Source organism: Marinoscillum sp. MHG1-6 (assembly GCF_024714475.1).
GTDB lineage: Bacteria > Bacteroidota > Bacteroidia > Cytophagales > Cyclobacteriaceae > JAMZMI01.
In genome coordinates this window covers 634,387-689,463 of the sequence record NZ_JAMZMI010000002.1, presented here as the reverse complement: position 1 = coordinate 689,463, position 55,077 = coordinate 634,387, and the positions used below count along the sequence as shown (strand labels likewise).

Below are 55,077 nucleotides of genomic sequence, written 5' to 3'. Positions count from 1 at the left end.
TATTTGATAATATCACAAAGACTACTCCTGAGAAATCTTTGCTTACTTCAAAGAAAAGAGGTGGCGGCCGTAATAATAGTGGTAGAATGACCATCAGAAATGTTGGTGGTGGCCACAAGCAAATGTTAAGAGATGTTGACTTTAAGAGAGATAAGCACAACATCCCTGCAACAGTAAAGGCAATTGAGTATGATCCATCAAGATCGGCACGTATCGCATTGTTGTTCTATGCAGATGGTGAGAAAAGATACATCATTGCCCCTGCTGGGATTAAAGTTGATGACAAGATCGTTTCTGGTCCTGGCATTGCTCCTGAAGTAGGTAACTGTCTATTGCTTTCTGAAATTCCGCTTGGTACAATTATTCACGCGATTGAATTGAAACCAGGAAAGGGTGCTGCTATGGCCAGAAGCGCAGGATCTTATGCTCAATTGGTTGCGAGAGAAGGTAAGTATTCTACTATTAAACTTCCTTCTGGTGAAGTGAGAATGGTATTGAACACTTGCTACGCTACGGTAGGAACTGTATCTAACAGTGACCACATGATCGAGCGAATGGGTAAGGCCGGTAGAAACAGATGGAAGGGTAGAAGACCAAGAGTTAGAGGTGTAGCTATGAACCCGGTTGATCACCCAATGGGTGGTGGTGAAGGTAGATCTTCAGGTGGACACCCTAGATCTAGAAATGGTAAGTACGCTAAAGGTGGAAAAACCAGAAAGCCGAATAAATATTCAGATAAGCTGATAGTAACTAAGAGAAAATAATGGCAAGATCACTTAAAAAAGGACCTTATATTGATTTCCGACTTGAGAAGAAGGTTGACGTGATGAACGAGTCTGGAAAGAAGTCAGTGATTAAGACATGGTCAAGAAGATCTATGATCTCTCCGGATTTTGTAGGTCACACATTTGCTGTCCACAATGGAAATAAATTCATCCCTGTTTTCGTAACTGAAAACATGGTTGGACACAAGCTTGGAGAATTTGCTCCAACAAGAAACTTCAGAGGTCATATTGCTAAGAAAGATAAAGGCAAAAGATAATTAGATGGAAGCTGCAGAAAAGAAACTGAAAAAGTCTGTCAAAATCAGACTTCAGAAAGAAGCCGCGAAAAAGCATAAAGAAGAGAACCAGGGAAAACTTGGTCCTGTTACTTCTTCGCTTAGAAACATCCCTACCTCTCCTCGTAAGATGAGATTGGTGGCTGATATGATTCGTGGTCTACGCGTTAATGTTGCCTTGAATGTGCTTCGTTTTGATGCTAAGCATTCATCTAAAGCAATTGAGAAATTATTACTAACTGCTATTGCAGATTGGCAGGCGAAGAACGAGGATGTGAACATCGAGGACGCTGATCTGGTAGTTAGTGAAATCTTCGTAGATGGAGGTAAAATCCTTAAGAGATTGAGACCTGCCCCTCAGGGAAGAGCTCACAGAATTAGAAAACGTTCAAACCACGTTACGCTTTCTGTAGCAGACATGAGTGAAATGAGTGTACAAGCTGACAATAAAGAAAATTAATAAATGGGACAGAAGGTAAATCCAGTAGGTCTTAGACTTGGAATCGTTAAAGGTTGGGATTCAGCCTGGTTTGGTGGAAAAAACTTCTCTGATAAAATCGTTGAAGATCACAAAATCAGAAAATACATCGATGTACGTATCCCAAAAGGAGGTATTTCTAAAGTTGTCATCGAGAGAACACTTAAAAGAATCACATTGACTATTCACACTGCTCGTCCGGGTGTTGTGATTGGTAAAGGAGGTTCTGAAGTAGATAAAATCAAAGAAGAGCTCAAGAAACTAACTGGCAAAGATATTCAGATCAACATCTTCGAAGTGAAGAGGCCTGAAATTGATGCAAAATTGGTTGGTGAATCTATCGCTCAACAGCTTGAGGCTCGTATCGCTTTCAGAAGAGCAATGAAGCAAGCAATTGCTAGTGCAATGAGAGTTGGAGCTCAAGGTATTAAGGTTAAAGTAAGCGGACGTCTTGGTGGTGCTGAGATGGCAAGAAGTGAGCAGTACAAAGAAGGTAGAATTCCTCTACATACTTTGAGAGCTGATATCGATTATGCTATCACAGAAGCGCACACTGTATATGGTAAGATCGGTATCAAAGTATGGATCTTCAAAGGTGAAGTGTTCGGAAAGAGAGATCTTTCTCCTAATGTTGGATTGACTTCTAATGCTCCTGGTGGAGCACCTAAGAGAAGAAGACCTGCAGGTGGTGGTGAAGGTCCAAAGAGAAGAAGAGACCGTAAGTAATCCTTTTAAAAGCTAAGTAATGTTACAGCCGAAAAGAACGAAATTTAGAAAACGCCAAAAAGGAAGAGTTAAAGGATTAGCTCAGAGAGGACATAGATTGGCTTTTGGAAACTTTGGTATCAAAGCACTTGAGCCAGGGTGGATTACAAGCCGTCAGATTGAGGCATCTCGTATCGCAGTTACAAGAGCGATGAAGAGAGAGGGTCAGGTTTGGATTAGAATCTTCCCTGATAAGCCGGTAACCAAGAAGCCTGCAGAGGTAAGGATGGGTAAAGGTAAAGGTGCTCCTGAATACTGGGTAGCAGTTGTTAAGCCAGGAACAATCCTTTTCGAAGTAACTGGTGTTGAAAGCGCTGCTGCAAATGATGCTTTGAGGCTTGCAGCTCAGAAGCTTCCTATTAAGACAAAATTTGTTGTACGTAGAGATTATACTGGAGCATGAAAAATTCAGAACTAAAGGGCCTAAGCCTTGAGGAGCTAGTTAGCAGATTAGCTTCGGAAGCTGATAATTACAGCAAATTGAAGTTTGCTCATAGCATCACTCCTATTGAGAATCCGATGAAAATCAAGGAGTCAAGAAAGTTGATTGCTAGAATTAAGACTGAAATCAGAGCTAAAGAAACAAGTAAATAAACGCATCGATGGAAAGAAATTTGCGAAAAGAGCGTATCGGTCAGGTTGTTAGCAACAAGATGCAAAAGACTATCACAGTAGCGGTGAACAGAAAAGAAAAGCACCCTATCTATGGTAAGTTCATCCGTAAGACAACCAAGTTTACCGCTCATGACGAGGCGAACGACTGCAACATTGGAGATACAGTTCGCATCATGGAAACTCGTCCGCTGAGTAAAAACAAAAGATGGAGATTAGTAGAAGTAATCGAAAGAGCTAAGTAAGATGATACAGCAGGAATCAAGATTAAACGTTGCGGATAATAGTGGAGCTAAGGAAGTTCTATGTATCCGTGTGCTTGGTGGAACGAAGAAAAGATACGCTTCAGTAGGTGATACCATCGTGGTTACAGTGAAATCATCGATTTCTTCAAGTAGCCTTAAGAAAGGTACAGTTTCTAAAGCTGTGATCGTTCGTACTAAGAAGGAAGTAAGAAGAAAAGACGGATCTTATATCCGCTTTGAAGATAATGCAGCTGTACTCCTTAACAACAACAATGAGCCTAGAGGTACCCGTATTTTCGGTCCTGTAGCCAGGGAGTTAAGAGAGCGTCAGTTCATGAAAATTGTATCATTAGCACCTGAGGTACTATAAATAGGCACAGACAATGGCAAAATTTCATATAAAGAAAGGCGATACTGTTAAGATCATCGCCGGAAATGATAAAGGAAAGACAGGCAAAGTGCTTGAAATAAATACTTCCAAGTTCAGAGCGATCGTGGAAGGTGCCAATATGGTAACAAAGCACGTAAAGCCTTCTGCTACTAAGCCTGAAGGTGGAAGAGAGCAAACTGAAGCTTTCATCCATATGAGCAACTTGATGTTGGTTGATCCTGCTAGCGGTGATGCTGTTAGAACTGGAAGAAAAGCTAACGCAGACGGAAAATTGCAGAGATATTCTAAAAAAACTGGAGAATTTATCACTAATGGCTAGACCAAGACTAAAAGAGAAGTATCTGAACGAGATCGTAGCTGAACTTAAAGAGAAGTTCCAGTACAAATCTTCTATGGAGGTTCCTAAACTGGTTAAGATATCAGTTAACAAAGGTATTGGTGCTGCCGTAGCGGATAAAAAATTAGTAGATGTAGGAGTTGAAGAGCTTTCAATGATCACTGGTCAGAAAGCAGTTCCTACTAAGGCTAAAAACTCAATCTCGAATTTCAAACTAAGAGAAGGAATGCCGATCGGTGCCCGAGTTACTCTTAGAGGAGATAAAATGTACGAATTCCTTGATCGTTTGATGACTGTAGCCCTACCGCGTGTAAGAGACTTTAAAGGGATCAAACAAAAAGGTTTTGATGGAAGAGGAAACTACACTTTGGGTGTGGAAGAGCAAATCATCTTCCCTGAGATCAGTATCGATAAAGTATCTAGAATCTCAGGTATGGATATCACTTTCGTAACTACAGCAAACACTGATGAGGAAAGCCTTGCTTTGTTAAAAGCATTTGGTATGCCTTTCGTAACTGGTAAAAACTAAGACATGGCAAGAGAAGCAGTAAAAGCAAGAGAAAGAAAAAGAGAAAAATTGGTAGCAAGATATGCGGACAAAAGAGCTGCATTGAAAGCTGAGGGTGACTATGAGGCGCTTGATAAATTACCAAGAAACTCTTCAAAAGTAAGATTGCATAACAGATGTAAGCTTACTGGAAGACCTAAGGGATACATGAGAAAATTCGGTATTTCAAGGGTGACTTTCAGAGAGATGGCATCTGCTGGTAAAATCCCTGGAGTAACAAAAGCGAGCTGGTAAATCTTTTATTTACGGGCCCACTGGGAAATATTAAAATATTGATTAATTTTGCACCCCTTTTTAGGGGTATTTAATTGTTAAAGAGATGGTAACAGATCCGATAGGAGATTATTTGACAAGGATCAGAAATGCAGTGAAAGCGAATCACCGCATTGTTGAGATACCTGCTTCGAACATCAAAAAAGAGATGACGAAGGTATTGCATGATAAAGGATTCATCCAGAACTATAAGTTCGTGGCTGATGACAAGCAAGGTATCATTAAGATCGCTTTGAAATACAATCCGCAGACTAAACAGTCAGCGATTTCTAAGTTGGAAAGAATTAGTAAACCAGGTCTTAGAAAGTATGCTGGAGCTGGAGAGTTGCCGAGAGTATTGAACGGATTGGGTATTGCCATCCTATCAACCTCTAAAGGCGTTATTTCCGATAAAGAAGCGAGAAAAGATCACGTTGGAGGAGAAGTACTTTGTTACGTTTATTAATATTTAAGTAATGTCAAGAGTAGGCAAAGCACCGATAAATATACCTTCTGGAGTTACTGTAACAGTAAACAAATCAACTGTTTCGGTAAAAGGTCCAAAAGGAGAGCTGTCCCAGGAGATAGATCCGGATATCAGCGTGAAAGTTGACGAAGGAGTAGTGACTGTAGACAGACCTACAGAGCAGAAAAGACACAAGGCTCTACACGGCCTTTACAGATCATTGATCAATAACATGGTTGAAGGAGTCAACTCAGGTTATAAGAAAGAGATGGAGTTGATAGGTGTAGGTTACAAAGCGGCCGTTCAGGGCAATGTTTTGGAGCTAAACCTTGGCTACTCTCACAACATTTTCCTGGCTGTTCCTGAAGGTATTTCTGTAAATGCGGAAACTGCTAAGGGTCAGAATCCTAAGGTGTCTGTTGAAGGAATTGATAAGCAGTTGGTTGGACAAATTGCTGCAAAAATCAAATCACTAAGATCTGTTGAGCCATATAAAGGTAAGGGTATCAGATTCTTGGGTGAGCAAGTAAGAAGAAAAGCTGGTAAAACAGCAGCTAAATAATAAGAGAGATGGCTGTAACTAAACTACAAAGAAGAGCGAGAATTAAGAAAGGTATCCGCAGGAAGATAAGTGGTACTGGTGAGATTCCAAGAGTTTCTGTCTTTAGAAGCAACAAGGCAATCTATGGTCAAATCATAGATGATCTTAAAGGTGTTACGTTGGTTTCGGCTTCATTGTCTGAAGTTGGAAAAGACTCTCTTACAGTTGAGACCTCTAAAGAAGTGGGTAAGAAATTAGCAGAGAAAGCGGTTGCTGCAGGTATCAACTCAGTAGTGTTTGATAGAAACGGTTATCCTTATCACGGAAGAGTGAAAGCCTTCGCAGAAGGTGCACGAGAAGGAGGTCTTAAATTCTAAGAAATTATGTCACAAAGTAATATAAAGGCTGTTAAGGCAAGCGATATTGAACTGAAAGAAACTGTAGTTGCCATCAAAAGGGTAGCTAAAGTTGTGAAAGGTGGACGTAGATTCAGTTTCGCTGCCATCGTAGTTGTTGGAGATGGAAATGGTGTTGTTGGATACGGTTTAGGTAAAGCTAATGAGGTAACCGATGCTATCACAAAAGGAGTTGATGACGCTAAAAAGAACTTGGTAAGAGTTCCAATTTTTAAGTCAACTGTTCCTCATGAGTCTATCGGTAAATTCGGTGGTGGTTTGGTTCTTTTGAAACCAGCTGCACCAGGTACAGGAGTTATCGCAGGTGGTGCGATGCGTGCGGTATTGGAAAGTGCTGGTATCCATGATGTATTGGCGAAGTCTAAAGGATCTTCTAACCCTCACAACGTGGTAAAAGCGACTTTCGATGCTCTTAGCAAAATGAGAGATCCATTCTCAGTAGCTAAGCAAAGAGGTGTTACTTTGGATAAAGTTTTTAATGGTTAATTGAAATGGCAAAAGTTAAAATAACTCAGGTAAGGAGTACCATTAAGAGACCTTCTAGACAAGTGAAAACTATTGAAGCTTTAGGTCTTGGTAAGATTAATCGAAGTGTTGAGAAAGAATTGACACCTCAAATCTCTGGAATGATTAATAAGGTTCAACATTTAGTTGAAGTAACGGAACTTTAAGATGCAATTAAGTACACTAAAGCCGGCAGGCGGAGCTACAAAAGGCAAAAAGAGAATAGCTAGAGGTCAGGGATCTGGTAAAGGCGGTACTGCGACCAGAGGTCACAAAGGTGCTCAGTCCAGATCTGGATATTCTAGAAAGATCGGATTCGAAGGTGGTCAGATGCCTCTTCAAAGACGAATCCCTAAGTTCGGATTCAAGAACAACAACAAGGTGGTAATGAAGCCTATCAACCTTAGCGTTCTTCAGAAACTGAGCGATGATAAAAAATTGAAAGAGATCACTCCTGAAGTTCTTAAGACTAATGGATTGATTGGAAAAGACGATGTTGTTAAGATTTTGGGTGATGGTGAGCTAGCAGCAAAATTGACTGTAAGCGCACACAAATTCTCTAAATCTGCACAAGAGGCCATTGAAAAGGCCGGTGGTTCTATCACAGTAGTTGCTTGATAAATGAATAAGTTTATACAGACCATAAAGAACATTTTCTCCATCGAGGAGCTAAGAATAAGGATCCTAAACACAGTAGGATTCCTTATCATTTTCAGATTAGGCTCTTTCGTGGTGCTACCTGGAGTGGATCCATCAATGTTGACGGAGGATGCTTCTGGAATTTTTGGATTGTTAAATACATTCCTGGGAGGTGCGTTTAGCCGTGCTTCTGTTTTTGGTCTGGGTATTATGCCATATATCTCGGCATCCATTGTACTTCAATTGATGACAGTGGCTGTTCCTTACTTTCAAAAAATGCAGAAAGAAGGAGATAGTGGTAGAAAGAAAATCAACCAAATCACCAGAGTCCTTACCATCTTTATTTGTCTTGCTCAATCGATAGGTTACATCAACGCGACCATTCCATCTGAGGCTATCATTTTGAATAATCAGTTCTTGTTTAATGTGTCCTCTATGGTGATCCTTACTGCAGGTACAATCTTCTGTATGTGGTTAGGAGAGAGAATAACTGATAAAGGAATTGGAAACGGTATCTCCATGTTGATCATGATCGGCATCATTTCAAGATTCCCTGGTTCTATCTGGTTAGAGGTTGTTGAAACAAAGGGGTTAGATAGAGCACTGCTTTCTATCCTGGAATTGGTAGCACTATTTGTGGTGATTATGGCAACTGTGGCATTGGTTCAGGCGGTAAGAAGAATCCCTGTTCAGTATGCTAAACAAGTGGTTGGAAATAAGGTTTACGGAGGTCAAAGACAGTACATTCCGTTAAAGGTGAACTCTTCAGGAGTTATGCCGATCATCTTTGCGCAGTCTTTGATGTTCTTACCAGCGTTGCTAGCAGGTATTTGGGCTGACGATAGCGATATCGCTCAGTACATCGGAACAACGTTTTCAAATATTCAATCATGGCAGTACAACTTGTTGTTTGCGGTATTGATCATCTTGTTTACGTTCTTCTACACTGCGATCACGATCAATCCAAATCAGATTGCTGATGATATGAAAAGAAACGGCGGATTTGTTCCGGGTATAAAACCGGGTAAGCAAACTGCTGACTTTATAGATAATGTTTTAACAAGAATCACACTTCCTGGGTCTTTCTTCCTGGCAATCGTTGCGGTTCTTCCTGCTTTCGCGATGATGGCAGGGGTACAGGCGTCATTTGCACAGTTTTATGGAGGAACATCTTTATTGATTATGGTAGGGGTGATTCTGGACACTTTACAGCAGATTGAAAGCTACCTTCTTATGAGACATTATGAGGGTATGATGAAATCTGGAAGAGTGAAAGGTAGAACAAACGCGGCAGTAGCATAATGGCAAAACAATCATCAATAGAACAGGACGGTACTATTACTGAAGCGCTGTCCAATGCGATGTTCAAAGTAGAGTTGGAGAATGGTCATGAGGTTATTGCTCATATTTCAGGAAAGATGAGGATGAATTACATCAAAATCCTTCCGGGAGATAAAGTGAAGTTAGAAATGTCTCCATACGATTTGACGAAAGGAAGAATCGTTTACAGATATAAATAAGTGAATTAAGCGGGGTGACCCGATTGAGATAGATAAGGTAAAAATATACTTACATGAAAGTTAAAGCATCCATAAAAAAGCGAAGTGCTGATTGTAAAATAATCAGACGTAAAGGGAAGCTATACGTGATTAATAAGAAGAACCCTAAGTTTAAACAAAGACAAGGATAAGACATGGCTAGAATTGCAGGAGTCGATGTGCCGGATAACAAAAGAGGAGAGATAGGCTTGACCTATATTTTTGGTATTGGCAGAAGTACAGCACGAAAAATCTTAACCGAAGCAGGTATTGATTTTGATAAAAAAGTTTCTGAGTGGAATGATGATGAAGCTGGTGCTATTCGTACGATCATTAGCGAGCAAATCAAGGTAGAAGGGGTTCTAAAATCAGAGGTCCAACTAAACATCAAACGTTTGATGGACATTGGATGCTACCGTGGACTAAGACATAGAAAAGGTCTTCCGTTAAGAGGTCAAAGAACTAAAAACAATGCCCGAACTAGAAAGGGTAAGCGTAAGACTGTAGCTAATAAGAAAAAAGCGACTAAGTAATAAATAGAGATGGCGCAGAAAAGAAAAGATAAAGCTAAAAAGAGAGTTGTTGCTGTTGACGCAATCGGTCAGGTACATATCCAGGCTACTTTTAACAACATCATCATCTCAATGACGAACAGTCAGGGTCAAGTTATTTCTTGGTCTTCAGCTGGTAAAATGGGCTTCAAAGGTTCTAAAAAGAACACTCCATATGCTGCTCAGGTTGCTGCTCAGAACTGTGGTCAGGCAGCATACGACCTTGGATTGAGAAAGGTAGAGGTTTTTGTAAAAGGACCTGGTGCTGGTAGAGAATCAGCTATTAGAACAATCCAGAATGTGGGTATCGAAGTAACAATGATCAAAGATGTTACTCCACTACCTCACAATGGATGTCGTCCACCTAAGAGAAGAAGAGTTTAATATCTAAATTGAATAGATAAGATGGCAAGATATACAGGGCCTAAAACCAAGATATCAAGAAAATTCGGAGAGCCTATCTTCGGATACAGCAAAGCTTTACAAAAGAAAAGCTATCCTCCTGGTCAGCACGGTAGAGGTAGAAGAAGAAAGCAGTCTGAATACGCTGTTCAGCTTGCAGAGAAGCAGAAGGCTAAATACACTTACGGTGTTCTTGAAAAGCAATTCTCTAACCTATTTGAGAAAGCTTCCAGAAAGAGTGGTATTACCGGGGAGATCCTTTTGCAACTTTTGGAATCTAGATTGGATAACACTGTTTACAGATTGGGTATTGCTCCAACAAGAAGAGCGGCTCGTCAGTTGGTATCGCACAAGCATATCACTGTAAACGGAGAGATCGTGAACATTCCTTCATATTCTCTAAAGAACAATGATATCATTGGTGTTAGAGAGAAATCTAAATCACTTGAGGCGATCACATCAAGTCTCGGAGCTAATGCTAACAAATTCTCTTGGTTAGAGTGGGACTCTACTGAGTACAACGGTAAGTTTTTGAATGCTCCTCAGCGTGATGAGATTCCAGAAAACATCAAAGAACAATTAATAGTAGAATTGTACTCTAAATAAGAGTATTTCTCAAAACTTTTTAACAATAACAATATGTCAATCCTTGCATTTCAGATGCCGGAAAAAGTGGTGATGGAGAAGGCAGACGACTTTCACGGTCTGTTTACTTTCAAGCCTCTTGAAAAAGGTTATGGTGTTACTATTGGTAATGCGCTTAGGAGAATCTTGCTTTCCTCTTTGGAAGGTTATGCCATCACTGGTGTGAAAATACCTGGTGTGCTTCATGAATTCTCTACTATCGAGGGTGTAGTGGAAGATGTAAGCGAGATTATTTTGAACCTGAAAATGGTAAGGTTCAAAAAGATAGCTGATACCGTTGACAATGTTATCACTGTTTCAGTAGCTAACAAATCTCAGCTTACTGCTGGAGATATAGGAAATGCAACCAACTCTTTCGAGATCTTAAATCCGGATTTGGTAATCTGTAATTTGGATGAGTCGGCTCAATTTGAGGTAGAACTTAATGTTGAGAAAGGACGAGGTTACGTGACAGCTGAAGAGAATAAGCCAGCTGATGCGGGATTTGCTTATATCGCGATTGACTCTATTTTCACGCCAATCAAAAACGTGAAATATAGTGTTGAAAACACAAGGGTAGAGCAAAAGACTGACTACGAGCAGTTGATTATTGATATCGAAACAGACGGTTCAATTCACCCTGAGAACGCTCTTAAAGGAGCAGCGAACATTTTGATCCAACATTTCATGTTGTTCTCTGATCAAAATATGATTCTAGAATCTCAGGAGCAAGGAGAGCCAGAGCAAGTAGACGAAGAGCTTCTTCACATGAGAAAGCTTCTTAAGACTTCACTTAATGATCTTGATCTGTCTGTTAGAGCTTATAACTGTTTGAAAGCTGCTGATGTAAGAACTTTGGGTGACCTGGTTACGCTTGAAATCTCAGACATGATGAAGTTTAGAAACTTCGGTAAAAAGTCTTTGGCTGAGCTTGAGCAACTAGTTGCTGAGAAGAACCTTACATTCGGTATGGATCTTTCAAAATATAAATTGGACGAAGAATAATGAGACACGGGAAGAAATTTAATCACCTTGGAAGAACAGCATCTCATAGAAGTGCGATGCTTTCCAACATGGCTACTTCTTTGATCCTTCACAAGAGAATCAATACTACTGTAGCTAAGGCTAAGGCTCTAAGAAAATATATAGAACCTATCATCACTAAGTCTAAGGATGACAGCACTCACTCTAGAAGGGTAGCGTTCTCATACCTTCAAAATAAAGAGTCGGTGACTGAATTGTTCAGTACCGTAGCTGAGAAGGTGGCAGCAAGACCGGGTGGCTATACAAGAATTATCAAAACTGGTATTCGTCAGGGTGATAATGCCGAGATGTGCATGATGGAATTGGTTGACTTCAATGAACTACTTCTTGGATCTACTGATTCAGCTAAAGCTAAAACAAGAAGATCAAGAAGATCGACTGCTAAGAAAACTGAAGCTGCAGCTCCTGTAGTTGAAGAAGCAGAAGTAATTGAAGAGCCTAAGGCAGAAGCGGTTGTTGAAGAAGCACCGGTAGCGGAGGATGCTCCTGCAGCTGAAGCAGATACTACTGAGGAAGCTCCAGAGGCAAAAGCGGATGATTCTGAAGAGAAGAAAGATTAATGATTTTTCATAAAATATTAAGAAAAAGGGGTAATGATTTCATTATCCCTTTTTTTATGCTCAAACGATATTAAGAACATGATTCACAACAATCTGAAGATCACTTCTTTTTTCTGTTGTGGCGAACTATTTTTGCCTCCGAATTAAGGACTGGCGTGAAATTACTTTCTGCAGGTCCACGAGGCTCCAAAGCGAACTATCTCATACATGAAACAACCCATTAGAAAAAAAGCAGTATTACTTCTGGAAGACGGGTCAGTCTTCGAAGGTTTTTCAATTGGAAAAGTAGGTACATCAGGAGGGGAGATTTGTTTTAATACCGGAATGACTGGGTATCAGGAAATTTATACCGATCCCTCGTACTACGGTCAAATAATCGTTAATACCGCCTCCCACATTGGTAACTACGGGGTGAATGACGAAGAGGAAGAGTCTGATAATCCTAAGATCAAAGGTTTGGTCGTAAACGACTTTACGTACCAGTATAGCCGTCACACCGCGTCGGATGGATTACATGAATACCTGGAAAAAACTAATACGGTTGGAATTACTGGCGTTGATACTCGAAAGATTGTCCGTCATATTAGGAAAACGGGTGCTATGAACGCGATCATTTCATCTGACATCTTTGATGTCGATGAGTTGAAGAAGGAATTAGCAAAGGTTCCTTCAATGGAGGCTTTAGAGTTGTCGAGTATTGTATCGACCGAAGCGCCTTACGAACTGGGGCAAGAAAACACAGGCAAAAGAATTGCGGTGTTGGACCTTGGGGTTAAAAGGTCAATTCTTAAAAATTTTACTACAAGAAACTGTCATTGTAAAGTTTTCCCTGCGAAGACCTCTTACAAGGAAATGCAGGAGTGGAACCCTGATGGGTATTTTCTTTCCAATGGACCAGGTGATCCAGCTGTAATGGATTATGCAGTAGAGACCGTGAAGGAAATATTGGATAACGATCATCCGGTTTTCGGCATATGTCTGGGTAACCAGATTCTGGCTCGTGCGGTAGGTATTGATACCTTCAAAATGCACCATGGCCACAGAGGGCTGAACCAACCGGTTAAAAACCTGAATACGGGATTAAGTGAAATTACTTCACAAAACCATGGGTTTGCCGTTAAGATGGAGTCACTAAAAGCTTCAACTAAGGCAGAACTTACACACCTCAACTTGAATGATAATACAGTAGAGGGCTTGAAGCTGGTGGATAAACCGGCATTCGCAGTGCAGTATCACCCTGAGTCATCTCCGGGTCCGCACGATTCAACATATTTATTTGACGATTTCATACAACTAATAAAAGAACACAAATCATGAGTCTAATTGAGAGCGTACACGCAAGACAAATTTTAGATTCTCGAGGTAACCCAACTGTTGAAGTTGATGTAGTTACTGAGAATGGATTTTTAGGTAGAGCGGCTGTTCCATCAGGAGCATCTACCGGTGAGCACGAGGCTGTTGAGCTAAGAGATGGCGACAAGTCTAAATACCTTGGTAAAGGTGTGCTAAAGGCCGTTGATAATGTAAATGAAACTATCGCTCCGGAGATTGTAGGTTACAATGTGTTTGATCAAAAATTGATCGACGATGTAATGATCGAGCTTGATGGCACTAAGAATAAATCTAAGCTTGGTGCCAATGCCATCCTTGGTGTTTCCCTTGCTGTTGCTAAAGCTGCTGCTCAAGAGTCTGGACAGTCACTTTTCAGATACCTTGGTGGCGTTAACGCTCACATATTACCTGTACCAATGATGAATATCATCAATGGTGGATCTCACTCTGATGCACCTATCGCATTTCAGGAATTCATGATCCGTCCGGTTGGTGCGCCTACTTTCAGCGAAGCACTAAGAATGGGTGCTGAAGTATTCCATAACCTTGCTAAGATCATCAAAGCTAAAGGTCTAAGTACTGCTGTTGGAGATGAAGGTGGATTTGCTCCAAACTTCTCTGGTGGTACTGAAGAAGCACTTGATAGCGTATTGAAAGCTATCGACGCTGCTGGTTACAAAGCAGGAAGTGACATTACTATCGCAATGGACTGTGCGTCATCTGAGTTCTATGTAGATGGTAAGTACAACTATGCGAAATTCGAAGGTGATGGTGGTGCGATCAGATCAAGTGCTGAGCAAGCTGCTTACCTTGCTGAATTGGTTGAGAAATACCCTATCGATAGCATCGAAGATGGTATGGATGAGAATGACTGGGAAGGATGGAAATTACTTACAGAGAAAATTGGTGACAAATGCCAGTTGGTAGGTGATGACCTTTTGGTTACTAACACTGAATACCTTGCTAAGGCGATCACTCAGAAATGTGGTAACTCTATCTTGATCAAAGTAAACCAGATCGGTACTTTGTCAGAAACTTTGGCTGCTATTGAAATGGCACATAAAGCAGGATGGACTGCAGTTGTTTCTCACAGATCAGGTGAAACTGAGGATGCTACTATCGCGGATATCGCTGTAGCTACCAATGCAGGTCAAATTAAAACAGGATCATTATCAAGATCGGATAGAATGGCTAAGTACAACCAGTTGCTCAGAATTGAGGAAGAACTGGATGATACGGCGGTTTATCCATCATCTAAGTAAAAATATAAAGAGCCGTTAATTCGGCTCTTTTTTTTAACTTTATTCAAATATGAAAGAGCTGTTTCAAAAAATCCCACCTTTCTTTAGGAACTTTTACTTCCTTGCAGCCTTTCTTTTTCTGATTTGGATGTTGTTTTTCGACACCAATGATATCATCACTCAGGCTCGTTTAAACAGTAAGGAAAGTGAGCTGGAAAATAGCAAAGCCTTCTACGAAGAGAAGATTATCGAGGTAAAAAATGATCAGGAAGCACTCCTAAATGATAAGGAGTTGCTAGAGGAGATCGCTCGTGAAAAATATCTCATGAAGAAGGAGGATGAGGATGTCTATATCGTGGTAGAAGAGTAATATGAAAAGAAGCACCTTATTCCTCATAGGCTTTATCCTGGTATTTGTCGCACAGGCACAGTATAAACCGCAAAGTCAAAGAAGTACTAACACCTCATCGTCCAAGGGCCTAAAGGACAGGATTTATTTTGGAGGTGGAGGTGGATTTAGCGGAGGGACCAATTATGTGAATGTCAGTGTTAGCCCGTTGATTGGTTATAAGATCACTAACAGGTTTTCAACAGGACTTCGCTTTACCTATCAATTCGTGAAGATTAATGACCTGAAATTTAATTATTACGGATTAGGCCCTTTCGCCAGATACAACATCACTGAGAAGTTCTTTACCTATACGGAATACGAATACCTGAATTTCGAAATACCCAATTTCAATGAGCGGGACTCTTACCATAGCTGGTTCGTTGGTTTGGGGTATTCTGAGCCTATCACTCGTAACATAGCCTTCAATGTTTCGGCTTTATATAATCTACTTTATTCCGATGGGACCAATAGTCCCTATGCAAGTCCACTGGTTTTTAGGGTAGGGATAGTAGGAGGCTTATTTTAATCATCATAAATTCTTTTTATGGCACTTAGGAATTGGGCGAATGTCCCTTTTCACCCTGGGAAATGGCCTTTCTTTTATGGTTGGATGATCCTCGTTTGGGGTACGATTGGCGTGATCATGAGCGTGCCTGGGCAGACAATAGGAGTGAGCGCCTTTACAGATTCTCTTATTGAAGTACTTGGAATTTCGCGTGATGACCTGAGCCTGTCATATATGTTTGGCACTATTGCCAGCTCCTTTATGCTCCCCTGGGCGGGTAGGCAATATGATAAGCATGGGGTGAGGTTAGTGGCCCTGGTGGCCTCGGTTGCTTTGGGCTTAGTGTTGTTTCTGCTAAGTCATATTGATGTAGTCATCTTCGACTTACTCAATATTCAATCGAACATTATCATCATCTCTGTCATGTTTGTTTGCTTCTTGCTGCTGCGCTTTTTCGGTCAGGGAGTAATTACTATGACATCCAGAAACATGATGGTACAGTGGTTTGACAAAAGGAGAGGCTTCGCGACGGGGTTCAGTAACATATTTATTTCGATGGCATTTTCAGGCTCCCCCGTTTTGTTGTTTTACCTGGTGGATCAATATTCATGGAGCGGTGCCTGGCAAGTGATGGGCTTGGTGCTGCTTTTTGCCTTTCCAATTATCATTCTGATTTTTTTCAGGAATAAGCCGGAAGACAGTGGGCTTGTACCAGACGGGGCTTATGTGCCCTCCGTCCAAAAGCAGAAGCTGTTGTTTCCGATCGTTCATGAGTTTACGTTGGAGGAAGCACGGAGAAATTCATCATTTTGGATTTATACTTTTATGCTGGCCATGCAAGGGCTTTACATTACGGCCTTTACTTTTCATGTTGTTTCCATTTTTGAAACAGCAGGTTTATCTGAGGAGCAGGCAATAGCGGTTTTCCCGCAAACAGCAGTAGTTGCTGTTCTTGTCACTCTAATTTTCAGCAGTGTGAGCGATTTTGTTCAGTTGAAATACCTCTACATTTTGATGGGAATCGGGGCATGTCTGGGCATTCTTGGCCTGGTATTTTTGTCAGATTTTGTGATGTCTTATTACCTAATGGTAATCGGGCATGGTGTCATGGGTGGTTTATTTAGCGTCCTTAGTTCCGTGACCTGGCCAAGGTATTTTGGTCGCTTACATCTAGGCGCGATCAGTGGCCAATCCATTATGGTGATCGTTTTTGGTAGTGCGCTGGGGCCAATTATTCTGAGTCAATCTCTCACTCACTTCGGGAATTATGCCGTAGGAGGGTGGATTTGTTTTTTCATTTACCTGGTTTTGACCATCGCTTCAGTTCGAACGAACAACCCACAAAAGCTAATGGCTAAACCTTGAATTGATGATGGAAATCATTGTGAAATGTGCTTTGTATCCGATTAGGGGGTGATTTGTATCATTATGGCAATAATTTGTAATCTCAAGCTGGTCAATGAGTTATGATTATCTACTTTTGCACAAAACCTTCTAACAATGAATATTGGCATTCTAACTTCACAGTCCACTCCGCTCGTGCCAATTGTGCCATCAATTGCCATAAAGTACATTAAAGATGGGTACGATGTAGCCATCGAATCCGGTGCTGGAATGGGATCATATTTTTCAGATGATGACTTTCGATCTGTAGGAGTTAAAGTTGAAAAAAGAGCTACTGTTCTTAGTCAAAGCGATATCATCTTAGTTGATGAAAATATTTCGGATGACGAAATCCAATCAATGAGTGAAGAAGCTATCCTGATCGGAAAGTTTAACGTTTTGTCACATCCGGAATTGGCCGAACGGTTAAAGCCTTTTAACTTCAGGATTTTTAGTCTCGATCTGGTACCACGATCATCTATAGCACAGTCTATGGATGTGTTGTCTTCTTTAGCCTCTTTGGCGGGATACAAAGCTGTGGTTGCTGCTGCTGAGCGTTTCCCAGGTTATTTTCCAATGATGACTACTGCCGCGGGAACTGTTCCACCTGCAAAGGTGCTGGTTTTGGGAGCTGGGGTTGCGGGTCTTCAGGCGATTGCAACAGCTAAGCGATTAGGAGCTTCTGTGGAAGCTTTTGATGTTCGTAGTGCAGTGAAAGAGGAAGTTGAGAGCTTGGGAGCGAAATTTATCGAGGTGGAAGGAAGTGTTGAGGATAAAGGAGCAGGAGGATATGCAGTTACTCAGACAGCCGAATACGTACAAAAGCAAAAGGAACTCATTCACGAGCGTGCCCACAAAGCCGACGTGGTGATCTCCACAGCGAATATTCCGGGCAAGAAAGCCCCTGTCCTTATTGAAGGAATAACTGTTGAAGCTATGAAGCCCGGAAGTGTCATCATTGATATGGCGAGCGCAACTGGTGGAAACTGTGAGTTTACTCAGGACAATAAAGAAATAGAACATAAGGGAGTTAAGATTATTGGTAACTCACGCCTTTTCCACCAACTTCCAAAGGAGGCGAGTAGGCTGTACAGTACCAACCTCTACAATTTCATCAAGTTTATCCTAAAAGAGGGTCCTAACTCGATTCCTTATCAGCACGAGATCGTGCAAAAAACTTTGCTAACAGATTATAAACTAGCAGAAACAGCTTCATAAGTATGGATCAAATTATACAATTTTTAGAGGAGAATCCAATGGTTCTCTACATGTTGGTTATGGCCATTTACCTGGGATTCGAATTGATATCCAAGGTGCCTACGGTACTTCACACTCCTTTGATGTCGGGAGCCAATGCGATCAGCGGTGTGGTAATTATAGGGGCCATTTTGCTGGTCAGACAATCTGCATCTGATGACTACCTTAATTTGTTCCTGGGATTTTTGGGAATTGTCCTGGGCATGATCAATGTCGTTGGGGGTCACGCGGTGACCAACCGGATGCTCGAAATGTTTAAAAAGAAATAATCATTATCACCTTCTAATATCGCCATGCAGGCAATAGTCAATCTTTCATACCTCGTTTCTGTAATTTTATTGATCACCGGACTAAGAAGACTTAGCCATCCTTCTACTGCTCAAAATGGGAATATTGTGGCAGCGCTGGGGATGGGGCTGGCAATCGTAGCTTCTTTGGTTACGCCTATTAGCGTCGGAGATGATAACTACTTTATTATTACCCTGGCCCTCATAGCAGGAGCTTTTATTGGCTGGACCATGTCCAAAAGGGTGGCAATGACTGCTATGCCGGAGTTGGTTTCTCTATTTAACGGATTGGGTGGAGCCTGTGCTGTAGCCATTTCGATTATCGAGCTCTATCAATATCAGGAATTATTCAGCCGTAAATTCAACTTGTTTCAGCAAGTTGAGGTCTCAAAACATTTGACCACACAGCTGGCGATGTTTATCGGAGCGGTGGCATTCACAGGAAGTATCATAGCCTATGGCAAGCTTGCCGGAAAAATTAAGGATTGGAAAATACCATCTGCAGGCATTGTGAATATCGCATTGGTGGTGGCCATTGTGGGATTGATCATTTTTAGGGTTCTTTCCCCTGATGCATCCTTCTTTTTGCCAATGCTCATACTTGTTTTATCCCTGGTCTATGGAGTGACTTTCGTTCAGCCAATTGGAGGTGCTGATATGCCGGTAGTTATTTCATTACTTAATGCCTTGACAGGTGTTGCGGCGGCCCTTGCAGGAATTGTTTACGACAATCAAATGATGCTTATAGGAGGAATTCTGGTTGGGTCTTCGGGAACCATTCTGACCATAGTGATGTGTCAGGCGATGAACAGGTCGCTTTTCAATGTTATTGTTGGAGGATTTGGAGCTTCGGCAGCATCAGGACAAGATGCTGGAGAGCAAGTAGTGAAGGAGGCTACTTCGAATGACGTGGCTATTATGTTACGCTATTCGGATAATGTGATGGTTGTTCCAGGTTATGGAATGGCGGTGGCCCAGGCACAGAAGACAATTAAAGAGCTCGATAATTTATTATCCGAACATGGAGTGAATGTGCATTATGCCATCCACCCGGTGGCGGGAAGAATGCCGGGTCACATGAATGTGCTGCTTGCGGAGGCTGACGTGCCCTATCCAAAGCTGTTGGATCTTGAAGATGCTAATGATGCACTTCCGGAGACTGACGTTACGCTTGTTGTTGGAGCAAACGATGTAGTCAACCCTGCTGCTCTGGATGATCCTTCTTCACCTATCTACGGTATGCCAATACTGGAAATTCTGAAGGGAAAAAACGTGATCGTTCTAAAAAGAGGGATGAGTGCAGGTTATTCAGGAATTGAAAACCCACTATTCTTCCATGAGAAAACCAGGATGCTCTTCGGTGATGCAAAGCAATCGATCCAGTCACTTATCGATGAGGTGAAGACTCTTGGCTAAGAACTGGTCTTGCAGGTTTTTACTCCAAACAGGGCATAGATCGGGCAATAGCTAAGCAAGCTGGTTAAAACGAAAATGGCTGATAAAGCCAAAAGGGCAATTCCCACAGCTCCGGTAATCACATTTTGGGAGTAAAGTACGGTCATGGCAATAGCGAGGATCAGTCTGATGATCCTGTCTGATGGTCCCATATTCTTTTTCATCTCAGTATAGTTTAATTAATAAAAACTTTTATAGAAGAATTAGAGCGAAACTCAGATCTATAGGCATCCTATAGTTTCATTCTTCTTTGAGGTCAAGTTAGATAGAGAAATGCTGATGATTTGTGCCTTTTGTTACATAGCCAACAGCATAAAAAAAAGGCCCCGTTATGGGGCCCTTTTCATTTTGAATGCGCGGTGATTATCGTCTGCGAGATGGGTAGCTGCTAGCTGAAGATCCTCTCGAACCTGAATTGTCATAAGCTACCATTGATCTACCGCTTGAACTTCGGCTATTGGATGGTCTGGCATTTCCATTGCCATTACCTCTTCCATTTCCTTGTCCGTTATTTCCATTTCGTCCTTTTCCATATGCGTTTCCATTATTACCCTTGGAGTGGCCATATGCATTTCCATTGCCTCTTCCTTCGTAGTGATCATGTCTGTTGCCATTTCCGCGTCCCTGGTAATTATGTTTGTTTCCATTTCTATAGCCATTGTCGCCATGATTGTGTTTGTCGTATTTGTGATGTCCGTGGTGAGAATGACCATGGTTGTGACCACTATATACGTATACATTTCTATTGAAATGGTTGTGGTGACTTCTATAGTAATCAGTATGGAAACCACAATGAGCAGTACAGCTATGGTTTACGATAGGGTTATAAGAATGTACCACTCTTCTATGAACATGTCCATACCTGTCAATATTCACCTGTACGAATACATTACCTCTTTGTAAGACAACTTCGAAGTATCCAACTCCTGTAGTAGGGATTCTTGATGTATGTACTACCTCATATCCATAGTAGTCATGGTGTACTGTCTGATAAACCTCATAAGGCATAGACCAGCTTTGGGTCACCCCAAAGGATGTGGTCAATGACCATTGGGCTTTTGTAACAGTAATGGAGGCGAAGGCGATAACGAACGAAAGTATGATTGTCTTTTTCATGATTTCCTCTGTTTGATTTATTGGGTTAAAGACAATATGCGTGCCAAAACTTGTGTCAAAGAGTTAATTTACTGATAATCAATAAGTTGAGTTGTTTTTATTTTTATCTGATTGTATGAGTTTTGATCTTTAGGTAGATTGCAATATTGATCTATGGTACCTGAAACATTCACAGCGATTGATTTTGAAACGGCTCAAAGGAACCCGGCCAGCATTTGTCAGGTGGGGCTGGTGAGAGTTGAAGATGGGGTGGTAGTGGAGACATTCAATGAGCTGGTACGCCCTCCTGATAACTATTATTTCTACCAGAATATTGGTGTGCATGGGATCAAACCAGAGGATACCATGGATGCACCGACCTTCGAAGTCGTCTGGCATCAATTCAAACACTGGATCATAGATCAGGTGGTAGTTGCTCACAATGCCAACTTTGATTTTACGTGCTTAAAACATGCCCTGGCATATTACGATGAAATACAACCGGAATATGAGGGGAAATGTACCCTTCGCATTTATAGACGGGGGTTGGCCTATTTGAGTAAGAAACATAAGATTTCACTAAACCACCATGACGCACTCAGTGATGCCAATGCATGCGCTATGCTTTACCTCAAGCACCTGAAGCATGTGAATTTGCCAAGGACGGGTATGCTGTTTAACTGACTAAAGTGCTCTGACCACCCGAAAAGGAAACAGAAGTATAGCTCCAACCACCTGAAATACCAGTTCTATTGTCAGCCCAATAATTTTGAATGGCAGTAACAAGAGCCAAAGGAGAGGAAGGGCAAAAAGAAGGATGATGGCGATTGGCCATGCAATACTGAACAGAATAAACCAAAGAATGATGGCAATGATCAATTTCATAATTATGCGTTTCATGAAATTGCTCAAATTAAAAGCCAAGATATATATCTGATTGGTTTTCAGTTGAGTAGAAATTGAGGTGGTAATGTAGCTATCCAGTTTCGAACAGTTAAATGTTGAATAATGGACTATTTCACCTCTAACAGAAATAACCGGGCAAGTCTTATCTCATCATAATCTACCTTGCCATTTAGCGCGCTATGAATAAAGCCTATTTTCAAGCGACCTTCTTTATCATAGAATTCCTCGTTGCCCTGACCTTTTAGCTTACTCATGGCCTTTTCTACTTTTTCCATGGATTTGCGATCTGGTTGGTAGTCGGAGAGATCCAACTCAGGATGATCATTTTTGATTCTCTCAAGATGCCCTATAATGGTGCCAAAAGACAAATCGCGCTCAAAGGCAATAAGGTCAAGAGACTTTCCCTCTTCGATGAGCTTTCTGGTTTTTTGGTAGGTGCTTTCTTTTGCAGGTTTCTTAAGAAACTCTCTGACCCGTGACTTGTTATTTTCAATAATGTCCGGATCATTGGTACCACCGCATTTTTCTATGAATTTTTCAAAAGCAATTTTTAAATGAGCTTCCGGTATCTCCTGGATTTGCTGCTCATAGTCCGATGACAGTTCCTGGAAACGTCTGTCTGCCTTGAACGCCAAATCATCGACCATTAAAGCTCGATTGTTCATCCCTTTGAGGTACAATCCATTCCAATCTTTGAGACGTGACAATGCCACATATCCCTGGCCGGTCTCAAAAGTCTTGGACAAGTCAATTTCAGCTGCATCCAGCGTCATTCCCTGGCTTTTATGCACGGTTATGGCCCATGCCAAACGCAAAGGGATTTGTTCGTAGGAGGCGAGAATATTTTCCTTTTCATCGACTACCGTCCATTCCTCGGGTAGAGTAAGAATATGTTGTCCGGAAGAAAGTTTCACTTTTGGCCAACCCTTCGCGTCAAAATCCTCGACAGTACCGGTTGAGCCATTGAAGTACCCTTTTTCAGGATTGTTACGAACGAACATGACTTTTGCTCCCTTCTTCAATTCAAGAGCCGGGGCAGCCAACACTGTTTGTTTTAGTGTATCTACCAGTCTGGAGTTCCCTTTGGTCTTGGCTTCAAATGTTTTTGGAGGGTTAGGATTTTCCTTCAGCCGTTCTGCATTCATCTCATCCACGTCCGCATTGTGCGTATAGAGTTTAATGATATCTGAATCAGGCATTTCCTCCAGTAACTTATCCTGAATAAGGAATTGGGTTTCTTCAGAAAGTTCTTTACCTCTTATTTCGCTAAGTATTCTACTAAGCGTATCCTCCCCTTGTCTATATTGATCAGTTAGGTAGCATATTTTTAAATTTGCTTCAACCCATATCGGGGCCATAAAAGCGAATTTCTCGCGATTGCTAAGCTTATCCCTTGAAACGGGGGGCAGCTGAAAAAAATCTCCTGATAATATGACCTGCACTCCTCCGAACGGGAGGTGGCTTTTTTTAAAATGTTTCAGGATATCACTGATTCCCGTGAGTACCTGACCTGAGAGCATAGAGATTTCGTCTATGACCAGCACTTCAACCTGTTCAAGGCGATCTTTTCTCTGCTTGTTTGACCCGATTTTCTCAAGATCTCTAGGAAATATTTGGTCCTTGATGCCAATTCCTGACCATGAGTGTACCGTTTGTCCTCCGATATGTGTTGCGGCAATACCGGTAGAAGCCGTGACAGCTACAGGTACTTCTCTTTCTCTTAAGTAGTTGACATATTCGTTGATCAGATAGGTCTTACCTGTACCCGCTGACCCCGTTAGATAGATGTTATGTCCTGATTTGAGTATGGAAAGTGCGGTCTGCTGATTCATGTCAGCTGCCTTCCGGCATTTTCACTTCGAATCTTTCACCCAGGGATTTTAAGTCGTCGACTACCTTGTCAAGAAGAGGAATGCCATTGGTCCTTCTTTCTTTTTCCATTTCCCTTTCCGGGTCACCCGGGATCAATACCTGACGTCCTTTCATCGCAGGTTCGGCATTTTTGAAACGGCTGATCCAGTTATCCATATGCGTTTTAAACTCTCCAGCAGGCCTGAAGGCATCAATTCTCATTGCACCAAAGAAATGACCTATTCCTTTTCCTACCGGATCACTTGGAGGGTCAAGGAAAGCTACGAATGGTGGTACCCATGGACCATAGTTCGCTCCTGATAAAACAGCTGAGAAAATATCAACCACTGCAGAAAGCCCGTATCCTTTGTGAGACCCATGATCCCTATCCCCACCTAACGGGAGTAATGCGCCTCCGTTTTGGACCCCATAGGGGTCAGTGGTAGGTTCACCGTCGGCACTTTGAATCCATCCACTAGGAGCCTGAATCTCTTTTCTTTGAAGTATTTCCAGTTTTCCGTTTGCGGCGGTAGTGGTTGCCATATCAAGAACAAATGGAGGTTCTTTGTCTGCCGGTATGGCAACAGCAATTGGGTTGGTCCCTAGTAGTCGCTCTTTTGAAAACGTGGGAGCCACCAATGGACTGGCATTGGTCATGGCAATTCCTATGCAATCATGTTCTAAAGCCATCATTGCATAGTAACCAGCAATGCCGTAATGATTTGAATTTCTTACTGATACCCAGCCGGATCCAGCGGTTTTAGCTTTTTCAATAGCCAGTTTCATGGCTTCCGGACCTACAGTGAGTCCCAGGCCGCTATCTCCGTCAATCACTCCGGTACTTGGTGTTTCGTGGACTACTTTGATTTTCGGGCTGGTATTCACACGATTTTTGTCCATCAGACGAACATACCCGGACAATCTTGCCACACCATGAGAATCAACCCCTCTTAGGTCTGCACTTAGCAATACTTCTGCGCTTTTTCTTGCCTGGCTGTCCGAACATCCGTTGGCCTTAAGAATGGCCTTGGCAAACTGAAATAGGTCGTCGTAAGATATAATCATCGAATAGGATTTTCAGAAGGCAAAAATAAAAGATTGCCTCAATCGATGATCAGTTAAGCGTATTTTCCTTTTCTAAATTTCTCAGTGTATTGAGAAGTACACCTTCTTTCAGGGCATAGGCCGAGACTCGAATATGATTGATTTGTAGCTTTTCAATCACAAATTCAATGAGTAAACAAGCCACCACTATCATGTCCACCCTTAAAGGGATCATGCCCGGGATTTTCAGTCGGTCTTCACGATTTTTCACCTTTAAATCCTGAAGAATCTTGTGAAATGCAGTAATGGTCAGTGGGTATTCAGTCATTTCCAGATCCCTGTCGATTCCCTCAGCAATACAATAGATGTCGCTTAGTGTATCAAATGTTCCGGAGCTTCCGATGAGCGTTGTTGGTTGATATTTGGAGTACGCAGTGAAGAGTTCATCAAGCTTAATTTCAAGGTAGCTCTTCAGGTCTGCAATATCTTGGTCAGTAATTGGGTCTGTTTTGTGAAACTTTTCAACCAATCGCTGTCCACCTACTTCGAAACTCTGCTTCCAGAGGATTTCATTTTCATTTCCGATAATGAATTCAATACTACCCCCGCCAATATCCATGATTAGGGAGGTTCTGGAACCAAGCGGCATGGCTTTTTTAACACCGTAATAAATGTGTTCTGCCTCTTCCAGTCCTGATATTACTCTCACCGCGATTCCGGTCTCTTCCAATATTCTTTTGACAATGTCCTGACCATTCGAAGCATTTCTGATGGCGCTGGTAGCTGTTGCGAAAACACGATAAACATTCTCGGCATCAATGATTGCTTTAAAACCATTAAGCGTATCGAGTGCACGCTGTTCTGCCTCGGGAGTGATTCGGCCTTGATTGATGCCATTCTTCCCGATTTTTACTGCCGCCTTTTCTCTATAAACGATCTTCCACTCTTCATCCTTTACATCTACAATAAGCAGATGAAAAGTGTTAGTACCCATGTCTATAACCGCGATTCTCATAGTCGTTAAATCAGCCGCAATATACTTGAACTCCTCCTAAAATAATTATGTCCCATTGCATAATAAGTACAATTCCTGATAGGACTATCATATAACAGTATCAACGGTGAAATAATGCGTTGAACATGTTTTTTGAAGGGAGCCATTAATTCTGACACTGTAAATCCTGATCCAGTTGTGGCGAGTTTGGAAATTCTTCAATAGAATACGACCAATGCGGGTAGATGGGGGATCAATCAACTGAAATTAGAGATTAATGTGTTGGCTTCATTGGAGATCGCCAATTTCATGCGAAATTAGGAGCCTTGTATGAGCAAACAGAATGATTAATATGAATAAGGATAGCAAAGAATTTTTATTTAAATACTTGAATAATGCGTCCCCAACCGGTTTTGAGGCTGAGGGCCAGAAACTTTGGCTGGATTATATCCGGCCGTATATCGATGATTATATTTCAGATACCTATGGCAGTTTGGTTGGGGTAATCAATCCAGAGGCCAAATACAAAGTGGTTATCGAAGCACATGCGGATGAGATCAGTTGGTTTGTGAATTACATCACCGATCAGGGATATATATATGTGATTCGGAATGGTGGTTCTGATCATCAAATTGCCCCATCTAAAAAGGTCAACCTTCATACAAAAAAAGGAATTGTTAAGGGGGTCTTTGGCTGGCCTGCAATACATGTAAGAAAGGAGAAGGAAGATGCTCCAACCCTGAAAAACATTTTTGTAGATGTGGGAGCCAGTTCCAAGGAAGAAGTTGAAAATATGGGGATTCACCCGGGTACTGTCATCACTTTTGATGATGAGTTGATGGAGTTGAATGAGAAGTACCTGGTCGGAAGAGCTTTGGATAACCGAATTGGAGGTTTTATGATTGCACAGGTCGCACGCAAGATCAAGGAAAATAAGATTGATCTGCCTTTTGGACTTTATGTGGTCAATGCTGTGCAGGAAGAAATTGGTTTACGCGGGGCAGAAATGATTGCTCACAAAATCAAACCGGATGTGGCTATCGTGACGGATGTCACACATGATACGAATTCTCCCATGTATGATAAGATCACCAGTGGAGACATTAGTTGTGGAAAAGGTCCGACGGTCTGTTATGGACCAGCAGTCCAAAATAATTTGCTGGATATGATAATTGGAGTGGCTGAGAAAAAGGAAATCCCCTTTCAGCGAAGAGCTTCTTCGAGGTCTACCGGAACAGACACGGATGCTTTTGCCTATTCTAATGAAGGTGTAGCGTCGGCACTTATTTCCATTCCTTTAAAGTACATGCATACCACCGTCGAGATGTGTGCGTACGATGACCTGGAACAGACTATTGATCTGATCTATGAAACAGTCGTGCAGCTGCCATCAGGACATGACTTCAGGTATATTAAATAAGCATAAGAAAGTATTGCCCTATCATTTGACGAGTTCAATTGATAGGGTTAAAAAATAGAATCTTAAAACTTTGGCTTATTTCAGGTATGCAGTAATAAATTCAGGAGATTCAACCAGAAAGGCTGTAGCAATCAAAACTCCAATAACAAGACATAGCTGGAAGATGGTTCTTTTAGAATTCCTAGTCATAACTTAAAAAGTTGGTTGGTTTAACACTCCAATATACCCAAAATGTGGTAGAAAATAAATTTTGAATGAAGAAGATTATTTTTGTGGTATGAAAAAAATGGAGTGTCCATCATGTGCGATGGAGGTAGGAAGGAATGAGGAGCAATGTCCGATTTGTGGGTATGAGTTTCCGAGGCAAAGCAAAGCCATCCGCTCGATTGCGGTACTGCTCATAATGCTTCTGCTATACCTGCTTTTATTCTAGATCAGTGTACCATATAAGGAATAAGTAGTTCCTTCATTTCAGATCGACCAATGTCTTTGTTTTCAATCAGGAACCCGATGGTTTCTTTTCGGAATCCCAACTTCTTGGCCATACCCAGGGCAAAAGCTTCTTCAGCTTTAGTTACGACATTGTCTGCTAAAATCACAAGCATGCAATCCATGATAAATTCCATCTTATCTATGACGGTCATGGGAGCAAGACTGTCCTGAAAATCATGTGAATTAAAGATGCTGTGAATTTCCTCATCTGAGGCACCGTAGTTCCGACCTATTTTCATAATTGCAGCTCTCTCAGAGTCCGCAAATTCCTCATCCACCATGGCAATGTTGACAAGGATGCTCAGTTGCTTTTTTTTCTCATAGTCCAACATAATTCTAGTTTACAAATAATAATTAAGTAAGTACAGTGTCAAGATATAAACGGTTTTTTTCAGTGTTTGGTGGAAAATCACGGAGATAAATGAAAAAACATACCTAATTATGGGTATTTACGTGGTTTATTTCCCCGTAACTATTTGTGGAAAATGTATTTCGACTTTCTTTGCAATTGAAAGGAGTTAGGGTAGTAGCTTTCTCCTCTTCATATTGTACTTGTTACTGGCCAGTGTACCTCTATACTGGCCTTTTTTAATTTTAGAGAATCGGGTGCAATTCAATGTCCTGTGAAAAAGATGGCTACTCTATAAAAGAGTTTTTCACAAACCGCCCTTCTTCATCCCTGTTTTCCAGATTGAGCACCCCCCGAGGGCAAACCGAGCTACAAACCCCGCAACCAACACATGATGATCGTATGATATTTTGTCCGCGCTGGGCATACCACCTTACATCGATGCCCATTTCACAGTAGGTGGAACAGTTTCCACAGGAAATACACTGGCCTCCATTCGTCGTGATTCTAAACCTGGATTTGAATCTTTGAATAAATCCCAGGTAAGCCGCTAATGGGCAGCCAAAACGGCACCATACCCGGTTCCCCATCAAAGGATAAAACCCGGTTCCAACGACTCCGCTAAAAATCGAGCCGATCATAAAGCCATATGGCTTTCGTAAGTAGGTATAGGTATCCAGACCAAAAATGGTGTTCGTAGAAGATATGAAGTTGTAAAGTACGGCTCCTGTCATCACGATGGCGAAAACAAGCACGCCATGAATGAGGTAGCGTTCTATTTTCCAGGCTCGCAGGGACTTATCTGATAATTGTCTAAATGGGTCGCCCGCAGTCTCTGCGAGGCCACCACAACCGCAGACCCAGGAACAGTACCATCTTTTGCCGAAGAAATATACCAGCACCGGTACGCCTACCATGAAAAGGGTGATCCCCCAGGCAAACATAAAGATGCCAATACCTCCAGCGGAAGTGAGCATGTTGATGTGCCAGGCGTCAAAGAAATCATAGTCCAGCGGCCACATGTTTTTAAAATCAAAATAGGGCTGATTCAGACGGACGAGTATTTCGGGCAGAAGAAACGCCAACGCCAGTTGAAAAAACATGACCGAAATAGTTCTGACTATCTGGTATTTGCTGTGACGATACTTCATAATGAATCTCACGCCCATGACGGTGACAGCGATGGTATAAAGAAATCCATATAGGAACCACTGGCTAGAAGTAGCACTGGGATTGATCCATTTTTGAAGCGGATCGACCAGTATGATCCAGTTCATAATGTGGGCATCATAGAAGTACAAAAGGATGTAAAAAGCGATGAGGATTGTGCCCACCAGTATACCTATCCAGCCACGGTTATTAAGTGCATTAAAGAAAATCCCATTGTTTTTGATCCCTGGAGGACTGTTCTTACCAGCTAAACTAAAAATTACTCCTCCACCGATGACCAGTCCGAAGATGAGTAAGAACAAAGTTGTGGGGTGTTCAGTAATGATTCCTTTGGTTGCGGCCCTCGTTAATGAGGCGGTGTAGTTATCATAGATTACCTGATCCCATTGCTGTGTAGCACGCATCTGTTCATTAACCGTATTGACAGCATGGTCAATGGCATTTGCAAATGAAATGGCATTGCTAAATGGCTTTTCAAGAATGTTCGCTATTTCAGGAAGCAAGCTTTCCTGATGCTCTTGTTTGACAATTGATTTGAAGTCCTCATTGCTAAGTTGATAATCTGACATGAAGAACAGGCTCAAAAAGAGTCCCAGGCCTACTAGAAAGAAAGTCAATCCAAGATTTTTCATCAGTTCAGTATTTTTTCTAAGAAGCCCTTCTTGCGGATGGTGACCTGATGATCAGGGAACGCGCCATTATATTTTGATTGAATTTCCTGTTCATGCCTTCGAAACAATTCGGGATCGAAATGGGCGTCCGTCAGGTGTTCCATGACATATTGCAAGGTTTTTCCGTCGCGGATCCATCTATCCCAGACTTCATGTCGTTGACGAAGACCCATAAAGTTGACTCCTTCAACCTCATAATTTTCGTTAAAAACAATTCTCATGGCTTTTTTTCCATCTGCATGTTCCCAGTAAAACGAAGATGAGTGGTATGGAGGAACGGAGCCATAGGTTTGGTACTCAATATCAAAAAACTTAGCTGAGTTGAACCATACACCCGGATTATAAACAGTTGGAGTGCCACAGATTGTTTTCGCCACCGTTTCACCCATTTTTCTACCGACATACCAAACTGCTTCGATACTCTTTCGGTATTGCGATGGACTCTTTAATTGCGCACAGTCCCCGATAGCATAGACATCCGGAAGGTTTGTTTTTAGGAGCTCATCCACCAAGATTCCTTTGTCTATTTCCAGGGTAGAATATTTAAAAAGGTTGATGTTAGGATGAACGCCCACGGTCAACCCAACAAACTGACAGGGTATGGTTTCGTTATCATTAGTTTTAACTGCTTTGACTTTTCCTTCACCGTCATCAATGATTTCCAGCAACTCTGTATTTGTTCTGAGATCGATATGATGTTCTCTTAGGTGCCTGTCAATCATGCTGGCTTCTTCATCGGGGAGGACGATATCCCAGAAATGCGATTCTCGTATCAAATAGGTCACCGGAATGTTCCTTGAGTGAAGCATTTCGGCCATTTCCACACCAATGAGGCCACCTCCCACAATCACTGCCCGTTCAATATTTTGGGTATTTTGTTCCATCAGTTCAAGATCTTGCAGGGAGTACAATCCCTGTACTCCTTTTAAATCCTGCCCTTTCCAGCCAAACTTATTTGAGTTTGAGCCCGTGGCAAGAATTAGTTGATCATAATTGATCGCTTCACCATTGTTGAATTGAAGTTCGCGACGATCAAAGTCAACCTGCTCCACCCAACCCATTTTCAGGTCAATGTTATTTTTTCTCCAGAACCAGTCCTCATAGGGTTTGGTGTGTTCATATTTCATGTGTCCCATGTAGATATACATGAGCGCGGTGCGGGAGAAAAAATGTTCGGACTCACCGGAAATCACCGTGATTTTATGGTCAGACAGCTTTCTGATATGACGAGCTGCCGTGATCCCGGCTATTCCATTACCTAGAATGACAATGTGCTTCATTGGAGAATTATGAAACGAAAAGTTAGCCAGAGATCTTTGGTACGCTTATTGGCGTTAATTATTTGAATCATTATTGTCAATCAATTGACAATCCATGGCCAAGCTATTTTCGTAAATTGAGTCTTATGAACTTATGTTAAACGTACAAAAAAAATATATGAAGTGGCTGTTCATTGTAGGTTTTATGTTGAGCGTTACCATTTCCCCGGCTCAGTCGTTTTTTGAGCAGGCGGATGTGTTTTTCACAAAATATGTTGATGACGGTCAGGTGAACTATCAGCTTTTGAAACGAGAACCGAAAATGCTGAATGATCTTGTTCGGGAAATTCGCGATCATGACATTTCCAATAAGCGAGTGACTCAGGATTATCTTAAGGCATTTTACATCAATGCTTATAATATTCTGGTGATTAAACAAGTGGTTGACAGGTATCCGGTTTCAGGCCCACTGACTATTGATGGGTTTTTCTCCGACTTTAAACATGGGGTAATGGGCCAGGAGGTGACCCTTGATCAGCTGGAAAAGGATTTGCTTTATTCGAGATTTCCTGATCCGAGACTGCATTTCGTTTTGGTCTGTGCGGCAAAAGGATGTCCGCCGTTGGCAGATTTTGGATATATACCTTCTTCCCTCGAAAAAATGCTTACAGAAAGAACTAGTTATGTATTGAACCTCAATTGGTTTATTCGTGTTAATACTGGAAAGGTGCAGGTATCCGAGATTTTTAACTGGTACAAAGATGATTTTATCAAATCAAAAGGGTCAGTAATCTCGTTTATTAACCAGTACCGAAAGGATAAAATAAATGAACGATCTAAAGTGGATTACTACACTTATGATTGGTCACTCAATGAATAGAAGTAGTTGATTTTTTCATAGTTGATAGGTTCAAGTTAGACAGAGTCTTGATGGGTTATTGATAAGTATTCAGAATAGGTTAGGTTAAGTGACAAAAGCCCATCAAAGGAGCCCGACGATTTATTCGTCGGGCTCCACTGTTTATTGGATAACCGTATTAATCTCTTCCCAGCTTAATCCTTCATTATTAAAGACTTGCTCACTTAATTTCTCTCCTGGTTTAAACCTTTTATCCTCAGGTATCTCGCTGACTTCACTAAATTGAATTTCATTTAATTTGATCAGTATCTCCATTTCAAAGTGACTTTTTTCATTCTCATCAAACAGGTGACGCTTTTTCATGTCGGCTTCGAGATAGAAATAGAAGTACTCAGGAAACCATCTTCCATTGACATACTGATAGCGGGTTTGGATTTGACGGTCGATATCGTTGATGCTTAGGCCGTAAAGGAAAAGCAATGGTTTGATAAGGGCAGGAATTACAAGTTCAGATTCCAGTGTGATCAGCGAGACGGCATTGGTGCTCAAATCGATATAGATATTTCCGGTAGAAAGCTGGTGTTCGACCGGATTTTTGGCTTTGAATCGGATGTTCAACAATTCCTTATTATTGTATTGCACGGACTCATCGAAGGAATATCGGTAGAGTTTGAATTTCGTGCTGTCCAGAAAACTTGGAAGTCGATGATGATTAATGGCCAGGCTAAAGATGTCATTAGGTCCTCCAAATGTGGATTCTACCAAAGCCACCTCAGGGTCTTCAAACTCTTCTCCTTTTCTTTCAGCCTTTTTTTGTTCTTTGCGTTTTTCCTTATCTATTTTCTTGCGCATGAACTCGATGCGCTTTGGATTTTCCTCCTTTCTGTAAAGTAGGAGCTGGTGCTGATTTTTGGAAGTATCCCTATAGGCGGGATAATACGATTTAAACACTCCCTCCGTATAGCTTACATAAGCTCCATTTTCTCTCAGTAACTCCCTGTAGTAAGACCTTGATCCGTATGAGTCCTGAGGCAATGTATTGTCAAAATTGTTGACTGCTTTTTTGATGTAGGCCTGAGGGGTTAATGGCCGAACAACCACTTCATCCAGTTGGCGAATGGCAGGGGGCAATTTAATGAGGTAGTAGCCATCATCACGTGTGTCAGAAAAAGTACGGCTTTCATAGCCCATGGAGCTAATCGTGATGGGGTGGCCAAGAAGTGAATCAGGAAATTGAAATTGAAATAGACCGTCCTGATTAGACACCGTACCGATAGGAACCTGGTCAAATCCAATGGTGGCATAGGCCAGTGGCTCTTTTGATTCTGCATCAATAAGCTTTCCTTTGATCTGAGCCTTTTCCTGAGCGGGTAGCTGCTGAAAGGATAGGATTAGAAGTAAAAGTGGGAGAAAAAGGTTGTGATTCATAGCTGATAGATGAAGTTGAGTCAGTTTTCGTTGCTTAATCCATGGTTGTAAAACTCGAAACACCTCATACTCCTTAGAGATTCTCTTTTCATAAAGGTAATTATGCTCTTTCTTTGTGCTATGATTAAATCGATACTTCCTGTATTCTTTTTAGGCTTACTGATGTTTTCTTCCTGTTCCTCGTCAGGTAGTAAGGAGGAAAGTAAAGAAGATGTTGCAGGTGGATATGCAACAATAGTGGTTAATTTTGGTGAAGAGGAGTTGACGTTTGATAGTCTCTCTTTGGATTCAGATAAGTCTCTTTATGATGTTCTGGTTTCCTTAGATGCCAGTGAGGCCGGAATCAATGTGTCGGATACATTGTATGAAGGCATGGGGCATTTAATTGTTGGCTTTGATACGGTGAGAAATGAGAAGCCATATTACTGGATCTATTGCCTTAACAGTAAAAAGGCAAATAAGGGAGTAGATATAATGGAACTGAAGGACGGAGATGTCGTGAATTGGTACTACACTGACGGTGATACACCTTGCAATAAAAATTAAGAATATGAATAAGTATTTTAAAGACATTCTTTTAGGAGCGCTGCTGGTTTTCGTAGCGGTATTTTCACGTGTGGGATTGCATACTCCTAATTTTACGGCTTTGGCGGCGGTAGCATTGTTTAGCGGATTCTATTTTCGTTCTTATTGGTCGGCCATAGTGCCTTTAGCAGCGGTATTTATTTCTGACCTGTTCATTGGGTTCTATTCTCCGGGTGTAATGGTTTTGGTTTATGGCGCATGGGTTCTTACCATGATGATTGGCCGATGGAACTGGGGAACCTCACAGACCAGAATGGGCACAGTTCTGAAACTAGCTGGAAAAGCGTTAATGGCATCAGGGTCATTCTACCTGATCTCCAACCTGGGTGTATGGCTGTTTTCAGGTATGTATACCCTTAATATTACCGGACTCATTGAATGCTATGTGCTAGCTATTCCATTTTTCAGACAGACAATCATGGGAGATTTGTTCTACACTGCGCTGGTATTTGGAACCTACTTCCTGGCCATCTATTTATCTGAAGATAAAAAAGAGGTGGTAGCAGTTCCCGTGAAAAAATAATTTCTAATTTTGTCTTGATTATGGTTCTCACCAGCTACCCATGCTGATGAGATTAAAAGGGAATCTCGTGAAAATCGAGGGCTGTCCCCGCAACTGTAATTCCGAACTGTATGTGTATCACATCTTGCCACTGTCATTAGGGACGGGAAGGCGGTGCACATGGAAGAGCCAGGAGACCTGCCAAAATCAATTGTTTTATTCTGAGCTTCGGGTGAAAGCGTAGGATGGTGAAAGACATATTGTTTCTCATTGTTACTAGGTTGATCCGTGGGCTTTGGAATTGATTGGAATAATTGATTCTGAGTCTGATGAGATTTGTTTTACTATTGACCTTTGGTCTTGGATATGGTGTGCTTTTGGCGCAAACTGATACGACCTATCTCGATGCTGTCGAGGTAAGTGGCTCGTGGTATCGGCCGTTTACTACGGGTACAGGAGTCAGGTCTGTTCAGTTAGCTGATGAGCCGCAATCTCTTGATGGTATTCTTACAGGAGAGCCGTCTATCTACTTCAAAACTTATGGAAATGGACAGTTGAGTTCTATCGCCTTTCGGGGAACTACTGCTGGTCATACTGCTGTGCTATGGCATGGCATCCCTTCTAACTATCCCACGCTGGGTGAAATGGACTTTTCACAATGGCCGGGTTGGTTTTTAGAGGACTTAGCTGTGCAGCCGGGAAGTGGGGGAGCACTTTATGGGAGTGGGGCTATAGGCGGAACAATACTCCTGGATACTGACATCTCCAATACGAATGAATCCAGTCCGCTCTCTGTTGGATTGGAATTAGGTAGTTTCGGTAGACAATTTACTGGGATCAAGACCAATTATGAGGAGGGCAATTTTTATGCATCTACAAATGCCTACTGGGATAGGTTAAAAAATAACTTCAGCTTCAATTATCAGGGTGAAAAGCACGTTCAGACAAACGCTTCTAATAGCAATTACGGACTTCAGCAAAAAGTTGGTTATAAGGTTAGAAGTCACAAGTTCCTACTTGATGGTATGTATACCTTCAATGATCGGGAGATACAACCCAATAAAAGCAGCCTTTCTACACGAAATACGATTGAAACAGAAAATGCTCGTATAGCGCTCGTCCATAATTCTCACCGCAAGTCAGAATGCTGGAATAATACGGTATCCTATTTGAGCAATAGCACGCTATTTAATGATTCGCTTAGAACCACAAGCAGGCAGCTTTCCGCTTTAAGTATCTATTCGTGGGGTCTGTCTGATGATATTGAAGTTAGAGCAGGCGGGAACCTAAACTATTTTGAAGCACATTCCAGCAATTATGCAGGTGAGGTTCATGACGTTCAGGGGGCTTTCTTTACTTCCCTAAATACGCGATGGTCAACCTTTTGGGAGACCAGCTTGAACTTGCGACAATCCATTTATAAAGGTCGTATTCCTTTTACTCCTTCCCTGGGAAATGAAATTCAACTCATTGTCAAGGAGCATTTTCAGTTGAAGACTTATCAGAGTGCTTCTTATGGTTTCAGGTATCCGACTTTAAATCAACTTTACTGGAGACCGGGAGGCAAACCTGACCTGCGATCTGAGACAAGCATTTCTCTGGATGCAGGTTTAGCAGCAGAATGGGATTATTCTAGCTCTAAACTTACGGCCTCTGCGACGGGATTTGGCATCTGGAGTGAGGATTGGATTTATTGGGTGCCACTGGGGGGGATTTCAACACCCCAAAACCTCCGAGATGTTAGGGTTAGGGGACTAGAATCTCAGGTTGCCTGGACTTACAAGGGGCTAATGGTAAATCACAGGCTTATCGGAAGTTATAGTCTGAACGAGTCTCAAAACAGGTCAGGGACCAATGTTGGAAATCAACTCATTTATGTACCGCTACACTCAGGAAGTGTTTCTTACCAATTGGCCGTTGCTCATTGGATTTTTGGTGCGGATGGAGTGTATACCGGCAGACGGTTTACAACACTCAATAATGAGATGCGGGATTCAGTGGAACCTTTTGCAGTGTTTAACCTGATACTGAATTATGAAATCGAATTAGGAGAGCATCAGATAACCCTTGGAACGCAGGTGAAAAATGTGCTCAATGAGGACTATGAAAACTATAACAACCTGGCTATGCCCGGTCGGAATTATTCAATAAATGTATTATTCAAACTATAAATTAACTATGAAACGAAGTCTAAATCAGTTATTAATGATTGCGTTGGCTTTTGTCTGGATATCGTGTTCAGAGGAAGAGAACGACCCATCAATGCCAAAGAGCTTTGATGGAGGTGTGTTTGTCCTGAATGAAGGAAATTTTGGATCAGCCAATGCCTCCCTCTCTTATTTTGAACCAGTCAGCAAAAAAGTTTACAGTGCACAGTACAATAATGCGTCGGGGCAGGACCTCGGAGACGTGCTTCAATCCGGTCATATCAATGACAATTTGTTATTTCTTGTGGTCAATAACAGTAATAAAGTGATAGCACTGGATTTGGATAATCAGCTTTCAGAAAAGTACATTTTAAGCGGTGTACAGCAGCCAAGATATTTGACAACATCCGGAAGTAAAGGGTATGTAACCGAAACAGTAAGCTATGCGGAAAAAGGTAAGCTTTCTGTGTTTGATCTGACTTCTGGTGAGGTTACAAATACTATTGCGATGGATTACCAGCCAGAAGGAGTATTGAAAAATGGAGATCAGCTATTCGTGTCAAACAATGGCTCAGCTAATGTTTTTGTCGTTTCTTTATCTACCGAAGAGGTTACTGATACGATATCTGTTGGTAGTTCTCCCGGACAGATGGTCGTTGATCAGGATGGAGATATTTGGATAGTATGTGCCGGAGGTTACGATCAAAACTGGGATCCTGCTAATGACGGTGCTTTTTATGAAATTGACCCAACAACCCTTCAAGTAAAGAAGTCAATAGAGCTAGGAGCGAATATCTCAGGTAAAATTGCGATAAGCCCGGCGGGAGATGAAATCTATTACCACAATAGTGGTAGTATATATGTACTTCAGGTAGATGCACAGTCAGCTCCGCAAACGGCATTTACCAGTGTGACCAGCTTTTACGGCATTGGAGTATCCGGTGACGGAACGATCTACGTAGCTGATGCCAGTGATTACGTCCAAAATGGTTCGGTTTACAGGTATGAAACGAATGGTACGCTGTTAGACGAGTTTGAGACAGGCCTGTTACCGGGAGGTTTGATATTTAATTAAGATATAACTGTTAAGGAGTGAGGTGGTCCAGCACGGGCCATCTCACATTCCTCACAGTTCCGACTTACAGTGCTGGTTAAAGACCTACGAGCCGTAAATAGAGTCTAAAACTGGAGGGAAACGGGATTTGGCCAATACTTTATTCGACGAGCGAATAAAAAGAGTGGACGAATGTTCCGTTATCTAAAATTTAGCACTAAAAAATGCTAATTCAAAATAATTTCACCGTCTCCCGTGATTTTATTGATATGGCAGCAGTCTTAGCCAACAACAAAAGTGGTTTCCAGAACCTGTTGGCCTTTTATCCAACCTTCAAACAGAAAAGTTGTTCCTTCAAAAGCAATCTCATCTTTATCCGAATCGGTTGCTATCACATAATAGGAGTAAGTTCCTCCTAGGTCATGATATTCTGAGTGACGTGTTTTGTCGGTACTCATGTTAGTAACCAGGGCACTGTCCAATTCAACATTAGAGCCAGCTTGATCCTTAACCTGTGTGGTCACCATCGCAAAAATCTTAGTACATACGATATCTGTAGGGCAGTTATGAGGGTCAGGTTCCTCGCTGCAACTGTAAAGGATGATAATAAAAAGAAGGGGGATGAGCATCTGCTTCATAACACAAAGACCATTCAAAAGGTTAATTGGTTTAAATTGAATTTGATAAATCAAATGTAGACCCAATGAAGTTTGGAAAAGTTGATGATCCCAGCCTGGTAGATTTTACCCTTCCGGCTGACCATCCGGATACTGCCGTAGTACTGTATCAAAAGGGAGGAGGAGGTCTTCGGTATTTTTATGTGGGCTGCGCAAAGTGGAACAAGCAAGATTTAAAAGGGTTTTATCCAAGAGGCACCAAAGATGAACTGGCCTATTATGCTTCTCAATTCAATTCCATTGAACTCAATGCGACCTTCTACAGCATGTATGGTCCTGAACAGATTGAAAAGTGGAAAGATAAGACGGGTCCTGACTTCGTGTTTTTTCCTAAAGTAAATCAGACCATTAGTCACTTTAAACGACTACTTGATGTGGAGAAAACGCTGGAAGAGTACTGTGAAAATACCCGAAGTTTTGGAGATCAACTGGGAATGATCTTTCTCCAGCTACATGACAATTTCTCCCCAAAAAACCGGGAACGCGTGGAAGCCTTTTTGGAAATGTGGCCTAAAGATTTGCCTTTGGCTGTAGAAATGCGCCATACTGATTGGTTTAATGACCAAAGGGAGGCCGAATGGATATATCACACGTTTGAGAATCACGGAGTGGCAAATATTATTACGGATACTGCAGGTCGAAGAGATTTGTTGCACATGCGGTTAACGAGTCCGGTGGCTTTTGTCCGGTATGTTGGGGCCAATCACAGTAGCGATTATACTAGACTGGATGATTGGATTGAGCGAATAAAGATTTGGAAAGAGCAGGGCCTTGAAAAACTTTATTTTTTCGTACATCAAAACCTTGAGAAGGCGTCTCCGTTACTTTCAACACATTTCATTAAGCATTTTAATGCGGAATTTGGAACAGACCTAAAAGTGCCTGCATCAAAAGGGCAAGCTGAGTCCGGCACCTTGTTTTAAGGTAGGATATTCGTTGAATTAAATGAAGAAATTTTTACGTATTATCAGAAATATTTTGATTGGATTCCTGGGGATCATTCTATTCCTGGTATTAATTATTACGCTTATGCTTCAATTTTATCCGCCCTTCGGCAAAAAGCCATCAGGCAAACGGTTGGAAAGTTTCAGTGAGCTTGCAAATTTTAGCGAAGGCAGGTTTAAAAATCTGGAGCCGATAAAAGAGGATTTTACCTGGGATGATTATAAAAGGATGATCCCTATGATGCTTAAGGGTAATCCCCGGGGTATTCCAAAGGAACCACTTCCTATGATCAAATGGAAGGAAGCGCAACTAAGCGAACTGGAAAAGCAAGATCAACTGGTATGGTTCGGGCACTCTTCCTTTTACCTTAGGATGAATGGGATGAATATTCTCATTGACCCGATGTTTGGAGACTATCCTTCCCCATTACCCTACCTGGTGGCCAAACGTTTTAATACTACTTTTCCCATTGATATTGAGGAACTTCCGCAGATAGATTTGATACTGCTTTCACATGATCATTATGATCATTTGGATTACGGAACGATCAAAAAATTGATGGGTAAGACCAGACAGTTTATTGTTCCACTGGGAGTAGGTTCTCACCTCGAGTCGTGGGGAGTAGATCCGGACTTAATTCAGGAGCTATACTGGGGCGAAGAAACGAATCTGGGAGATATCAAGTTTTCCTGCACGCCGGCGCAGCATTTTTCCGGACGTGGGGTCGGAGACAGGCAATGTACATTGTGGGCAGGATGGGTGATAGATGGGGCCTTCAAAATTTTCTTTAGTGGTGACTCGGGCTATTTTTCGGGTTTTAAGGACATCGGGGAGCAATATGGTCCGTTTGACTATTGTCTCATGGAATGTGGTCAGTATAATCTGCTTTGGAAAGACATACATATGATGCCTGAGGAAACCGCACAAGCTTCTTTGGATGTTAAAGGCAGACGAGTGATTCCTATTCATTGGGGTGCTTTCAGGTTAGCTGTTCATGATTGGGACGACTCCATAGACCGTGTTGCAAAGGCTCTGGAGGGTAAGGACATCCAATTGGTGACCCCAATACTTGGTCAGCCCATTGTTTTGGGAGAAGAAACTATAACCCGGGACTGGTGGCGGGGCCTGGAATAGGTTTAAGGCATAGGGTTTTAATATTCTATCATCTTCCCTTTAAGGATGCTTCATTTTATCTCAACATCCGAAAGTCCCCTCCTCATTTGATCAAAATGAGTCCCAGGCAAGTTATGTGTTTGGGTATTTTTACCACAATAAGATTTATGCCAATCGAATATGATGCTCTCCCAAAGACTGCTTGTTGTTTTAATGTTAATTATCTGCAATAATGCCTTTTCTCAAAGGATTGTCCGGGAGATAAAGGATTGGAAGTTCTGGAAAGGAGATGCAGAACAGGCTTATCAGATCGCTTTTGATGATTCGGAATGGGCGTTAGTAAAAGTTCCACACGATTGGGCCATTTACGGGCCATTTGACAAGGAAATTGATAAGCAGGTAGTGGCCATAGAGCAGAACAATGAAAAGGCGGCTACTGAAAAGACAGGAAGAACAGGCTCACTTCCATTTATCGGAGTCGGCTGGTACAGAACTGTATTGGATGTTTCTGGTTTTAGTAGGGGTAATCAGGCACTTCTGACATTCGATGGAGCGATGAGCAATGCTGAGGTATTTGTTAATGGCCAAAAAGTGGGATCCAGAGCCTATGGGTACAGCTATTTTTATTTTGATATAGCCGAATATTTGAAGCTCGACGAGCAAAACATCGTAGCTGTACGATTGGAAAACTTGCCGTTTTCATCAAGATGGTATCCGGGTGCCGGATTGTATCGAAAGGTTCAGCTGATCATTAAAAAAGCTTCCAGTTTCCAGCATTGGGGGCATACGATTACTACTCCATTCATTTCAGTAGAGGCTGCTAAGGTAAATATCCGGTCACTTGTTGTGGGTGAAAATCTGACCATCAAGGCAACAGTAAAGGATGCTGATGGAAATGTGGTTACTGAAAAAAACTACGGCGAAAGGTTCGGCGATGAAATAGAGCAAAATCTGGAGGTAAAGCACCCGAAGCTTTGGAGCCCTGATAGCCCATATCTCTACACAGCGGAGTTGAAACTTTATGAAAATGATCAATTAGTTGACTCTGAAGAAGTAAGGTTCGGAATAAGAGCAATAAGTTACACTTCCGAAAAGGGCTTCCAATTGAACGGTGAAACTGTAAAATTTAAGGGTGTTTGTTTGCATCATGATCTTGGTCCAATTGGAACCGCAGTTAATCGTGCAGCCTTAAAGAGGCAATTGACCATATTGAAGGACATGGGTTGTAATGCCATTAGGTCTGCTCACAATATGCCATCGCTGGAGCAAGTGGAGCTGTGTGATGAAATGGGATTTTTCATGTTGGCAGAAAGTTTTGATGAGTGGAAAAAGCCCAAGGTAAAAAATGGTTACAATCTTTACTTCGATGAATGGATGGAGCAAGATGTGGTGAATCTAGTGAAGGCCATCAAAAATCATCCTTCTATAGTGATGTGGAGCGCCGGAAATGAGGTGCCCGATCAATGGGGAAGCGAGGGTGTAAAACGGGCTAAGCGGATTCAGGATGTATTTCATCGGGAAGATCCGACTCGTCCGGTAACTGTGGGGATGGACCGAGTGAAGGCTGTCATGGAGAGTGGTTTTGGAGCTATCTTGGATGTTCCGGGGCTAAACTATCGTGTTCATTTGTACGAGGAAGCCTATGATAAATTCCCTCAGGGAATATTACTGGGATCCGAGACAGCTTCTACAGTGAGTTCCCGGGGTGTTTACAAGTTTCCGGTTGAGAAGGGTGCTGAGAAGCAGTATGAAGATATGCAATGTTCTTCATATGATCTGGAATACTGCAACTGGTCCAACCTGCCGGAAGATGATTTTGTTATGCAGGATGACAAGCCCTGGGTGATCGGGGAATTTGTCTGGACAGGCTTTGACTATCTTGGAGAACCTACTCCTTACGATAATTTCTGGCCCTCTCGCAGCTCCTATTTTGGGATATGTGATTTAGCCGGGTTGCCAAAGGATAGGTATTATCTCTATCGCAGCAGATGGAACACCGAGGATGAAACCCTGCATATATTGCCTCATTGGAACTGGAAGGGGAGAGAGGGGGAAATAACCCCGGTTTTCGTTTATACCAACTACAACTCCGCAGAGCTATTTATTAATGGCAGGAGCCACGGAGTTAGAACTAAAAACGATTCTACTAAGCAGAGTAGGTACCGACTTATGTGGAAGGATGTCAGGTACGAACCGGGTAGAGTGAAAGTAGTGGCTTTCGGCGATCAGGGTAATATAGCTGCCGAAAGAAGTATCGTTACCTCCGGAACGCCCCATCACATACAATTGGAAGCAGATAGATTGGTTGTTGCTGCGGATGGAGAAGATTTATGTTATGTCACGGCTACAATAGTAGATAAAAATGGTAATCCCTGTCCAATGGCAGATAATAGACTGAATTTCAAAGTCAAAGGAGCGGGGAGCTACCGGGCAGCATGTAATGGGGATGCGACGTCATTAGAAGTATTTCACCAACCAACCATGAAGGCGTTTAGTGGCAAGCTTGTAGTACTCGTGCAGTCCACTCAAAAAGTGGGCGATATTGAATTAACTGTCTCTGGTAATGGATTGAAAAAGGAGCGGATCGAGTTAAGATCAGTGAGATAATCTTAATCTCAGGCATTGTCAGCATTGAAAAAGGCGTATTGTCTTTTGACATTATTCAGAGGTTCGAATGAGTACAATCTTTTCTGTCTCAGAATCTTTCAGGGCTAGCTCCAAATAATTTTCACTAACTGAATCCAATCGAAATAGTCGACCCTTAGCATTGGGAGCAAATTTTAATTCTAATAAACCCTCTTCAGTGATAATGAATGTCCCCGTTGGCTTCACCGGCCTGAGTTGATTCTTGAGCCAGGTGTGGTAGGTGCTATCCTCTTCAAAAGAGAACCATCTGCTTACATTTTGAGAGTTGCCTTCTGCATACCATTGACCCAATAAGGATGAGGTGTTACCGGTTATGGATTGTTCTGTTTGTGGAGATGAACAACCTATCAGGAGAATAAGGATTGGTACAATTTTCTTCATATTGCGGTATTTGCTAGTGGGCAAATTACCAAATACGGCTATTATCTTCATTTGAGTTGCCATCTTTCACCAGGTAGGTAATCAGGCCATTGAAAATTAATCCATGAAATGGGTACACGGCATACCAGTACAGTCTTCCCAGGAGACCTTTCGGCCTAAATGTGGCTGTTTGAGTAAGTAAGTTGTTTTGGAACCTGAATTCCAACCATGCCTCTCCGGGAAGCCTCATTTCGGCAAACAACAGCAATCTTCCATGGTCTTTATCAGCAAAGAGTACCCTCCAAAAATCCAGTGCATCTCCGGCGTTTAGGTGATGCTTGTTGGTTCGTCCACGACGTAGCCCCACCCCTCCGACCATTTTGTCAAGCGCCCCTCGCAACTTCCATAAAAAATTGGCATAGTACCAGCCATTGGAACCGCCGATACCCCAGATTTTATTAATGGTCGAGGATTTATTGGAGCATGTCTTGGATCGCTGATCAACAAAACAGCCATGCTTTGGAACCGCTATGAATTCGGAGAATTGGGTGCCCATGTGTCCGCTTACCAGGGAATCTTTCCAACTGGAAATGATTACACTATTCTCAATTTTGTCAAAAGCGGCCTTAAGTGTCTCTTCATAGCTCAGGGGCGTGATTTCGGTGATTTCGGAGAGGTCATTGGGTTGACAAACGACTTCTACTTTCATGCTGTCAACCAGCGCTACAGCAAGTCGATAGGAGGTGGATGTAACGAAATAGAGCCAATAGGAGGAAAGGCGAGGGGTCATCACCGGAATGGTAATAATCGTTCGTTTGAGTCCTCGGATGCGGGCGAACCCCAGCAGCATTTCTTTATACGTCAAAATATCAGGTCCACCGATATCGTAGTTTTTATCATAAAAATCATCATTGAGCAAGCCTTTTATAAGGTATTTAACTACATCTCTGATCCCTATGGGTTGGCATCGTGTATTAAGCCATTTGGGAGTGATCATAATCGGAAGCTTTTCCACGAGGTCTCTGATGATCTCAAAGGAAGCACTACCTGATCCAATGATGATACCGGCACGAAATGTTGTTAAAGAGTATGCCCCTTTTCTCAATTCAGCCTCTACCATTTGTCTTGAACTGAGATGCCTGGAAAGTTGATGATCATTGGTGATGCCACTTAAGAAAATCACCTGTCTCGCTGATGTTTCATTGAGCCTGCCCCGAAAGTTAATCGCGGACTGTTGTTCGAGCTGATCGTATTGGCGTGAAGCTGACATTGAATGGACCAGGTAATAGGCAGCATCGATGTCATTAGGAATTGCTTCCAGGGTTTCTGGTACTAGCAAGTCAATCTCTATCACCTTGACCTGATTCAATAGGGTTGGGCCCGGATTAAACCTGGAGCGATCCCTTACGCAGCAGATTACCTGATGCCCCTCCTTTACCAAGACAGGAAGCAGCCTTTTTCCTATGTATCCGGTAGCGCCGGTCAATAAGATTTTCATTTCAGATTATAAACTAACCTGATAGCAAGTTGTTGGGAATTTCTAGAAAGGCTTATTTCAGCGAATGTCAGTGATTCCAAACTACAGGCTCATAGTCAGGAAGAATTTGCTTTAGATGGTGCTCCATATGCCCCATGTAATCCCGGATCCAAAAACCCAAAGTAGGTAATTCGTAAGGTTCCCAGTAGGCGTAGGATGGAGGAGTGATGTTGTGCTTTTTTCTTGGAAGATTGAGGGTTTCTTCCGGAATGTTTTTCACAATTTCGGACATCCGATGATTTAGGTGAAAGAACAATTCAAGAATAGAAGACCAGTTTGCATTTTGGTAGTCATTGGCTTCCACCCAAAAATCCTGAGAATATCCATCAAAGATGAGTTCATCTGTTTCTTGAGCGTGGATGATGCGCCCTACATTATTGATGGCCGAATCGCACAGGTGGCCGATGATTTGGATAGGACTCCATTTTCCTGGAGATCTTGGTGTTTTGACCTGTTCATCTGTAAGTGCTTCGAGAGGAGTTCTGGCTGTGTCCAGAATTGATTGGAGTGTTAGTGATAGGTCCATATATAAATTTACGACTTTATATAACCAAGATTCAAACGAGGGAATAAAAAAAGGCCGAGCATTTGCTCGGCCTTCATTTTGAATCAGAATATTTTCTGAATTAGTCGATCAACTCTACGTTGACAGCATTCATTCCTTTTCTTCCTCTCTCTACATCGAATTTCACTCTGTCGTTCTCTTGAATTTCGTCAACAAGACCACTTGAGTGAACAAAGATGTCATCACCAGAATCTGCAGGTTTGATAAAACCGAATCCTTTAGTGTTGTTAAAAAATTTTACTGTTCCTTCTTGCATTGTATTGATATTGTATAAAAAATAAAATATAGCCAGATAAGCCAACCAGAAGGATAAAAAAGCACGTTAGGAAATCGGCTTGAATTCCAAAAGGAAGTTTATGATGACCAGTCTTAAATAAGGGAGGGGTAAAAAATTAAGTAGAACCTTGTAAGATAATCTAAGTAAAGGTTACTCCAACATTACTAATTGACTGGGCAAAGGTAGGTGTTTATTATTCATCAATACCTACATTATTTGCTTTTAATAAAAAATACTTGCCTGAAAATCAGCAACAACCACCTCCGTCATAGAAGAATGTACTCTCCGATATGAAAATATCTTTCCTCCCCATCGCTGCCAAATTCCCGGCTGTCTTATCACATATTGCCAGGGGTTGATTAGGCATTAGCACATGGCCCTTGTGATCGTCGAAATATTCTTCATCCCCAAAATATATGGCCGTTTTTCCAGTGAAAACACAGGGACCATCCTCTGGCATCGGATCCTTAATGGCGCATACTTCCACACTTTCGATGAAAAGATTTTCCTCAGTATCATAATGTGCAGAATCCAAAATGCGATAGGGTCTTTTGGCTCTGATCTCCACCGTTCCAAATCCAATCTCCGTAATCATTTTGACATATTCTTTCAATGGAATCGCCCCACTCAGACATAGTCCCCTGAGTTTCGCGTCGTTTTTCAATGTATCAGGCATCGGCTGATCGCATATGGGGTCAGAAAGAACTAGTCTGCCATGCGGTTTTAGGACACGGTACATTTCTTCAAGGGCCTTTTTAAGGTCCTCTTCGTGAAAGATGTTGAACAGGCAATTTTGTGCGGCCACATCAATGGAGCTATCTTCGACAGGTAAGCTGAGGGCATCACCTTTACGCAGATCAACAAATTTTGATTTGAACCATGGGTTTTGTGGCTCTGCCTCTATGAAATTGTTACGACTGGCTTCCAGCATTTCGTCTACGACATCGACTCCAATAACTCCTCCTGTTTGTCTATTGAAGTAGCTGAATTGCAGTAATTCCATGCCCCCACCAACACCGACATAGAGAATTTTAGGGTTATTGATCAAATCCCTTGGATTGACGGTGCTCCCGCATCCGTAGTTCATTTGTTGCATTATCTTCGGGACCTCCAGACCGGGAAATGCCCAAACTGGTGTCGTGGTACAGCAAAGCCCTACATTGGGAGTCTCCGCAGCATCTTTATAAATGTCTTTTGTAACGTCTAGGTATCTTTCCATTATCAGTTTATCAGTTATCAGTTTTTACCGATGGATTTTGTAAACCCACAATGCTGATTACAGTTAAGTGGTTGCTCCTCCACAACTGGATCCCGCTCCGGCAGTGCAACCATAACAGTGCTGACTTGTTTTAATATTTCGCTTGCTCAGAGTCAATTCGTTAAACTCTGAAATATGCTTCGAGTCTCCGGCAACCTTCAGTTCAAGCATCTGATTGAAGTCGCAATCATACAAATGTCCGTCCCAGCCAATGCTTAAAGTATTGCGACACATCACTCCTTTTGCGGCAACGGGGTTAAATGCATTAACAAGTTCATTCATATAATCCTCATAATTTTCGGATTGGATCAGATAGTCCAGAAATCTGCTAACCGGAAGGTTCGTGATGGTCAGTAAGTTGTTGAACTTTACCTCAAAACCCCGTTGCAATTTGCGTTTAAACTGTTTCTCAAGCTCTATTTGATCTCCAGGTAAAAACGCTCCAGAGGGGTTGTACACCAAATCCAGCTTTAAATCCGAGTCTGGCATGCCATACCCAATTGCATTGAGCATTTTAAGGGCTTTGATAGATTTTTCAAATACACCATCTCCGCGCTGCGCATCAGTCCTGCGTGCGTTGAAATAAGGAAGAGAGGATACTACATTAACTCTATGTTTTTTGAAAAACTCAGGAAGGTCGTGGTATTTTGGATTGGAAAGAATAATGGTCAGGTTGCATCGAACGATGATTCCTTTTCCCAGCTTAGAAATCTCTTCCACAAACCACCGAAAGTTGGGATTCATCTCAGGGGCACCACCTGTAAGATCCACAGTGGCAGCATCTATTTGACTTAGAGCGTCCAGGCATTGCTGCATGGTTTCTTTCGACATGATTTCCTGCCGATCAGGACCGGCATCGACATGACAATGCTTGCAGGTTTGGTTGCACATCTTACCCACGTTTACCTGGAAAATTTCAATGCCTTTTGGTCTTAATGGGAATAGGTCGATTTTCTCCATTTTTTGCTGAAAAGCAGGGATTTCGACGGCTTCGTGATTGTCCAATATTTCCAATTGTCTTTCAGAGGAGGAAAGTCGGTGTTTTTGGCGTTTTAGGGTTGCCTCAGACATCTTATCTGTTTTTTTGATTGAAGAGGAGGGGTTACCCACCTTGCATTACTTTTTCTTTCACCTGGTTCATCATTTGCACACCATGAACCAGAGATGCACCCCCACGAATGGCTCCGGCCACGTGAAGCGCTTCCATCATTTCTTCCTCATCAATACCTCTTTTGAGACCATCCGATGTATAAGCATCGATACAGTAAGGACATTGGATAGTATGAGCCACGGCAAGTGCTATGAGTGATTTTTCCCTTGCACTCAAGGCACCCTCTTTGAATACGCTGGTGTAATAATCGAAAAACTTGTCACCGAGTTCTTGCTGCCATTCAGTTATGTTGCCAAATTTTTTAAGATCTTCTCTATTGTAGTATGTTTCTTTCATATAAAGTAATGGTTGCCTAACTCCGAAATGTCAGGAAATGTTAAATAATAATTGAAATACGGACTGAAATCAGTAGATGGATGGCGGTGCCCTTAAGCTCAGGCTTTGAATAGGAATTACCTGAACCAGAATGTTCGGGATGTCCGAGGTTTCAGCTTTTCCAAATAGTCGGAAGAGAAACTTCCTAATAGCTGATCGCATCTTTTTTAGTTGCAATACATCCTGTTGGTTGTTCAGGTCTTTTTGATTGTTCAGGAAAGCTGTCGGCCCAAGAGATGAAAGTTGCGCTAGCAGCCCGCTTGTCTGCCAGGAAAGGTTTTCGAATTGAGCTCTATTAAAATGTTCTTGCCGGAGGGCGATTAGATAGGCTCCCTTTCTAAGATCAGGCCCAATGACATTATTTCCTTGTTTGAGTGAAGCAGTGATTTGTGTCCAATTAAGCTGATCGATTGCAGAAGCATCATTACCAACACAGATTACTGTGCGATAACCTTTTTGGAAAACGCATTCGAAAGCATTGGTAATGCGCTCTCCAAAGGTCTTGCCGACTTGCTGATGCTCATTCAGGTGTATTACCTGAAGCCCGGATGTCTTTAGGTGACGATAAGTTCTTTGAACCAGGTAATTCGCAAACTTCGTGTCCTGATTCTTATTATTAAACCAGTGCTTGGAGGTCGACTCAGCTTGTGCGGATCGACTGAAAAAAAGTATGGCAATATCACTGTCCTGAATCACTCCTTTAAAGAAAGACAATAACCATGAGCTTTCCTGTGGTAAAGGAGTAATCCTAGCGACAAATTACTCCATTTCCATTCCCATGGACTTCATGTCATCCCAGAATGCAGGATAAGATTTATTCACTACTTCCGGGTCAAGGATGGTCAACGGCATCACTTGGTTCAGTGGTGCGAAGGCCATGGCCATACGGTGATCATCATAAGTTTCAATAGGCTCAGTAGACGCAGGTAAGGTTCCCGGACTCATCACCCACAGGCCGGTTTCCGGCTCGGTTAAGGATCCTCCAATCTTCTTAAGCTCTGCAGCCATTGCTGCGATTCTGTCCGTTTCTTTGATGCGAAGGCTTTCGAGCCCGGTCATTTTTAAAGTAGCACCTTTAGCTGCAGCTGTTACCATTACCGTCTGAGCAAGGTCTGGGCAGGTTTTGAAATTGATTTCAATCACTTCATCCAGTCGACCATTGCTTTTCAGGTGGGCTCCGTTGTCTTCATAGACTGTACTGACACCAAGTTTTTCCATGATGGTAGCAATCTCCTGATCACCCTGAAGGCTATCAGACTTAAGTCCTCCAAGCGTAATGTCCGCATCAGGGTTTAAGGCGGCCATAGAGTACCAATAGCTGGCCCCTGACCAGTCGCTTTCCACCATATATGCTCCTCCCTGGTAGGGTTGTGGCTGAATCGTGATGGTGTCATCCATCCAAACTGAATCAACACCAAATTTCTTCATTAGACCAAGCGTCATTTCAATATAAGGACGACTGAACACTTCGGTTGTCAGGTTGATCTGAAGCCCATTGGGCAATGAAGGGCCAATCATCAAAAGTGCACTGATGAACTGGCTGCTAATGTTTCCAGGGATGTTGAGCACAATCGTTTTCTGCTCTGTTATCTTATTGATTTTAAGTGGGGGGTACCCTTCATTTTCCAGGTATTCAATTTCAGCACCCAAATCTCTCAATGCATCTACGAGCAAACCGATGGGGCGCTGCTTCATACGGTCAGTACCCGTGATGGTCTGGCCGCTACCCATAGTGCCAAGGTATGCCGTGCAAAATCTCATGGTCGTTCCTGCATCGAGCACATCCCATACATTGGCATCCTTATTGCTAAGTAATCTCATCATGGTTTGAGTATCTCTGGCGGCAGACAAATTGTTTAGTTGCAATTTTCCACCGCTAAGTGCGTTTATAAGCAAGGCTCTGTTGCTTTCGCTCTTTGATGAAGTCAGTTGGACGTGCCCGTGAAGGGGTTTGTCGAAAGTTTTTAGTTGGATTCTCACTTGAAAAATATTTTTATAGCGGGTAGAACAGTGGACCTACCTTTTTCGTTTTAAGGAATATAATTTTTAAACAAAATGTCTATTTATCGATCATTCGGTTCGTTTGTTATCGCGCTCCTTTTGGGTGCTCTAACTTTTTTCATTGCGACACCTCGTAAATCCAGTAAATTCAAAAATAGAGCTGCCAAAGCTAAACTGGATAGTAATATTGGGGACAAAGAAAATCTGTTTATTTAAGATTTGAATAATAATTCATTGCTGCAATGATCATTGGTTCAGTTACCCTTTGATCAAAGAGGCATTTGCCTATTCCGTCCAACAGAGAAAAACTCAGCTCGTTCCCGATATTCTTTTTATCCTGAAGCATAAGCGGGAAAAGCACATCCAGCTCAGGGAGCGCAATCCGATCATACGTGGTGTCAATATAAGCCGTAAGGCTTTCCAGTTCATCCGCAGTCAGCGTATTCTGTTGCATAGCCAGATGTCCTTCCAGGATCATGCCTACCGCAATGGCCTCACCGTGAAGCAAACTGATGTTATGGTTGAGATGCCAGGTTTCGATAGCATGCCCCAAAGTATGTCCGAAATTCAGAATTTTTCTTAACCCGGATTCTTTTGGGTCTTCTGTTACTACCTGGTGCTTGATTTCCACGGAAGTGGCGACAATACTTTTCCAGTCAAATTCCGGGAATTTCCCATTCTCGATCGTTTCCCAGTAAGGTTTATCGTGAATGAGTCCGTGTTTGATCACTTCTGCAAAACCAGAACGAAGTTCACGCGGTGAAAGCGTTTTCAAAAACTCAACGTTGATCAAAACCTTTGCCGGATCCTGAAATACGCCCAGGTGGTTTTTGAAGCCCATAAAGTCTATCCCCAGTTTTCCACCAATATTAGCATCAACCATGGCCAACAGCGTAGTCGGAAAGTTAACGAATCGGATGCCCCTTTTGTAAGTGGAGGCACAAAATCCGCCCATATCACCGATCACCCCACCACCAATATTTACCAAAAGAGATTTTCTGCTAAATCCCCAATTGGTGAGCGCAGTCCATATTTCAGCGCAGGTATTAAGGTTCTTATTGATTTCACCGCTTTTGATTTCGATGATATTCGCATCTGCCGGAAGATCAAAAAGCGGGAGGCAATGCGCGCGGGTATTCTCGTCCACGAGATATGCAACCTTATCAGGTTTTAGTTCAGCCAGGACTTGTTTCAACCCTTCATTTGGGTTAGAAACAAACAAGATTGATTCAGGTAAATTCACAGGATTCCGTCTATCAAAAATTGAGGAAGATTGTGGCCTTTTGACCACTATCTTTATGTTTTAGTGTTCAAAGCTATGACAGAAAATTCAAATATCAATTTTGAAGATACGGCAGTGGCCTTTGCTCATAAGAGCAACTGGGAGTTAAAGAAGTCACATTTCGTTTTTTCTACCATGAATCATCCGTGGTTAGTCAAAACGGGAACCTTCATGACGAGCCTTGCATTAAAGGTGCATTTTCCGGTAAAGGGATTAATCAAAAAAACGTTATTTGATCAGTTCTGCGGAGGGGAATCTTACGCAGGAAGTGAGCCCCGCATGCGTAAGCTGGCTGAGCGAAAAGTAAAAACAATATTGGACTATTCCGTAGAGGGAGAAGGGTCCGAAGCGAGTTACGATGCCACGATGGAAGAGGCACTTCGGGTAGCGGATTATTCCAAACCTCATGTGAGCATTCCTTTTTGCGTGATAAAAATGACAGGCCTGGGATCAGTAGACCTGATGGCTAAAAAACAGGCAGGTAAAAAGCTGAGCGAACTGGAGGAGCTTAAGTATGAGAAAATACTTGACCGCATTGATCGCATCGTGGAACGGGTCGCAGAGAATGGTATGCATTTTATGATTGATGCAGAGGAAAGCTGGATTCAGGACGTAGTCGATGAGATCGCTTATTCGCTCATGAGGAAATACAATAAGGAAAGACCCGTGGTTTATAATACCTATCAACTCTACCGACATGAGGCTTTGGAAAATATGAAAAAAGCCTTTCATGAAATTACGGGTGAAGGATACCATTTCGCGGCGAAGCTGGTAAGAGGGGCCTATATGGAAAAGGAACGGGACCGTGCGGAAGACAAAGGGTATAAAGATCCTATACAGCCTAATAAAGAGGCAACTGATCGGGATTACAATGCCGCACTGACCTTTGCGGTAGAGCATATTGATCGGTTTTCTGTATGTGCCGGAACGCATAATGAGCAGTCTTGTCAGTACCTGATCAATCTTATGGACGCTTATAGCATGGATAAAAGCGATGAAAGAGTTTACTTTGCGCAACTTTTAGGGATGAGTGATAACATCAGCTTCAAGCTGGCATCTCTAGGATACAATGTGGCGAAATACGTTCCATATGGTCCTGTAGACAAGGTGTTGCCCTATTTGTTTCGAAGAGCCGAAGAAAACACTTCGATCGCCGGACAAAGCGGACGCGAATTTTCACTCATTAAAAAAGAGTTAAAAAGAAGAAAGGAGGCCCAAAAGGCTCTGAATTAAATAATAAGTACCCATGCAGTTAAGCGAACAGGAACTACAAAGAAGACAAGAACGTGAGGAATTGATGAAATCGGGGGTGGATCCATATCCGGCGCCCACTTTTGAGGTGAATGTCACCACCGCGGACATCAAGGAAAACTACGAGCGAAGAAAAAGCGATTACAAAAATATTTCTATCGCAGGACGTTTGATGAGTCGTAGGATCATGGGTTCAGCTTCCTTCGCTGAAATTCAGGACAGCACTGGCCGTATTCAGGTCTATATCCGTCGCGATGATATTTGTGAAGGAGAGGACAAATCCCTTTACAACGACATCTTCAAGAAGAGACTGGACATAGGTGACATCATTGGGATCAAAGGATATGTTTTTACCACACAGGTGGGAGAGATTTCTATCCACGTTACCGATCTAAAGCTATTGACTAAATCACTTCGTCCACTCCCAATTGTAAAAGAAGCTGAGGATGAAGAGGGAAATAAGAAAACATGGGATGCCTTCACAGATCCTGAACAACGATATCGTCAGCGTTACCTTGACCTCATTGTAAACCCGCATATCAAGGAGACTTTCAAGAAAAGAACGGTATTGGTAAATACCATTCGAGATTTCATGAACGACCATGGATACCTGGAAGTGGAGACTCCTATCCTTCAGCCGATTCATGGGGGAGCAGCTGCACGCCCTTTTAAGACGCATCACAACACGCTGGACATGCCGCTTTACTTGCGTATCGCGAATGAGCTTTACCTGAAGCGATTGATTGTCGGTGGATTTGATGGGGTATATGAGTTTGCCAAAGACTTTAGAAACGAGGGGATGTCTCGTTTTCATAATCCGGAGTTTACCCAGGTGGAGCTGTATGTGGCTTACAAGGACTACTTCTGGATGATGGACTTCATGGAAGAAATGGTGGAAAAAATCGCCATGAACCTTCACGGAGACACCAAAGTGCAGGTAGGTGATAATGTCATTGACTTCCAAAGACCGTGGAAGCGATTCACGATGTTCGAAGCGATAGAACATTTCACAGGTATCGATATCTCTGAGATGGATGAAGCACAGCTTCGAGAGACTTGCAAGAAATTAGATGTGCCTGTAGACGATACGATGGGGAAGGCAAAATTGATTGATGAAATCTTCGGGGAGAAATGTGAAGGGCTATTAATTCAGCCAACCTTTATCATTGATTATCCGGAGGAAATGTCTCCCCTGACTAAGAAGCATAGAAGCAAGCCCGGGCTTGTAGAACGTTTTGAAGCGATCTGTAATGGTAAGGAGATAATGAACGCATATTCCGAGTTGAATGACCCGGTAGATCAGCGCACAAGATTTGAGGAGCAGTTGGAATTGGCGAAACGAGGAGACGAGGAAGCCATGGCGATGGATGAAGACTTCCTAAGAGCTCTTGAATTTGGAATGCCTCCAACAGCTGGTGTTGGATTGGGTATTGACCGTTTGGCGATGATCATGACGAATTCCAACTCTATTCAGGATGTTTTATTTTTCCCTCAAATGAGGCCTGAGAAAAAGCAAAAGGCTGTAGAGTTGAATGGTGATGAAAAGCTGGTTTTTGAGCTGATTGAAAAAGCCGGACGCTCGGATTTGAATGTCATCAAAGATCAGACAGGTCTTTCGAATAAGAAATGGGATAAAGCAATCAAAGGGCTTACCCGAGGAGGTTACGCTAAAGTAGAAAAAACGGATGAAGGCTTATTTGTAGAGCCGGCTCAATAGCGATTAAAAATATTTTTATTCTAAAAACCCTGCCTATGGTAGGGTTTTTTCATTTCTGTCCGTTTCAATATTAAAAGTTGGAACGATAGTTGGGTTAAGGCTATCAAATATTATTTAGGCCCGTCTGGGAAACCAAATCATACAGAGATGAAATACATACTTGTTTATTCCTACCGCACTAATGACTACCAATTAGATCTTGTAAATAAGATTGATAACGCTGAGGACGTTGAGGTTCTTTATGAATTTGAGTTGTCAGAGATGAAAATAATGACCAACGTACTCAAGAATC

The 55,077-nt window shown here is 42.1% G+C and carries 67 protein-coding genes and 1 riboswitch (2 of these 68 cut by a window edge); of the genes, 46 read left to right on the top strand and 21 right to left on the bottom strand.

Annotation, left to right across the window (positions count from 1 at the left end; translation table 11 throughout):
• The 33 genes from rplB to NXR94_RS06695 all read left to right on the top strand — a co-directional run.
• Positions 1-764 carry the 3' portion of a 50S ribosomal protein L2 gene (gene rplB / locus NXR94_RS06855; RefSeq protein WP_258103858.1) on the top strand. The gene continues 58 nt to the left of window position 1, outside the view, so the window shows 764 of its 822 coding nt (coding positions 59-822); its start codon lies off the left edge, out of view; the stop codon is at positions 762-764.
• Positions 764-1,042 carry a 30S ribosomal protein S19 gene (gene rpsS, locus NXR94_RS06850; protein ID WP_258103857.1) on the top strand — a complete coding sequence of 93 codons (279 nt, stop codon included), beginning with the start codon at positions 764-766 and terminating at the stop codon, positions 1,040-1,042. The genes rplB and rpsS overlap by 1 nt, the downstream gene beginning before the upstream one ends.
• Positions 1,043-1,046: 4 nt before the next feature.
• Positions 1,047-1,520, top strand: coding sequence for a 50S ribosomal protein L22 (rplV, locus tag NXR94_RS06845; protein WP_258103856.1), 474 nt, complete (start codon positions 1,047-1,049; stop codon positions 1,518-1,520).
• Positions 1,521-1,523: 3 nt separating this feature from the next.
• Positions 1,524-2,264 carry a 30S ribosomal protein S3 gene (gene rpsC, locus NXR94_RS06840; RefSeq protein ID WP_258103855.1) on the top strand — a complete coding sequence of 247 codons (741 nt, stop codon included), beginning with the start codon at positions 1,524-1,526 and terminating at the stop codon, positions 2,262-2,264.
• A gap of 19 nt (positions 2,265-2,283) precedes the next feature.
• The gene (gene rplP, locus NXR94_RS06835) at positions 2,284-2,706 is read left to right on the top strand and encodes a 50S ribosomal protein L16 (protein WP_258103854.1); all 423 of its coding nucleotides are present in this window, start codon (positions 2,284-2,286) and stop codon (positions 2,704-2,706) included.
• Positions 2,703-2,897 (top strand): 50S ribosomal protein L29, encoded by a 195-nt coding sequence (gene rpmC, locus NXR94_RS06830; protein WP_258103853.1) that lies wholly within the window; start codon positions 2,703-2,705, stop codon positions 2,895-2,897. Before rplP ends, rpmC begins: the two co-directional genes overlap by 4 nt.
• 8 nt (positions 2,898-2,905) lie before the next feature.
• Positions 2,906-3,160, top strand: a complete 255-nt coding sequence (gene rpsQ, locus NXR94_RS06825) for a 30S ribosomal protein S17 (RefSeq protein ID WP_258103852.1) — start codon at positions 2,906-2,908, stop codon at positions 3,158-3,160.
• A 1-nt stretch (position 3,161) separates the two neighbouring features.
• The gene (rplN, locus tag NXR94_RS06820; RefSeq protein ID WP_258103851.1) at positions 3,162-3,530 is read left to right on the top strand and encodes a 50S ribosomal protein L14; all 369 of its coding nucleotides are present in this window, start codon (positions 3,162-3,164) and stop codon (positions 3,528-3,530) included.
• A gap of 13 nt (positions 3,531-3,543) precedes the next feature.
• Complete coding sequence (rplX, locus tag NXR94_RS06815) at positions 3,544-3,870, top strand: 50S ribosomal protein L24 (RefSeq protein ID WP_258103850.1); 327 nt, start codon at positions 3,544-3,546, stop codon at positions 3,868-3,870.
• On the top strand, positions 3,863-4,417 hold the full coding sequence (rplE, locus tag NXR94_RS06810) for a 50S ribosomal protein L5 (protein ID WP_258103849.1): 555 nt from the start codon (positions 3,863-3,865) through the stop codon (positions 4,415-4,417). The genes rplX and rplE overlap by 8 nt, the downstream gene beginning before the upstream one ends.
• A 3-nt stretch (positions 4,418-4,420) precedes the next feature.
• The gene (gene rpsN, locus NXR94_RS06805; RefSeq protein WP_258103848.1) at positions 4,421-4,690 is read left to right on the top strand and encodes a 30S ribosomal protein S14; all 270 of its coding nucleotides are present in this window, start codon (positions 4,421-4,423) and stop codon (positions 4,688-4,690) included.
• Between the two features lie 85 nt (positions 4,691-4,775).
• The gene (gene rpsH / locus NXR94_RS06800; RefSeq protein WP_258103847.1) at positions 4,776-5,174 is read left to right on the top strand and encodes a 30S ribosomal protein S8; all 399 of its coding nucleotides are present in this window, start codon (positions 4,776-4,778) and stop codon (positions 5,172-5,174) included.
• Between the two features lie 10 nt (positions 5,175-5,184).
• Entirely contained in the window at positions 5,185-5,736 is a 552-nt protein-coding gene (rplF, locus tag NXR94_RS06795) for a 50S ribosomal protein L6 (protein ID WP_258103846.1), read from the top strand.
• 8 nt (positions 5,737-5,744) lie between these two features.
• Positions 5,745-6,092 (top strand): 50S ribosomal protein L18, encoded by a 348-nt coding sequence (gene rplR, locus NXR94_RS06790; protein WP_258103845.1) that lies wholly within the window; start codon positions 5,745-5,747, stop codon positions 6,090-6,092.
• Between the two features lie 6 nt (positions 6,093-6,098).
• Complete coding sequence (gene rpsE / locus NXR94_RS06785; RefSeq protein ID WP_258103844.1) at positions 6,099-6,617, top strand: 30S ribosomal protein S5; 519 nt, start codon at positions 6,099-6,101, stop codon at positions 6,615-6,617.
• A gap of 5 nt (positions 6,618-6,622) precedes the next feature.
• Complete coding sequence (rpmD, locus tag NXR94_RS06780; protein ID WP_258103843.1) at positions 6,623-6,802, top strand: 50S ribosomal protein L30; 180 nt, start codon at positions 6,623-6,625, stop codon at positions 6,800-6,802.
• 1 nt (position 6,803) lies between these two features.
• On the top strand, positions 6,804-7,253 hold the full coding sequence (gene rplO / locus NXR94_RS06775; RefSeq protein ID WP_258103842.1) for a 50S ribosomal protein L15: 450 nt from the start codon (positions 6,804-6,806) through the stop codon (positions 7,251-7,253).
• 3 nt (positions 7,254-7,256) lie between these two features.
• On the top strand, positions 7,257-8,576 hold the full coding sequence (gene secY / locus NXR94_RS06770) for a preprotein translocase subunit SecY (protein WP_258103841.1): 1,320 nt from the start codon (positions 7,257-7,259) through the stop codon (positions 8,574-8,576).
• Complete coding sequence (infA, locus tag NXR94_RS06765) at positions 8,576-8,794, top strand: translation initiation factor IF-1 (RefSeq protein ID WP_258103840.1); 219 nt, start codon at positions 8,576-8,578, stop codon at positions 8,792-8,794. Before secY ends, infA begins: the two co-directional genes overlap by 1 nt.
• 53 nt (positions 8,795-8,847) lie before the next feature.
• Positions 8,848-8,964, top strand: coding sequence for a type B 50S ribosomal protein L36 (gene ykgO, locus NXR94_RS06760; RefSeq protein ID WP_226390914.1), 117 nt, complete (start codon positions 8,848-8,850; stop codon positions 8,962-8,964).
• A gap of 3 nt (positions 8,965-8,967) precedes the next feature.
• Positions 8,968-9,345, top strand: coding sequence for a 30S ribosomal protein S13 (rpsM, locus tag NXR94_RS06755; protein WP_258103839.1), 378 nt, complete (start codon positions 8,968-8,970; stop codon positions 9,343-9,345).
• A 9-nt stretch (positions 9,346-9,354) separates the two neighbouring features.
• A complete protein-coding gene (gene rpsK, locus NXR94_RS06750) occupies positions 9,355-9,747 on the top strand; it encodes a 30S ribosomal protein S11 (RefSeq protein WP_258103838.1) in 393 nt (130 codons plus the stop codon).
• Between the two features lie 21 nt (positions 9,748-9,768).
• Positions 9,769-10,371 carry a 30S ribosomal protein S4 gene (gene rpsD, locus NXR94_RS06745; RefSeq protein WP_258103837.1) on the top strand — a complete coding sequence of 201 codons (603 nt, stop codon included), beginning with the start codon at positions 9,769-9,771 and terminating at the stop codon, positions 10,369-10,371.
• A gap of 33 nt (positions 10,372-10,404) precedes the next feature.
• Positions 10,405-11,394, top strand: a complete 990-nt coding sequence (locus NXR94_RS06740; protein WP_258103836.1) for a DNA-directed RNA polymerase subunit alpha — start codon at positions 10,405-10,407, stop codon at positions 11,392-11,394.
• Positions 11,394-11,993 carry a 50S ribosomal protein L17 gene (gene rplQ / locus NXR94_RS06735; RefSeq protein WP_258103835.1) on the top strand — a complete coding sequence of 200 codons (600 nt, stop codon included), beginning with the start codon at positions 11,394-11,396 and terminating at the stop codon, positions 11,991-11,993. The genes NXR94_RS06740 and rplQ overlap by 1 nt, the downstream gene beginning before the upstream one ends.
• 207 nt (positions 11,994-12,200) lie before the next feature.
• Positions 12,201-13,310 carry a glutamine-hydrolyzing carbamoyl-phosphate synthase small subunit gene (gene carA / locus NXR94_RS06730; RefSeq protein WP_258103834.1) on the top strand — a complete coding sequence of 370 codons (1,110 nt, stop codon included), beginning with the start codon at positions 12,201-12,203 and terminating at the stop codon, positions 13,308-13,310.
• On the top strand, positions 13,307-14,587 hold the full coding sequence (eno, locus tag NXR94_RS06725) for a phosphopyruvate hydratase (protein ID WP_258103833.1): 1,281 nt from the start codon (positions 13,307-13,309) through the stop codon (positions 14,585-14,587). The genes carA and eno overlap by 4 nt, the downstream gene beginning before the upstream one ends.
• Positions 14,588-14,636: 49 nt before the next feature.
• Positions 14,637-14,936 carry a septum formation initiator family protein gene (locus tag NXR94_RS06720; RefSeq protein ID WP_258103832.1) on the top strand — a complete coding sequence of 100 codons (300 nt, stop codon included), beginning with the start codon at positions 14,637-14,639 and terminating at the stop codon, positions 14,934-14,936.
• Between the two features lies 1 nt (position 14,937).
• Positions 14,938-15,483 carry a hypothetical protein gene (locus NXR94_RS06715; protein WP_258103831.1) on the top strand — a complete coding sequence of 182 codons (546 nt, stop codon included), beginning with the start codon at positions 14,938-14,940 and terminating at the stop codon, positions 15,481-15,483.
• A gap of 18 nt (positions 15,484-15,501) precedes the next feature.
• Positions 15,502-16,827 (top strand): MFS transporter, encoded by a 1,326-nt coding sequence (locus NXR94_RS06710; RefSeq protein ID WP_258103830.1) that lies wholly within the window; start codon positions 15,502-15,504, stop codon positions 16,825-16,827.
• A gap of 135 nt (positions 16,828-16,962) precedes the next feature.
• Positions 16,963-18,063, top strand: a complete 1,101-nt coding sequence (locus NXR94_RS06705; protein WP_258103829.1) for an NAD(P) transhydrogenase subunit alpha — start codon at positions 16,963-16,965, stop codon at positions 18,061-18,063.
• Between the two features lie 2 nt (positions 18,064-18,065).
• Positions 18,066-18,371: an NAD(P) transhydrogenase subunit alpha gene (locus NXR94_RS06700; RefSeq protein ID WP_258103828.1), complete on the top strand. Its 306-nt coding sequence runs from the start codon at positions 18,066-18,068 to the stop codon at positions 18,369-18,371.
• Positions 18,372-18,395: 24 nt separating this feature from the next.
• Positions 18,396-19,805 (top strand): NAD(P)(+) transhydrogenase (Re/Si-specific) subunit beta, encoded by a 1,410-nt coding sequence (locus NXR94_RS06695; protein WP_258103827.1) that lies wholly within the window; start codon positions 18,396-18,398, stop codon positions 19,803-19,805.
• On the opposite strand, the gene NXR94_RS06690 is transcribed toward NXR94_RS06695, so the two are convergent.
• Both NXR94_RS06690 and NXR94_RS06685 read right to left on the bottom strand, forming a co-directional pair.
• Complete coding sequence (locus NXR94_RS06690; protein WP_258103826.1) at positions 19,802-20,008, bottom strand: DUF2892 domain-containing protein; 207 nt, start codon at positions 20,006-20,008, stop codon at positions 19,802-19,804. The two genes, NXR94_RS06695 and NXR94_RS06690, sit on opposite strands and share 4 nt — an antisense overlap.
• 199 nt (positions 20,009-20,207) lie before the next feature.
• Entirely contained in the window at positions 20,208-20,960 is a 753-nt protein-coding gene (locus NXR94_RS06685) for a hypothetical protein (protein WP_258103825.1), read from the bottom strand.
• A gap of 153 nt (positions 20,961-21,113) precedes the next feature.
• On the opposite strand from NXR94_RS06685, the gene NXR94_RS06680 reads away from it, so the two are divergent.
• Positions 21,114-21,623, top strand: a complete 510-nt coding sequence (locus NXR94_RS06680; RefSeq protein WP_258103824.1) for a 3'-5' exonuclease — start codon at positions 21,114-21,116, stop codon at positions 21,621-21,623.
• Here NXR94_RS06680 and NXR94_RS06675 read toward each other — a convergent pair whose 3' ends face one another.
• From NXR94_RS06675 to NXR94_RS06660, 4 genes are all read right to left on the bottom strand, one after another.
• On the bottom strand, positions 21,624-21,839 hold the full coding sequence (locus tag NXR94_RS06675) for a hypothetical protein (protein ID WP_258103823.1): 216 nt from the start codon (positions 21,837-21,839) through the stop codon (positions 21,624-21,626).
• 113 nt (positions 21,840-21,952) lie between these two features.
• On the bottom strand, positions 21,953-23,677 hold the full coding sequence (locus tag NXR94_RS06670; protein ID WP_258103822.1) for an AAA family ATPase: 1,725 nt from the start codon (positions 23,675-23,677) through the stop codon (positions 21,953-21,955).
• 1 nt (position 23,678) lies between these two features.
• Positions 23,679-24,761: an Ldh family oxidoreductase gene (locus tag NXR94_RS06665; protein ID WP_258103821.1), complete on the bottom strand. Its 1,083-nt coding sequence runs from the start codon at positions 24,759-24,761 to the stop codon at positions 23,679-23,681.
• 49 nt (positions 24,762-24,810) lie between these two features.
• Positions 24,811-25,755, bottom strand: coding sequence for a Ppx/GppA phosphatase family protein (locus tag NXR94_RS06660; RefSeq protein WP_258103820.1), 945 nt, complete (start codon positions 25,753-25,755; stop codon positions 24,811-24,813).
• 331 nt (positions 25,756-26,086) lie between these two features.
• Here NXR94_RS06660 and NXR94_RS06655 point away from each other — a divergent pair, with 331 nt between their 5' ends.
• A complete protein-coding gene (locus NXR94_RS06655) occupies positions 26,087-27,154 on the top strand; it encodes a M42 family metallopeptidase (RefSeq protein ID WP_258103819.1) in 1,068 nt (355 codons plus the stop codon).
• 434 nt (positions 27,155-27,588) lie between these two features.
• Here the strand turns inward: NXR94_RS06655 and NXR94_RS06650 are convergent, their stop codons facing one another.
• The 3 genes from NXR94_RS06650 to NXR94_RS06640 all read right to left on the bottom strand — a co-directional run bounded on the left by NXR94_RS06650 (position 27,589) and on the right by NXR94_RS06640 (position 31,116).
• Positions 27,589-27,978 (bottom strand): hypothetical protein, encoded by a 390-nt coding sequence (locus NXR94_RS06650; protein WP_258103818.1) that lies wholly within the window; start codon positions 27,976-27,978, stop codon positions 27,589-27,591.
• A gap of 304 nt (positions 27,979-28,282) precedes the next feature.
• On the bottom strand, positions 28,283-29,797 hold the full coding sequence (locus tag NXR94_RS06645) for a 4Fe-4S binding protein (RefSeq protein ID WP_258103817.1): 1,515 nt from the start codon (positions 29,795-29,797) through the stop codon (positions 28,283-28,285).
• Positions 29,797-31,116 (bottom strand): NAD(P)/FAD-dependent oxidoreductase, encoded by a 1,320-nt coding sequence (locus NXR94_RS06640; protein WP_258103816.1) that lies wholly within the window; start codon positions 31,114-31,116, stop codon positions 29,797-29,799. Before NXR94_RS06640 ends, NXR94_RS06645 begins: the two co-directional genes overlap by 1 nt.
• Positions 31,117-31,273: 157 nt before the next feature.
• On the opposite strand from NXR94_RS06640, the gene NXR94_RS06635 reads away from it, so the two are divergent.
• Entirely contained in the window at positions 31,274-31,975 is a 702-nt protein-coding gene (locus NXR94_RS06635) for a DUF547 domain-containing protein (RefSeq protein ID WP_258103815.1), read from the top strand.
• Between the two features lie 141 nt (positions 31,976-32,116).
• Here NXR94_RS06635 and NXR94_RS06630 read toward each other — a convergent pair whose 3' ends face one another.
• Positions 32,117-33,382: a carboxypeptidase-like regulatory domain-containing protein gene (locus NXR94_RS06630; RefSeq protein ID WP_258103814.1), complete on the bottom strand. Its 1,266-nt coding sequence runs from the start codon at positions 33,380-33,382 to the stop codon at positions 32,117-32,119.
• A gap of 120 nt (positions 33,383-33,502) precedes the next feature.
• Between NXR94_RS06630 and NXR94_RS06625 the strand changes: the two genes are divergently transcribed.
• From NXR94_RS06625 to NXR94_RS06610, 4 genes are all read left to right on the top strand, one after another.
• Complete coding sequence (locus tag NXR94_RS06625; RefSeq protein ID WP_258103813.1) at positions 33,503-33,928, top strand: DUF4430 domain-containing protein; 426 nt, start codon at positions 33,503-33,505, stop codon at positions 33,926-33,928.
• 4 nt (positions 33,929-33,932) lie between these two features.
• On the top strand, positions 33,933-34,490 hold the full coding sequence (locus NXR94_RS06620; RefSeq protein ID WP_258103812.1) for a DUF6580 family putative transport protein: 558 nt from the start codon (positions 33,933-33,935) through the stop codon (positions 34,488-34,490).
• A 4-nt stretch (positions 34,491-34,494) separates the two neighbouring features.
• Positions 34,495-34,690: riboswitch (cobalamin riboswitch) on the top strand.
• A gap of 108 nt (positions 34,691-34,798) precedes the next feature.
• Positions 34,799-36,640 carry a TonB-dependent siderophore receptor gene (locus NXR94_RS06615; RefSeq protein WP_258103811.1) on the top strand — a complete coding sequence of 614 codons (1,842 nt, stop codon included), beginning with the start codon at positions 34,799-34,801 and terminating at the stop codon, positions 36,638-36,640.
• A gap of 7 nt (positions 36,641-36,647) precedes the next feature.
• Positions 36,648-37,691 carry a YncE family protein gene (locus NXR94_RS06610; protein WP_258103810.1) on the top strand — a complete coding sequence of 348 codons (1,044 nt, stop codon included), beginning with the start codon at positions 36,648-36,650 and terminating at the stop codon, positions 37,689-37,691.
• 260 nt (positions 37,692-37,951) lie between these two features.
• On the opposite strand, the gene NXR94_RS06605 is transcribed toward NXR94_RS06610, so the two are convergent.
• Positions 37,952-38,308, bottom strand: coding sequence for a hypothetical protein (locus NXR94_RS06605; protein ID WP_258103809.1), 357 nt, complete (start codon positions 38,306-38,308; stop codon positions 37,952-37,954).
• A gap of 65 nt (positions 38,309-38,373) precedes the next feature.
• Between NXR94_RS06605 and NXR94_RS06600 the strand changes: the two genes are divergently transcribed.
• The 3 genes from NXR94_RS06600 to NXR94_RS06590 all read left to right on the top strand — a co-directional run bounded on the left by NXR94_RS06600 (position 38,374) and on the right by NXR94_RS06590 (position 43,012).
• Positions 38,374-39,270: a DUF72 domain-containing protein gene (locus NXR94_RS06600; RefSeq protein WP_258103808.1), complete on the top strand. Its 897-nt coding sequence runs from the start codon at positions 38,374-38,376 to the stop codon at positions 39,268-39,270.
• Between the two features lie 22 nt (positions 39,271-39,292).
• Positions 39,293-40,426: an MBL fold metallo-hydrolase gene (locus NXR94_RS06595; RefSeq protein WP_258103807.1), complete on the top strand. Its 1,134-nt coding sequence runs from the start codon at positions 39,293-39,295 to the stop codon at positions 40,424-40,426.
• Positions 40,427-40,618: 192 nt separating this feature from the next.
• The gene (locus NXR94_RS06590; RefSeq protein WP_258103806.1) at positions 40,619-43,012 is read left to right on the top strand and encodes a glycoside hydrolase family 2 TIM barrel-domain containing protein; all 2,394 of its coding nucleotides are present in this window, start codon (positions 40,619-40,621) and stop codon (positions 43,010-43,012) included.
• Positions 43,013-43,063: 51 nt separating this feature from the next.
• Here NXR94_RS06590 and NXR94_RS06585 read toward each other — a convergent pair whose 3' ends face one another.
• The 10 genes from NXR94_RS06585 to aroB form a co-directional block, all read right to left on the bottom strand.
• Positions 43,064-43,432, bottom strand: a complete 369-nt coding sequence (locus tag NXR94_RS06585; protein WP_258103805.1) for a hypothetical protein — start codon at positions 43,430-43,432, stop codon at positions 43,064-43,066.
• A gap of 25 nt (positions 43,433-43,457) precedes the next feature.
• The gene (locus NXR94_RS06580; protein ID WP_258103804.1) at positions 43,458-44,909 is read right to left on the bottom strand and encodes an SDR family oxidoreductase; all 1,452 of its coding nucleotides are present in this window, start codon (positions 44,907-44,909) and stop codon (positions 43,458-43,460) included.
• A 67-nt stretch (positions 44,910-44,976) separates the two neighbouring features.
• The gene (locus tag NXR94_RS06575; protein ID WP_258103803.1) at positions 44,977-45,474 is read right to left on the bottom strand and encodes a DinB family protein; all 498 of its coding nucleotides are present in this window, start codon (positions 45,472-45,474) and stop codon (positions 44,977-44,979) included.
• 100 nt (positions 45,475-45,574) lie between these two features.
• Positions 45,575-45,769, bottom strand: coding sequence for a cold-shock protein (locus NXR94_RS06570; protein ID WP_258103802.1), 195 nt, complete (start codon positions 45,767-45,769; stop codon positions 45,575-45,577).
• Between the two features lie 268 nt (positions 45,770-46,037).
• Positions 46,038-47,009, bottom strand: coding sequence for an arsenosugar biosynthesis arsenite methyltransferase ArsM (gene arsM, locus NXR94_RS06565; protein ID WP_258103801.1), 972 nt, complete (start codon positions 47,007-47,009; stop codon positions 46,038-46,040).
• Positions 47,010-47,072: 63 nt separating this feature from the next.
• The gene (gene arsS, locus NXR94_RS06560; protein WP_258103800.1) at positions 47,073-48,119 is read right to left on the bottom strand and encodes an arsenosugar biosynthesis radical SAM (seleno)protein ArsS; all 1,047 of its coding nucleotides are present in this window, start codon (positions 48,117-48,119) and stop codon (positions 47,073-47,075) included.
• A gap of 31 nt (positions 48,120-48,150) precedes the next feature.
• On the bottom strand, positions 48,151-48,495 hold the full coding sequence (locus NXR94_RS06555; protein ID WP_258103799.1) for an arsenosugar biosynthesis-associated peroxidase-like protein: 345 nt from the start codon (positions 48,493-48,495) through the stop codon (positions 48,151-48,153).
• Positions 48,496-48,564: 69 nt separating this feature from the next.
• Positions 48,565-49,248, bottom strand: coding sequence for a DUF2064 domain-containing protein (locus NXR94_RS06550; RefSeq protein WP_258103798.1), 684 nt, complete (start codon positions 49,246-49,248; stop codon positions 48,565-48,567).
• A gap of 45 nt (positions 49,249-49,293) precedes the next feature.
• Entirely contained in the window at positions 49,294-50,514 is a 1,221-nt protein-coding gene (locus NXR94_RS06545) for a 3-phosphoshikimate 1-carboxyvinyltransferase (protein ID WP_258103797.1), read from the bottom strand.
• 229 nt (positions 50,515-50,743) lie between these two features.
• Complete coding sequence (gene aroB / locus NXR94_RS06540) at positions 50,744-51,778, bottom strand: 3-dehydroquinate synthase (protein ID WP_258103796.1); 1,035 nt, start codon at positions 51,776-51,778, stop codon at positions 50,744-50,746.
• Between the two features lie 75 nt (positions 51,779-51,853).
• Between aroB and NXR94_RS06535 the strand changes: the two genes are divergently transcribed.
• The 3 genes from NXR94_RS06535 to NXR94_RS06525 all read left to right on the top strand — a co-directional run.
• On the top strand, positions 51,854-53,050 hold the full coding sequence (locus tag NXR94_RS06535) for a proline dehydrogenase family protein (protein WP_258103795.1): 1,197 nt from the start codon (positions 51,854-51,856) through the stop codon (positions 53,048-53,050).
• A 13-nt stretch (positions 53,051-53,063) separates the two neighbouring features.
• Positions 53,064-54,785, top strand: coding sequence for a lysine--tRNA ligase (lysS, locus tag NXR94_RS06530; RefSeq protein WP_258103794.1), 1,722 nt, complete (start codon positions 53,064-53,066; stop codon positions 54,783-54,785).
• Positions 54,786-54,932: 147 nt separating this feature from the next.
• Positions 54,933-55,077 carry the 5' portion of a hypothetical protein gene (locus NXR94_RS06525; protein WP_258103793.1) on the top strand. It continues 59 nt past the right edge of the window, so 145 of the gene's 204 nt are visible here — the first part of the coding sequence; its start codon is at positions 54,933-54,935; its stop codon lies off the right edge, out of view.

Bases quoted from the DNA above. Each gene is read 5' to 3' on its own strand.
- rpsE (WP_258103844.1), top strand. From the start codon at position 6,099: ATGTCACAAAGTAATATAAAGGCTGTTAAGGCAAGCGATATTGAACTG.
- rpsK (WP_258103838.1), top strand. From the start codon at position 9,355: ATGGCGCAGAAAAGAAAAGATAAAGCTAAAAAGAGAGTTGTTGCTGTT.
- NXR94_RS06660 (WP_258103820.1), bottom strand. From the start codon at position 25,755: ATGAGAATCGCGGTTATAGACATGGGTACTAACACTTTTCATCTGCTT.
- NXR94_RS06630 (WP_258103814.1), bottom strand. From the start codon at position 33,382: ATGAATCACAACCTTTTTCTCCCACTTTTACTTCTAATCCTATCCTTT.
- rpsQ (WP_258103852.1), top strand. From the start codon at position 2,906: ATGGAAAGAAATTTGCGAAAAGAGCGTATCGGTCAGGTTGTTAGCAAC.
- NXR94_RS06580 (WP_258103804.1), bottom strand. From the start codon at position 44,909: ATGAAAATCTTATTGACCGGCGCTACCGGATACATAGGAAAAAGGCTG.
- arsM (WP_258103801.1), bottom strand. From the start codon at position 47,009: ATGGAAAGATACCTAGACGTTACAAAAGACATTTATAAAGATGCTGCG.
- carA (WP_258103834.1), top strand. From the start codon at position 12,201: ATGAAACAACCCATTAGAAAAAAAGCAGTATTACTTCTGGAAGACGGG.
- NXR94_RS06620 (WP_258103812.1), top strand. From the start codon at position 33,933: ATGAATAAGTATTTTAAAGACATTCTTTTAGGAGCGCTGCTGGTTTTC.
- rplX (WP_258103850.1), top strand. From the start codon at position 3,544: ATGGCAAAATTTCATATAAAGAAAGGCGATACTGTTAAGATCATCGCC.
- rpsM (WP_258103839.1), top strand. From the start codon at position 8,968: ATGGCTAGAATTGCAGGAGTCGATGTGCCGGATAACAAAAGAGGAGAG.
- NXR94_RS06720 (WP_258103832.1), top strand. From the start codon at position 14,637: ATGAAAGAGCTGTTTCAAAAAATCCCACCTTTCTTTAGGAACTTTTAC.
- NXR94_RS06590 (WP_258103806.1), top strand. From the start codon at position 40,619: ATGTTAATTATCTGCAATAATGCCTTTTCTCAAAGGATTGTCCGGGAG.
- arsS (WP_258103800.1), bottom strand. From the start codon at position 48,119: ATGTCTGAGGCAACCCTAAAACGCCAAAAACACCGACTTTCCTCCTCT.
- NXR94_RS06695 (WP_258103827.1), top strand. From the start codon at position 18,396: ATGCAGGCAATAGTCAATCTTTCATACCTCGTTTCTGTAATTTTATTG.
- rpsD (WP_258103837.1), top strand. From the start codon at position 9,769: ATGGCAAGATATACAGGGCCTAAAACCAAGATATCAAGAAAATTCGGA.
- NXR94_RS06575 (WP_258103803.1), bottom strand. From the start codon at position 45,474: ATGGACCTATCACTAACACTCCAATCAATTCTGGACACAGCCAGAACT.
- NXR94_RS06680 (WP_258103824.1), top strand. From the start codon at position 21,114: ATGGTACCTGAAACATTCACAGCGATTGATTTTGAAACGGCTCAAAGG.
- NXR94_RS06595 (WP_258103807.1), top strand. From the start codon at position 39,293: ATGAAGAAATTTTTACGTATTATCAGAAATATTTTGATTGGATTCCTG.
- NXR94_RS06600 (WP_258103808.1), top strand. From the start codon at position 38,374: ATGAAGTTTGGAAAAGTTGATGATCCCAGCCTGGTAGATTTTACCCTT.
- ykgO (WP_226390914.1), top strand. From the start codon at position 8,848: ATGAAAGTTAAAGCATCCATAAAAAAGCGAAGTGCTGATTGTAAAATA.
- NXR94_RS06655 (WP_258103819.1), top strand. From the start codon at position 26,087: ATGAATAAGGATAGCAAAGAATTTTTATTTAAATACTTGAATAATGCG.
- NXR94_RS06615 (WP_258103811.1), top strand. From the start codon at position 34,799: ATGAGATTTGTTTTACTATTGACCTTTGGTCTTGGATATGGTGTGCTT.
- NXR94_RS06610 (WP_258103810.1), top strand. From the start codon at position 36,648: ATGAAACGAAGTCTAAATCAGTTATTAATGATTGCGTTGGCTTTTGTC.
- rpsN (WP_258103848.1), top strand. From the start codon at position 4,421: ATGGCAAGAGAAGCAGTAAAAGCAAGAGAAAGAAAAAGAGAAAAATTG.
- infA (WP_258103840.1), top strand. From the start codon at position 8,576: ATGGCAAAACAATCATCAATAGAACAGGACGGTACTATTACTGAAGCG.
- secY (WP_258103841.1), top strand. From the start codon at position 7,257: ATGAATAAGTTTATACAGACCATAAAGAACATTTTCTCCATCGAGGAG.
- NXR94_RS06555 (WP_258103799.1), bottom strand. From the start codon at position 48,495: ATGAAAGAAACATACTACAATAGAGAAGATCTTAAAAAATTTGGCAAC.
- NXR94_RS06675 (WP_258103823.1), bottom strand. From the start codon at position 21,839: ATGAAACGCATAATTATGAAATTGATCATTGCCATCATTCTTTGGTTT.
- eno (WP_258103833.1), top strand. From the start codon at position 13,307: ATGAGTCTAATTGAGAGCGTACACGCAAGACAAATTTTAGATTCTCGA.
- NXR94_RS06665 (WP_258103821.1), bottom strand. From the start codon at position 24,761: ATGATTATATCTTACGACGACCTATTTCAGTTTGCCAAGGCCATTCTT.
- rpmD (WP_258103843.1), top strand. From the start codon at position 6,623: ATGGCAAAAGTTAAAATAACTCAGGTAAGGAGTACCATTAAGAGACCT.
- NXR94_RS06685 (WP_258103825.1), bottom strand. From the start codon at position 20,960: ATGAAAAAGACAATCATACTTTCGTTCGTTATCGCCTTCGCCTCCATT.
- NXR94_RS06710 (WP_258103830.1), top strand. From the start codon at position 15,502: ATGGCACTTAGGAATTGGGCGAATGTCCCTTTTCACCCTGGGAAATGG.
- NXR94_RS06640 (WP_258103816.1), bottom strand. From the start codon at position 31,116: ATGAAGCACATTGTCATTCTAGGTAATGGAATAGCCGGGATCACGGCA.
- NXR94_RS06635 (WP_258103815.1), top strand. From the start codon at position 31,274: ATGAAGTGGCTGTTCATTGTAGGTTTTATGTTGAGCGTTACCATTTCC.
- rpsC (WP_258103855.1), top strand. From the start codon at position 1,524: ATGGGACAGAAGGTAAATCCAGTAGGTCTTAGACTTGGAATCGTTAAA.
- NXR94_RS06535 (WP_258103795.1), top strand. From the start codon at position 51,854: ATGACAGAAAATTCAAATATCAATTTTGAAGATACGGCAGTGGCCTTT.
- rplO (WP_258103842.1), top strand. From the start codon at position 6,804: ATGCAATTAAGTACACTAAAGCCGGCAGGCGGAGCTACAAAAGGCAAA.
- lysS (WP_258103794.1), top strand. From the start codon at position 53,064: ATGCAGTTAAGCGAACAGGAACTACAAAGAAGACAAGAACGTGAGGAA.
- NXR94_RS06700 (WP_258103828.1), top strand. From the start codon at position 18,066: ATGGATCAAATTATACAATTTTTAGAGGAGAATCCAATGGTTCTCTAC.
- NXR94_RS06670 (WP_258103822.1), bottom strand. From the start codon at position 23,677: ATGAATCAGCAGACCGCACTTTCCATACTCAAATCAGGACATAACATC.
- rplV (WP_258103856.1), top strand. From the start codon at position 1,047: ATGGAAGCTGCAGAAAAGAAACTGAAAAAGTCTGTCAAAATCAGACTT.
- rplF (WP_258103846.1), top strand. From the start codon at position 5,185: ATGTCAAGAGTAGGCAAAGCACCGATAAATATACCTTCTGGAGTTACT.
- NXR94_RS06740 (WP_258103836.1), top strand. From the start codon at position 10,405: ATGTCAATCCTTGCATTTCAGATGCCGGAAAAAGTGGTGATGGAGAAG.
- NXR94_RS06705 (WP_258103829.1), top strand. From the start codon at position 16,963: ATGAATATTGGCATTCTAACTTCACAGTCCACTCCGCTCGTGCCAATT.
- rplN (WP_258103851.1), top strand. From the start codon at position 3,162: ATGATACAGCAGGAATCAAGATTAAACGTTGCGGATAATAGTGGAGCT.
- NXR94_RS06605 (WP_258103809.1), bottom strand. From the start codon at position 38,308: ATGAAGCAGATGCTCATCCCCCTTCTTTTTATTATCATCCTTTACAGT.
- NXR94_RS06650 (WP_258103818.1), bottom strand. From the start codon at position 27,978: ATGTTGGACTATGAGAAAAAAAAGCAACTGAGCATCCTTGTCAACATT.
- NXR94_RS06690 (WP_258103826.1), bottom strand. From the start codon at position 20,008: ATGAAAAAGAATATGGGACCATCAGACAGGATCATCAGACTGATCCTC.
- rplE (WP_258103849.1), top strand. From the start codon at position 3,863: ATGGCTAGACCAAGACTAAAAGAGAAGTATCTGAACGAGATCGTAGCT.
- NXR94_RS06585 (WP_258103805.1), bottom strand. From the start codon at position 43,432: ATGAAGAAAATTGTACCAATCCTTATTCTCCTGATAGGTTGTTCATCT.
- rplR (WP_258103845.1), top strand. From the start codon at position 5,745: ATGGCTGTAACTAAACTACAAAGAAGAGCGAGAATTAAGAAAGGTATC.
- NXR94_RS06625 (WP_258103813.1), top strand. From the start codon at position 33,503: ATGATTAAATCGATACTTCCTGTATTCTTTTTAGGCTTACTGATGTTT.
- rplP (WP_258103854.1), top strand. From the start codon at position 2,284: ATGTTACAGCCGAAAAGAACGAAATTTAGAAAACGCCAAAAAGGAAGA.
- rpmC (WP_258103853.1), top strand. From the start codon at position 2,703: ATGAAAAATTCAGAACTAAAGGGCCTAAGCCTTGAGGAGCTAGTTAGC.
- NXR94_RS06715 (WP_258103831.1), top strand. From the start codon at position 14,938: ATGAAAAGAAGCACCTTATTCCTCATAGGCTTTATCCTGGTATTTGTC.
- rpsH (WP_258103847.1), top strand. From the start codon at position 4,776: ATGGTAACAGATCCGATAGGAGATTATTTGACAAGGATCAGAAATGCA.
- rpsS (WP_258103857.1), top strand. From the start codon at position 764: ATGGCAAGATCACTTAAAAAAGGACCTTATATTGATTTCCGACTTGAG.
- NXR94_RS06645 (WP_258103817.1), bottom strand. From the start codon at position 29,797: ATGAAAAATCTTGGATTGACTTTCTTTCTAGTAGGCCTGGGACTCTTT.
- NXR94_RS06570 (WP_258103802.1), bottom strand. From the start codon at position 45,769: ATGCAAGAAGGAACAGTAAAATTTTTTAACAACACTAAAGGATTCGGT.
- rplQ (WP_258103835.1), top strand. From the start codon at position 11,394: ATGAGACACGGGAAGAAATTTAATCACCTTGGAAGAACAGCATCTCAT.